This window comes from Methanocorpusculum petauri (assembly GCF_026891975.1).
In the GTDB taxonomy this organism is placed as follows: domain Archaea; phylum Halobacteriota; class Methanomicrobia; order Methanomicrobiales; family Methanocorpusculaceae; genus Methanocorpusculum; species Methanocorpusculum petauri.
This window is the reverse complement of record NZ_JAPTGB010000006.1, coordinates 1-54,521: the sequence shown is the minus strand read 5'-3', so window position 1 is coordinate 54,521 and position 54,521 is coordinate 1. Positions and strand designations below refer to the sequence as shown.

Genomic DNA, 54,521 nt, shown 5'->3' with positions numbered 1-54,521 from the left:
GCCGGGGCATCGGCCATGATGGACGTTTCCGACGGCCTTGCAATCTCGCTCTACGATATGGGCGAGGCATCGGACGTCGGGTTTGTACTGCGGGAAAATAACCTGCCGCTGCTGCCAATCGCCGATGCGAAGAAGTATTTCCTCTATGGCGGGGGCGATTATGGTCTGCTGTTTACCATCCCGCGCGAAAAGTTCGTGAAAATGGACGTTCCGGTCTCCGTAATCGGTGAAGTTGTGGAAGAGCCGGGTGTGTTCATCGGAGAAGAACCGGTGGAAAAACACGGTTATGCCCATGTGTGGAGCTAACAAAATACTTTTCTGAAAAACGGGTGTTGCGCATACAGTTCTGATATCCACGGGTGAGTGGGCCGGAGCAGAAAATAAGGAACGTCCGGGGTTAGTTCCGGTCTTCGTTTGCGGTGCTGTGGTGGGTGCGGTCAAGCCATCTGTCTGCCCATGCGTAGAGGGGCGGTGCGAGGGCGGCGAATGCGGGTGGCCTGGGCGGCTGCGTCGAGGATGAGGAGGGTGGTATTGGTGTCCACGGTGCTGTTTTTTTTTGGGGGGGTTGTTGTGTGGCTGGCGGAGGTGCGGCGTCCGGACGCTTTTTTTCTTGCACTGCTCCAACTACAGTATTGGGGTTCTGAAACTATGAAGAGAGATTTTTGCAGATTTTTTGTGTGTTTTGCAGAGGGAGGAGAGAGAAGGAGCGGTACCGGGTAAAATAGTGTTTTTCCCTCAAGGCCGCGGGATGAGTGGTAGTCTGTGGTGGTTTTTCGGGGGCTTTTTTTGCGTGTGGTTTTGCTTGGAGTAACCACGGAAAACACTGAATACACGGAATTCCACTGAAAAAAACACAGAATGCCGCTGCGCTTACGGAACAACACGGAAAGCCTAAGGAAGCGGGAAACACGTCTGGAAATGTTTTCGGGAGGCTTTCTCGGTGGTCTTGCTTGGTGTAACCACGGAAAACACAGACCCCACGGAATTCCACGGAAAAAAAACACAGAATACCGCGTCGCTTACGGAACAACACGGAAAGACTAAGGAAGTAGTCGTTTTTGTGATGTGACGCTCTTAGAGAATGATCCGTACCACATCGGCCCCAGGATCATGATTGAAGTTCACTAAAAATCCAAGTCGGAATCCGGTAATTTTCAGATAATTATGCAGTTGGGATCTGTGTATTTTCCCAAGTTCTTCGACTGATTTTATCTCGACAAGAATTTTACCATAACAGAGAAAGTCCGGTTTGTATGTCTGCCGGAGTTTTATCCCTTTATAGTTGAGATGGAGCCTGGGCTGTGCCTCAAATGGAATTTTTCGCCGAATAAATTCATTTTCGAGACATTCCTGATACACAGCCTCCAGAAGACCCGGCCCCATTTCACGATATACATCAAATATCGCACCGCGAATATCGTACGATTCAGCTTCAAACAATAATGATTTTTCCATGTGCTCATATTGTCTCTCAGTATCTTAGACTTTGCGTGAGATTTTTGTCAGAGTTCTCTCAATCAAACTCCTACAATGCTTCCCGCTTCCTTATTCTTTCCGTGTGGTCCGTGTTTTCCGTGGTTACACCAAGCGAAACCACCGCGAAAGGCTCCCGAAAACATTTCCACACGTGGTTCCCCCAAGAAAAAAACCAAAGTAAAAAATTTTTCAGAAAATATTTTTCAGATAATTTTTGATCATACAGGAAGAGACGCTTCAGGCGTTGGGAACAAAGCCCCCGCCTCACACCGTCACCATATTCTGATACAGCACTGAGCTGCTCCCGTCCGTGAAGCGGCCGGTGACGGTCACCAGACACCGCATGCCGCCGGTACGATCAGCTGAGTAGCCGTCCAGATCATCAATAGTGAACGTCATCGGAACGCCAATCCCCGCACAGGTTCTCGTGTCACGCTCACCCGAACTGCCGGAGCCGAGCGGATCGGAGACGGCAACCGTGAGACTGGTGAGCGCTGCGGCATCCGCACCGCCGGTGAGCGTGACGGTAACGGTAACCGGGATACCATCGTTCTGCGTCATCACACCGGTACCCGAATCCCGGGACGGCTTGACGATGAGGCCGACGGACCTGGCACTGCCCGCATCGTCGGTCAGACTGATAAGAACCATGCCGACCACGGCAAGAAAGACCACCGTGATAAGAACCAGAAGAATCGTTGCGATGACCGGGGATACCGCATCGTCGGAATGGCGGGGGATTCTCATTCTGGATATGTAAGGAAGAAGCGGATAATAAGAGTTACGAAAGAAGCGGGAACAAAAATAATGACCGTAACAACAGATCGAAACGGAAAAATAAAAAAAATTAATGAGATTATCCCTGAGTTGTTGGCGTGGCAGGGATACTAAACTGGTTCTGATAGATGACATATTTAGATCCATCAGTGAAACTGCCAGTCAGGGTAAGAGCACCCGTCGCGGGTAGGTCAGTACTACTAACCTTTACAAACTGAGGTACACCAACCGTCGGGCTCTCAATCTCAGGGTTCTCAAATGTAACTCCTTCCATATAGGCAGTAATGTTGACTAAGGACCCTGCATCTGGACCACCCGTGATAGTCAGTGTAAACCCACTTACAGAGGTATTTGAAAATGGCTGTGCAGTAATACCAACAGTCTTAGATTGACCGACACCACCGACCATACCCATTACAACCGCGGCAACGATTGCGACCAGCACAACCGTGATTGCCACCAGCAGAATCGTACCGATAACCGGTGAGACTGCCTCATCTTTCTTAGCTACAGACTTCATAGTATAATGAGTATTGGGAATCATCATAATATAAGGATATGGGTGAAGTACTTCGAACAAAATCCCTGACTGAGCGTCATGCAAACTGCCGCATTTTTTGGAATACCCCGTACAGGATAATAATTGAAAAAAACAAACCCGTTATACCCCTGGGCGGGGAATACCCATGAAATACCGATCGCGCATACCGCCCCCGTAAAACCTGTACACTGACCGGCGGAATACACGCCACCGCAACATTTTTTCTCTTCCCTCTCCCATCCATATACCAAGCATGATACAAACCATACTGATGGTCATTGTCGCCATCGCAATCGCGGCAATCCTCTTCTTCTTCCTCAGGAACGGACTCAAACTCCTCATCAACGCAGTCTGCGGAGTCGTCATCCTCTTCATCGTCTCGTACTTCAACCTCGCCCCCATCGGCGACCTCTCCATCGCACAGGTCGTCGTCTGCGCCGTCGGCGGAATACTCGGCGCTGCACTCCTCATCATCCTCGCATTCTTCGGAATCGTCATCTAAACATCTTTTTTTCTCAGCATCCCATTTCAGAAGACCGGAAAATTATCTTTTTGGAACACTGCCCGGGCACAAAAGTGAGTGATGGGGTGGTACGTATGTTCCGTGGTTACCCCAAACACAACCACCCGCACCGCACCCGCATAAATCCCGTCTCTCACACAAAACTCCTCTGCATCTCCCGGGTCACGCGGTTCTTATCCAGCGGAATCAACATCAGCAGCACAACCACCGACAAAACCGTACCCGTCACCAGCGGATCCAGATAATTCCACGGACTCCCGACCAGTGAATCAACCCCGAACAGCGCATTACACACACCAAGAGCCTTCGATTCCGCCGTATGGGCAAACACCGTCCACACCAGCCATCCCCCCGCACCCGCAATCATACTCCACTTCGCCGCAAGCAGTGACGGCGTCCTCGAAATAATACCATGCGTAAACGCAGGCAGAAGCGCCGCCGTACACAAACCCATAAACATCGCCGTCGCACGGGCAATAATACTCTCCGGCATCACCACCGCAATCGCAAGACTCGCCAGCATCATCACCACAATACCGATCTGATTCGCCCGCACCGAATACCGCTTCCCCTTCAGCCGTGCAAACATATCCCCGCCGAGCGTCGTACCCATCGTATGCAGAAGCGACGACAGCGTCGACATCGCCGCAGACAACAAAGTCAGCATAAAAATAATCACAAACAGCTCTGGCATCGCCGCATTAATATACAACGGAATCACCGAATCCGCATTCCCGCCCGCCGCCGCAAGCGCAAGCTGCCCCGTCGTCTCCATAAAATACACATTCGTCAGCGGACCGACCGTAAACGCAACCCCCGTCATCATCACAATAAACAGCGCACCCATCGGAACCGCCCGGTTCAGCGACTTCCCGTCCCTCGCCGTCATAAACCGCACCGCAAGCTGCGGCTGCGCAAGAACACCAATCCCCACACCAAGAACCAGCGTCGTAATCACCGTCATCCACACCGGAGACCCGAACTCCGGCATCGACGTCCAGCCCGTCATACCAATAGCCGCAAGATTCTCCGGCACCAGCGACGTCATCGCCTCAAGAGCACTGTTCGCCGCAGTAACACCGCCCAGATACACATACGTCAGAACCAGCAGAATACCCATACCCACAAGCATAATCGCACCCTGCACCGCATCCGTATACATCACCGCAATCAGACCTCCGATAATCACATACAGCGCAACAACCCCCGCAAAACCCAGCAGAGCCGTCATATACGGAATACCCAGCGTCGTCTCAATAAACCGTGCACCCCCGATCAGAACCGCCGCCGTATAAAGCGGCATCGCCGCAACAAAAATCAGACCGGACGCATAAATCAAAAACTTCGACCCGAACATCTTCCCCAGAAGCTCCGGGTACGTAAGAGCACCAAGCTCCTTTCCGATCCGGCGGATACGCTTCCCCATAAACAGAAACGCAATAATCACCCCGACCACAATACACAGCACCGTAAGCCACATCAGACTCATCCCGTACTGCGCCGCCGTCCCCCCGAACCCCACAATCGCCGACGTACTGATAAACGTCGCACCATACGACAACGCAATCACGATCGGATGCGTATTCCGTCCCGCAACCATATAATCCTCAACCTTCTTCGTCCGCCGGTACCCGTAATATCCCAGACCAAGAATCAGCACCAGATAGAAGAGAACAATCAGAATCGTCAGCTCAGTACTCACTGCCATCGTCATCACTATCCTTATTCCAGTTCAGGTATCCGTAGATGATACAGCCGATCAATGCCGCGATACAAATAACATACGTCATCCATACCCCCGGGTCGCTAATTCCAAACATATTGTAGTATCCACCTTTTTCAGAAGGATTTGTGTCTTATCGCGTCACGGATTCGTAAAAAACAGTTGCAAAAACCGTCATACGAAAACGCAGACGATCTCCTTAGTTAAAGTAAAAGAAGAAAAAGACAATGAACCGGGCCTCATTAATGTGATGTGAAGGTATCGGCCTTACGTTCATTCCAAATCCGATTACAATGTTATAGGCACAAGTATATAAAATAATGAGGTATGCTATCACGTGTCATATTGTCATGGGATACAACCCGGCAGACAACAACCGGAAGAACCGTACGAATCCTTTAATCCGTCCGACAGCGAAGAGTATAACAACGAAAAATTGGTGAAAAATATGGATCACGGGGCAATTCTCTCCTCCTCTCTGACATACGTCAAAGAAACATGCAGGCCAGACCGTTGGTTTTACCTGTTCGTCTATCTTCTGATAAACGCCGTAACACTGTGCATCGTACCGCTCTTCTCCGGCTACCTCTACCGCATCATGGAAGCAAACCCCGGCATCCCTGCAGTATCCGGCATCAAAGACCTCTTCATCAAAGGCTGGAAAATGAACATCACCGGAATCATCTACGCAATCCCGATACTTATCATCATCGCCGTCTTCTATCTCCTCATAACAGGCATCACCCCCGCTCCCGCAAACAGCCCAGACTCACTTGGTCCCGAAACCGCCGCCGTACTGATCGGCCTGTTCCTCGCCGCAGTCATCATCACCATCATCACGTCCATCCTCATCTCTCTCATCTCAACATTCGGCATCGTCCGAATGACACGGGAAGGAAAAATCCGTGAAGCATTCAACTTCCGTGAAATCCTCGCATCCATCAGAACAATCGGATGGCTCGACTACATCGCCGCAATCATCATCCTCATCGTCTGTGCCCTCGCACTCAGCATCATCCTTGAAATCATCGCCTTCGCCTTCTGGATACTGCTCGGCGCATTCGGCTCCATGGTCACCATGTTCCTCTTCATCTGGCTGCTGATTATCATCCTGCTCGCCGCCGCATTCGGTGTCTTCACCGCCCGGTACATGGCGCTCGTTTACAACAGCAGAACCACCCCCTGACTCCTTTTTTCATGAAACTGATTCACACCGCCGACCTCCATCTCGGAAAACAACTCTGCGGATACAGCATCCTCACCGATCAGGAATTCATTCTTCACCAGATAACAGAAATCGCCGTCCGGGAAAAAGCCGACGGTCTCATCATCGCAGGCGACATCTTTGACACAGCTGTTGCCGGTCGTACCGCAATCGACCTCCTCAACCGGTTTTTAACCGAACTCAAAGACGCAGGAATTGCCGTCTTCATGATAAGCGGCAACCACGACTCCCCCGAACGCATCCACTACGCAAGCGACATCATGGCCGGCTGCAGCATTCACATCAGTGGCATCTACGACTGCGACCGCGACATCAGAATCGTGGACGTACACGACTCCTACGGCCCGCTGCACATCTGTCTTCTGCCGTATCTGGACCCCGCCTCAGTCCGCAGCTCCGGACGCTTTGACGCTGAACAGATCACCACCTTCGACGACGCCGTTGCCGCCGTCCTTACCAAAATTCCCCTCAACCCGGACGAACGCTACATCGCAGTCGCCCACCAGTTCGTTACAGGACTCGGCACCACTCCCTCCTCCTCCGAATCGGAACGCATCATCGTCGGCGGTATTGAACAGGTGGACGCAGGCCACTTCACCGAATTTGAGTACGTCGCGCTCGGTCATCTCCACAAACCGCAGAAGGTCGGCCTGCCGACCATCAGATATGCAGGTTCCCCCCTCAAGTACTCCCCCTCCGAATGCGGCTCCGCAAAATCCGTAACCCTCGTTGAATTATTTGAAAAAGGAAACGTAACCATCAGGCAGATTCCCTTACACCCGCTGCATGACCTGCGGATCATCTGCGGAACCCTCGACGACCTCACCTCAGAAGATGCCGTCCCCGCTCCCCGCGACGACTACTTCGCCGTGCAGTTGACAGACCCCCTCCCGCCCGCAGACGTCATGGCGCGTCTGCGGGCTGTATACCCCAACATCATCACCCTTGAAATGATTAACGACGCCCTGCCCGCTGCTGCCGCAGCTGGTGCCCGGATGGAAGACCTGAGAAAATCCGACCGCGACCTCTTCGCCGGATTCTTTGCAGAAACCACCGGAAGAGCAATGAGCACATTTCAGGAACGAACGATCCTTGACATCCTGCAGGAAATGGAGGCCGGAAAATGAAACCGGAACGCCTCCTCATGTCCGCCTTCGGCCCGTACGCGAAAGAAACCATCATCGACTTCTCCCTGTTTGGAAACTCCGGCATCTTTCTCATTACCGGCGACACCGGTGCAGGCAAAACCACCATCTTCGACGCAATCTCCTACGCACTCTACGGCGTCGCAAGCGGCAGCATCCGCGAAGCAAAAACACTTGCAAGCGATTTCGCCGCAACAGGAACCATCCCGCAGGTGGAACTATCCTTCCGGCACCGCGGCGAATCCTATACCATCCGCAGAACCCCCGCATACATTGTTTCCGGAATCGAAAAAAAAGCAACCGCAAGTCTTCTCCTGCCCTCAGGCACCGAAATCTCCGGTCCGAAACATGTCAGCGAAGAGATCATCTGCCTGCTCGGCCTTGACAGCCAGCAGTTCCGGCAGGTTGCCATGCTCGCCCAGAACGACTTCCAGAAGTTCCTCTTCTGCACCAGCCGCGACCGTGCGGACATTCTCCGCAAACTCTTTGCGACGGACCGGTTCTCGGTTCTGCAGGAAAAAATTGCCGAACGCACAAAAAATGCAAAACTCGCAGTTGACGCAATCAAAACCTCCTGCACCGGGTGTGCCGGACGCTTTACCGCAGCTCCCGGAACACAGCTCGCCGAACTTGCCGCCGAAATCTCCTCCGTAAAAGATGGATTTTTCCGGATGGAAACCCTGCTTGAAGCTGCCAATGCCGCTATCTCCGAGGATCGGATGCAGGCATCCGCTCTCAGGAGCAGTATCGTCTCCGCACAAAAACAGGCAGCCGACCTCCGGACCGAGATCGAAGCAGGAAAACTGATCAATGCAGAACTCGATCGTCTCGCCGCCGCAGTCCGGCGGAACGCCGAACTGCAGAATCAGGAACCGGACATGATCCGGCTTGACCGGAAACTCGGCTGTTCCCAAAAAATCCGGGAAGTTCTGCCGTTTGAAGAACGGGCAGCAGCATCCCGGAAACGGTTTGCCGATGCAGACGCCGCCTGCAAAAAAGCAGCAGAACAGCTCGCCAGAAAGCAGGAAGACGCAGGAATTGCCGCCGCAGCTCTGGCCGAAATTCAGCGGACGACCTTCTCCCTTCCCCAAAAACAGGAGGAAATCGGCAAACTCAAAAGTCTCGTTCCACAGTTTACAGAGTACGAAGCCGCCGCAGCTCAGATGAAACGGGGGGAAGCGGAACTTGCACGAATCGAAAAGAACCTGGAAGACCACAGAGCAGATGCCGCAAAAGAGAAAGTGCGCCGCGATAAACTGACCGTCCGCCTGATCGAAATAGCCGATGTTCCGGAAAAACTTGCCGGAGCAAACCACCGAAAGGATCAGATTGCATCCCGTACCGCAGCTCTTGAAGCCGTGCAAAAATCTCTTGCCGCCTACCGGCAGATCGAAAAGGACCACGCCGCAAAAGAGATTGCCTACACCAAAGCAGCGAACTCCTGTGAAGAAACCGCCGCAGTCTGCCGGCGAAAGGAACGTGCCTTCTTCGACGGTCAGGCAGGCGTTCTCGCACAACATCTCACCGAAGGCTCCCTCTGTCCGGTCTGCGGCTCAACACACCATCCGCATCCGGCGGGCCTCTCGGCTGAAATCCCCACCGAGACCGCACTGAACAGCGCAAAAGCGGAGCTTGCCGAACAGGAAAAAAAACGAAACACCGCCGCTGCCGCATGTTCTGCCGCGCTTGCCACACTGAAATCGGAGGAACAGCACCTCCGGTCCCTTGCATCCCCGCTCTTTGAACTCCCCCGGGATTCGGACTGGATGAAACGGCTGGGAGAACGGGTTGATGCAGAAATTACCGAAACCACTGCACAGTACAACCGGATCATCGCAGAAATATCAACACTGTCCCAACTTTCCGACGAGAAAAAATCCCTCGAAACAACGCTTCGGACACTGGACGAAACCGCTCCGGCACGTGAACAACAACTCGCTCTCCTCACCGAACAGGCCGAGGATATTCACCGACGCGCCGAATATGCAAAGTCCCGCACCGAAACGCTGAAACAGCAGCTTCCCTCCGATTACGCCACCTCAGCCGAACTTGCCGATGCAGTCCGGAAAATGGAAGAAGAAATTGCCCGGCACCGGAAACAGGAAACAGAACTCGCCGCCGCATCCGAGGCCGCAAAAACTGCCCGGTATGCCGCCGCCTCCGCCTGTACCGCAGCAGAAGGCATCCGCGATGATGCAAAAACACAGTGTGCCGCAGACGAGGAAACCTTCTCCCGGGCACTTGCGGAACGCGGACTGGATCGTCTGCATTTCCGCGCCGATCTTATGACCGACGAGGAATCTGCCCGCGCCGCAAAAACACTGGAACAGTACCGTGAGACGCGGTCATCTGTCGCCGCAGAGATCGCACTTCTCCGGAAAAGTACCCAAGGCCGCGTTGCAGCAGACCTTGCAGCACTCGGGGAGATGCTTGCCGCGATCGAAAAAGAATCTGCCGGACTTCAGGAACAGGAAAAAGCAGTCGGGTACCGGATATTACAGAACACCACCGCAACATCTGAGATCTCCGGACTTCTGGAACAGTACCGGGCCGCCGCCGCAGAATATGACGAACTGGCCGACCTTACCAGAGCAGCAAACGGAGATGCCGCAGGATCCACGGTGCGGATGAAGTTTGAAGAATATGTACAGTCCGCATATCTCTCCCGCATCCTGGAAAAAGCAAACATCCGTCTGCACGCCATGACAGACGGCCGTTTCTCCATTGTGCAGCGCAGCAGCTCCACCGATCTCCGGAAAAAAGAAGGACTTGAAATGGACGTCATCGACTGCTACACGCAGAAACAGCGGCCAACCTCTACCCTCTCCGGCGGCGAATCGTTTAAAGCCGCCCTTTCCCTCGCACTCGGTCTGTCGGATGTCATAATGGAAAGCTCCGGCGGCATTGAACTTGACGCACTCTTCATCGACGAAGGATTCGGATCACTGGATGCAGTCTCCCTGGATCAGGCGATTGAGACCCTCGCAACACTTGCCGTACCGAGAACCGGCAACAGGCTTATCGGAATTATCTCGCATGTCGAAGACCTGCGGCAGCGGATTGAAAAGAAGATTCTCGTGGTCAAAAAGCCGGACGGAAGTTTTGCAAAGGTCCTGGTCTGAAAAATATTAAGAGTGACAGGCCTCCCCACTCTGTTCCTGTTTTTTCGGGCAGTACTCCCCGTCACAGACACCCCCGGCAAACGGACAAATCGACAGAGAAAAGTCCGCCATCGGATGCCCCTTGCTTTTGATCTCAAACTCCTTGTACCAGCCGAACGCAGCACGCTTCGTTTCAATACCATCCTCAACGAGGCGTGTCTGTATGGACTTCAAAACCCACTGGGAAATTCCCGGACATCCGAGATCAGAGGCAAGATGTGCATACGGAAACACCATCACCCGTCTCGCCTTCAGTCGTCCGAGCCGCACAAGAATACTCTCAACCGTTGCGGCAACAGTCATCTCCGGGTTTATTTCATCGGACTTTTCCACACAGCAGAAAAGGAGAACACAATCCGTCATTTCATCTTCCGGAACCGGTTCCGGCTCTGCCATCTTCGTTTTCTTCGTAACCTTATACCAGACGCGGTCTGCATGAATGCCAAGTATCTTCATCGTCAGTTCCTCTCCGCCATGTTTGAGAGCAGTTCACTGGTAAGCATACCTACAACCCTTCCGTCCTCAACGACCGGAAGCGCCGAGATATGATGCTGATCCAGAATACGTGCCGCTTCCCGCAGCGTATCCCCGGGAGATGCGCACAGAACGTCGCGCGTCATAATTTCTGCGAGCATCTCATGCTCGCCCGCAACCGCCTTTGCAATATCCCATGACGTCACAATTCCCTCAAGGGTACCGTCCGCGTGCAGGATTGGCAGATGATTTATCTCGCGCTCAATCATCGCCTGTGCCGTTGCACGAATCGTCGCACAGCTGCAGATGACAGGAGGATCGCGGATCATAATATCTGCAACGGTGAGAGGTGTCAGAAATCTTCCGATGAGATAATTCATCTGATCATCCTCAAGAAGAAATCCGTCATGGCCGTATCCGGACATCACCTCGGTGTACTGCACATCCTTTCCGGTACTGTTTAACGCCATAACAATCTCCTCGGAAAGATACGGCGGATACAGCCAGTCGGTGGAAACCGACAGGATCAGAAACTTCGCATCAGTATCGGCAAACCCCTCACTCAGCGATCCGTTTTTCGTCAGATCATAATAGTCGATGGCTTTGGTGATATAGAGATACGAGTTTGGATCAAACCGCTGCACAAAACTGCTTCCCTGATGCTTCAGATAACTTTCCACACTGAACTCGGTCTCAAACCCGTACCCGTACTCGGTCTTCTCCTGTAGTCTACGTCCGAACTTTTTGTGCATCGACTGATCCGACAGATACGTAATATGGGCTATCATCCGCGCAAGTGACAACCCGTGATCGGGACGCTCATCCGCCGGGTAGCATCCTCCTTTCCACGCAGGATCGGTCATGATTGCCGCCCGGCCCACTGCACCGAATGCAATATGCATCGGGGTTGAATATCCCGCGGCAGCGATCGCAACAATCCGGCGGGCAAATCCGGGGAATGCCACGCTCCAGGTCAGTGCCTGCATTCCGCCCATTGATCCGCCGATAACCGCGTAAAGTTCAGTGATGCCGCGCTCGATCAGAAACTGGTGCTGTGCTGCAACCATGTCGCGGATGGTCACCACCGGAAAGTCCGTACCGTACGGCATGCCGGTCGCCGGATTTATCGAAGCCGGACCGGTGGAACCTTTACACCCGCCGATAACATTTGTTGCAATGATACAGTAGCGGTCAGTGTCAAGTGCTTTTCCGGGGCCGATGATGCCGTCCCACCATCCGGGATGCTTGTCACCCTTGTGCCAGCCTGCCGCATGGGCATCTCCCGAAAGAGCATGACAGACGAGAATCGTATTTCCCGGAGAAGGGGACGTCCCATACTGCTCGTACGCAATCGTCACGTCATGCAGGACTGCACCGGACTCAAGGTGCAGGGGAGCGGCAAGCTGATGGTATTGTGTCGTCGTGTCTCCAACAGAGCCTTTCATCATTATTTCTCCCCGCAGGAGGTACTGTTATTCATTGAGCACATTCTGAAAAAACCTCATTCCGAAACATTGCACGTCATATCACATTCGCGACTGCAAATTCACACTGTGATTATTGGGCGGGAGAACTCTTAAAGTATCGTTTTTTGGCAGAACAAAAAAAGAAAAAAAATGTAATCAGCTCAGAAATCCGTCATCACACGGAACTGATCGATCTCTTCGGAGTCAAGCTCTGCAAGGAAGGCCTCTGCCGCGTTCTTGATGTCTTTGCTTGCAGTGATGGCGCGACCGACCACCACAACATCCGCACCTGCTGCAATAGCCTTCTTGACAACCGGCACGCGGATACCGCCGGCGGTTGCAACCAGAATCTTTGCATTGTACTTTGCGGCAACTGCCTTGATCTTCTTAATGTCGCCCCAGCTGTACTCACCGCTTGCCTCCTTGTCGATTGCGCGGTGCATCTCGACATACTGCGGGAGGAGAGCAGCACCGCCCATCTTTGCAAGGTTCTCGATCAGTTTTGCCGGTTCTGCAACATTGAGCATATCGATGATTGCATAGATTCCGCACTTCTTTGCTTCCTTGATGAACGCTGCAATCGTCTCAACCGGTGCAAGACCGGAGACAACTGCTGCATCGCCGCCGGCATTGGAGACCATGCGTGCCTCAAGGTTGCCGGTGTCCAGCGTCTTTAAATCTGCAACAATGAAGCAGTTCGGGCGGATCTTGCGGATCTCGCCGATAACGTGTAACCCGAACTGTTTGATGAGCGGCGTTCCCGCCTCAAAGATGACATGATCATTCTGCGGAACCTCACGCAGCACACGCTCCACCTGTCTCATATCGACAAGATCCATCGCAACCTGCAGATACGGCGGGTTCCAGAGCCGCTGAACCTTGAATCCCATAACACCGTGGGCTGCCCGGTCCTTCTCCTTGAGAACGGTCGCGGTGTCCGGGAACTTGTCAAGCGCACGGGAAAGTGCAAGGCGGGTTGCTCCGTAGTTGAAGCGGTAGAGCTTGTTGAAATCCTCTGCCTCCGGAGAGATGAAAACGCTTGCAACAATTACCACATCATCAACATCCATACCGGTAAAAACGCCGTCTTCCAGTACATCAGCAACCGCCTTGGAGACTGCGGCCTGTGCAGGGCCGAAGATCTGGGTTACCTGTTCCGTGTGCTTCAGCGTAACCTTCGGAACGATCAGGACTGCCGGTTTTGGCAGAAGGTTCGGGCGGATAACGCCAAGCAGCGGGGTGTGTCCGGCGGAAAGCTGGGTCAGGCCGTTTGCAAAAGCGGTTCCGACCGGTCCCATCTTGTCGCCGATCATAAGATCGATGTGAGCAAGTTCTGCTCCATCGCCAACGAGTGCTTCACCAATCAAAAACATAGAAAATCTCTGCAGTACCGTTAGTCTTGCAAGACTATAAAGACGACGTGGCTTCTCCTCCCTGTCAGGTTACTGCCGATCCATTTCTGCCAGCTCTGCCAGCGTACTGCCGCAGACACGGTACACCGTCCAGTCGCTCATCGGTACGGCACCGAGTGAAAGGTAAAAATCGATGCTCGGGCGGTTCCAGTCCAGACACCACCATTCAAGCCTGCCGCAACCGCGCTCCATCGCAATTGCGGCAAGCCGTGCAAGAAACGCTTTCCCAAACCCGCGTCCGCGGAACTCCGGTTTCACATACAAATCCTCCAGATATATTCCCGCACGCCCGAGAAATGTGGAAAAGTTATGGAAAAACAGTGCAAACCCGACTGCCGTTCCCTCACTCTCGCCTATCAGAACCTCTGCCCTCTGTTTGACGAACAGCCATTCATGAAGAAGCTCCTCAGTTGCCACAACCTCACTCTCCATATGTTCATACTCAGCAAGTTCATGGATGAATCCCAGTATCCGGGGAACATCATGTGGAACTGCAAATCGCAGATGCAACGAATCCATACAGAGTATTTGTCCTGAAATTTTTTTAGATATCTCTCAGATGGGCAAACTTTGGTGATATTTCGGCAAGGAACCTCCACTGCCGGTGCATGTGTTCAATGGTATGGGAGAGATTGGTTTCATAACCGGCACGAAGCCGGACGAGGTCGGGATTTTCCGTCGGACCCGCGGCACACCTGAACGCATCAGCAAATGCACTGCCGCTTACCAGAGCACCGGAGATTCCCTCACCCAATGGATTGAGAAGATTTGCCGCATCCCCCGCAAGAAAAATTCTTCCTTCTCCTTTGTCCACCGGGTTTTCCGGTGTTATGTGGGGGAGCAGCCACCGCTCTTCAAACTCAGGTGCGGAGAATCGTGCATGGTGATTTTCCGCAAGGTACGCAAGAAATTTTTTCTGATATCTGTCTGCATCCGAAGCATGATAAACACCGACGCCGGTGATGATGTAATCATCTTTGACTGTACACCATGCATCATAATCGGAAAGTTCAGGCTGAAGAAATGTATGGAAGTACGCGGGATCGAGATCAACTTCCCCTTTGAAATAAATCTGGTAGGTAGTGATGCAGTCCCCTGGTTTCTTCCGGAGTTTCCTCCGGATAGTTCCGGCAGGTCCGTCACATCCGGCAAGAACTCTTGCCGATATTCCGGAAGCTGATTTCCCGCCAAGCCGGACCACAACGTGATCTTTTTTCTCAGTAAATCCTGTGACAGGTGTTTCTTCAAGAAACACCGCACCGGCATCGACCACTTCCATTATCATCCAGTAGTCAAGGAGACTGCGCCAGATACTGAGACAAAGTCCCTCAATCGGGACTTTCATGCCGGTATCGGTGTTGAGGATCATGCCTTTGTTCAGATGCGGTTCGGCATACACGGCATGCGGAATCTTTCCGAAGGTGTGTTCAAGAATACCGACGGATTTTTGGATCAGGATGCCGGAACAGGATTTCGTTCTGGGCATTGCCGTTTTATCTGCGATCAGAACCGAGTATCCTGAATCTGCAAGGAGTTTTGCGGTGATGCAGCCTGCCGGTCCGGCTCCCGAAATGACCACATCATACATTTTACTGTCCTGTCTTTGCGGTAAGACAACTGATTTCAACTGCAATAACAGTTGTCCTGCCTGTGTTGCGGCTGATGTATTCCATCGCCTTGTCGTGGAATGCCGGGGAATATTTTTCCATCAGGGCTTCAAGGGCAGTTTGTTTTTCCTTTTCCTCGTTTACAATCCTGGCAGTTCCAAACAGCACCGCAGAGCGGTATGCCATGTCAAACCGTTCGGGGAGAACTTCAGCCGTTGCGACAACTGAAAAAGATACAAGCGGGTTTTCGCGCAGGTTGTCGATTTTGTGTCCCTCCATTGCGGAGTGAAGATACAGAGTGTTTCCAAGCAGCGCATAGTTCATGGGGACCGAATAGGGCTGTCCGTCGCTGTCTGCCGTTGCAAGCGTTCCCCAGATACCATTTTGCAGAATGTCCCGCGCATCTCCGTCCGAGAGTTGGGACGCTTTCCGCCTCATAGGTCTCATGGGTAAGTGGTAGGATGATGAAGTATTAATAATGGATGAAAGGACCAAAAAATATAGTTGTTTTGGGAAATCTGCCACTACTCTGTGCGACCCCTGCACGGGGGAGTTGAGCACAGCTATAGATGTGCGAGTGCGACCCCTGCACGGGGGAGTTGAGCACAGCTATAGATGTGCGAGTGCCCAGAGATAGATTGAAGCAACACTTCCGTAGGGAGAGTAACGGCGGCGCAGACCCTCGAACTCATCCTTTGAGATCGTCTCCATTCCATACAGCCGCATCATTCCCCGCCGGATACCAAGATCATTCCAGCTGCAGATATCCGGACGCTGCAGGGAATGAAGCATCAGCATCTCGGCAGTCCAGATACCGATCCCCGGAAGCGCAGTAAGTTCCCTGATGATCCGATCCTCCTCCGCATCCCGCAGTTTTTCAGCGTCAATCTGTCCGGAAACAAACGCAAGAGCAATGCCCCGGATATATCCTGCTTTTCTCCGTGACATGCCAAGTGACTGAATCTCCTCTTCGGAAAACCGGACGATCTGCTCAGGGGTTACGCTCCCGCCGCACCGGTCAACCACCCGGCCCTGCACCGTCTCGGCTGCTTTGGTTGAGATCTGCTGGGCGATCACACAGTTGACGAGGGCTGCAAAAAGATCCGGCATCAAAGGCCGGTTGGGATGTCCGAGCCGGTCAATTGCAGCTCCAAGAGTTGGATCTGCTGCTTTCAAAGTCTCGGTTTCAATTGTACCGTAAGGGAAATACTGCATGGCTTGTGTTCTGTCAGATATAGATCGCAGGTGGAATAAGTAGTATTCGGCTCCGGAAAATACTCCCTGCAAAGGCAAAGATTCATGTAACATACCTTACTATGTATCATGTAGAGAGGTTACGACAGGATGGGGTTGAAAAGCTGGGTGGTCCCACAGGATAAATTCTTTTTTGAGCTCTTCGAGGAACAGGCTGAGATCGTCTGTGAAGCAGCGGATTTATTAGTGAATATCTTTGCCGACTATACCAATATTCAGGAAAAATACCGGCAAATGAAGGATCTTGAACACCGCGGCGACGCAATGGCGCACCGGGCCTATGACGAACTGAACCGGACGTTCATCACGCCCATTGAACCCGAAGAGATCTCCCGGCTGGTTACCGCCTTAGACGATGTGATCGACTACATCGACTCGGGCACCAACATGCTCCTTATCTACGAAATCGAAAAACCTGACTCCTTCATGGTTGAATTCGCCTCAGTAATCCGTCAGGCGGCAGAAGAGATCCGTACCGGTGTTGCCGGTCTTCGCACACTGAACGACCCCGAAACGATCAAAGGATGCTGCATTGAGATTAACCGCCTGGAAAATCAGGGAGACGACATCCTTTCGAATGCCCTGCGCAGTCTGTTCAAAACAAAAGACCCTGTCGAGATCATCAAGTTCAAGGATATATACGAGCACTTTGAAATCGCGACCGACAAATGTGAAGATGTGGCCGACGTGTTTGCCGCAATTCTGATCCGCCACACGTGAGTTCAATGGACGCAAACACGATTATTATCATCGCAGGCATTGTGATCGCGCTTGCGTTCAACTTTTCCAACGGAAGAAACGACGCATCCAACACGGTGGCAACCGTCATTGCAACAAGAGCACTTGCCCCCCGTACCGCAATTCTCATCGCATCTGTCTGCTGCCTCGCAGGCCCCTTTGTCTACTCAACCGCAGTCGCAAAAACCATTGGAAAAGGTATCGTTGATCCCGGCATCTTCACGCCGGTACTTCTTTTCATCGGACTAATCGGCGCAGTACTGTGGGTGAACGCCTGTTCGCACTACGGCATTCCGGTATCCTCATCCCACGCACTTGTCGGCGGCCTGATGGGTGCAGGTCTTGCCGCGGGCGGAATCTCTGCCGTGTTCTGGCCGTCACCGGACCTTTTTGGATGGACCATAGCCTACCTTGCCTGTGGTGCAGTCCTTGGTGCAGTTGTCATGACAGTTTTTGCAGTAATTTTCAAGGATTCCCTGAAGTTTTATGCAATCCTCGGAGCAGCAGCAGGGGCGATTATAACGATTCCCCTCCTGATGATTCTGGATCTGTTCGTCATTAATGGGCTGCTTGCCATCGTACTCTTTATCTGCGTCTCGCCGATGCTTGGTCTGATCGTCTCCTACATCTTCACCACCATCCTGACCAAAGTCATGGCAAGCGCCAAACACCCGACGAAAATGAACAAATGGTTCCAGCGTGCACAGATTGTGGGTTCGGGTTTTCAGGCAATGAGTCTCGGCGGAAATGATGCCCAGAACGCAATGGGTATCATCATTGCAATTCTGATAGCCGCGGGATTTGTAACTGCTGATGCAGAGCTTCCAATGTGGGTAATTCTACTATCGGCTCTTGCAATTGCCCTGGGTCTCCTGTCCGGCGGCTGGAAGGTTATCAAAAAGATGGGTTCGGGTATTACCCGTATCCGCCCCTATCAGGGATTTTCCGCGTCAATGTCCGGCGGAATGGTACTCTCATTTATGACCATGTTCGGTGTCCCGGTCTCAACAACCCACGTTGCAACGGGAACCATCATGGGAACCGGTGTGACGCGGGGAACCGGTGCTGTGCGATGGGGCGCAGTCCGTCAGATGGTTACCGCCTGGATCCTGACGATTCCCGCTGCTGCCGCGGTCTCCGGTATCTGCTACCTTGTTGCACGTTTGGTGTTCGGGTTTTAACCCGAATCCTTTTCCTGAGGGAAAAATCCGCTGTGTTTCGTTAAAACATCAGTGATATGCCATAGACGACACAGCCGATGGCAACAATCATCAGCACAATATACATCAGTCCGGGCTTTGGTGTTTCGTCATCCATACTGCTTATCTTTCTCTCATCCAGAGAGTTTATGCGTTGCGCCCCCCAATGAGTACTGCAATGATCAATATTCGTAGAGACGTTTGCGGCTACTGCGGGGCATGTGTGTCCGTCTGCCCGCAGGGTTCGCTTGAGTTAATCGACGCGTATCTTACTGTTGATACAGAGACCTGCAAGGACAAATGTAAAATCTGCTCGATCGTCTGTCCTCTCGGGGCTATTGAATGGGTGGAGAAATGAAGGAGTCTTATGACGTTCTGGTTGTCGGAGGGGGTCCGGGAGGAGCTCTTGCGGCAAAGGCAGCAGCTGAAGCCGGTCTTTCGGTTCTGCTGGTCGAAAAACGGCCTGCAATCGGTGCCCCGGTCCGCTGTGCGGAAGGCATTGGAAAAGGTGCGCTTGCCGAGTTTATCGAAGCAGATCCAAAATGGATCTCAACCGACATTGAACGTGCAGTGCTTGTCGGCCCGGACGGTACCCGGTTCACCATTGACGGTGAGGCCGCCGGAGGAAAAGTGGGATACGTTCTGGACCGCAAGATGTTTGATCGTGAACTTGTCTGGCGTGCCGCAGAAGCAGGTGCGGAGATTCAGGTGCATGCACGTGCATCCGCACCAATCATGATCGACGGCAAACTCCAGGGTGCCGTCATTCACCAGCATGGAAAAACCTACGAAGTCCGTGCAAAAGTCGTAATCGCAGCTGACGGTGTGGAATCGAAGTTTGCAAAGTGGGCCGGAATTGATACAACCGTTCCGCTCTGGGAGCTTGAAACCTGTGCCCAGTATCTTGTCAACGACATCGATATTGACCCGAAAGCAAACGTGTTTTATGTTTCCAACGAGGCATGTCCGTGGGGATACATCTGGATCTTCCCGAAAGGTCCGCGCTGCGCAAACATCGGTATCGGTATTGCCGGAACAAAGTCCGGTGAAGGTCACCGTGCAAAGGATTACCTTGACCGGTTTATGGCAAAAGAATTCCCCAACGCAAAGATCACCGAGATTATGGTGGGCGGGGTTTCCGTCTGCAAACCGCTTGAATGTACCATTGCAGACAACCTGCTGATTGTGGGGGATGCCGCACGGATTTCCGACCCGATCACCGGCGGCGGCATCTACAATGCGATGTACACCGGCGATCTCGCCGGTAAAACTGCGGCAACCGCGATTAAGAGCGGTGACACGTCAAAGAAAGCCCTGATGGTCTATGACAAGACCTGGCGCAACGGCCCGGTCGGCACGACGCTTTCCCGCAACTATGCGGTAAAAGAGTCGTTCATCAAGATGGATGACAAGAAGCTAAATTCAATTGTTCACTCCATGTCAGACCTCAAGATTGATGATCTGAGTGTGAGGAAACTGGTGCTTGCAATCTTCAAGGCAAATCCCTGGCTGGCTCTTGAACTACCGCATCTCCTCAAAGCACTCTAATTTCTTTTTTTCGGGTACGATGAAAGAAGCGTATGATGTTATTGTAGTGGGCGCCGGACCCGCAGGTTCCATGGCAGCACATGCCGCCGCCGCTCGCGGTGCTTCGGTTCTGCTGGTTGAAAAGCGGCCTGCGATCGGTGCTCCGGTACGGTGTGCCGAGGGCATTGTAACCGCAGACCTTGCCGAGTTCATGGATCCGGATCCGAAATGGGTTTCTACCGTTATCAAAAAAGCCCGGTTCATTGCACCGGACAAAAGTACTTTTACAATTTCCGGAAAGACCGGTGATGAGGTGCTCGGCTACACGCTGGATCGGAAAATCTTTGATCGCGATCTGGCAATGAAAGCAGCCGCATCAGGGGCGGATATTCTGGTCCATGCAAGGGCTGTTCCTTTCCAGGAAGAGGGTCGGCTTGCGGGAGTGATAATCCATCAGCACGGGGTTTCCCGTACAATTCGTGGAAACGTGATGATTGCAGCCGACGGTGTGGAGTCGAAGTTTGCAAAGCTTGCCGGGATCAATACAACCGTCCCGCTCGCCGATCTTGACTCCTGTGTGCAGTATCTGGTTACCGACATTGATATTGAACCTGAGACGAATGTCTTTTACTGGAGCAATGAAGACTGCCCGCACGGATACATCTGGATATTTGCCAAAGGCCCGCGCTGTGCAAACATCGGTATCGGCATCCCGGGAACGAAGTCCGGTGATGGTCACCGGGCGAAGGATTATCTGGATCGGTTTATGGAAAAGAACTTTCCGGACGGAAAAATCACGGAACTGATTGCAGGAGGTGTTTCCACCTGTAAACCGCTTGAATCCACTATTGCAGACAATCTGATCATCTGCGGAGATGCCGCCCGGCTCTCTGATCCTTTTACGGGAGGAGGAATCTATCAGGCACTGTATTCAGGGCGTCTTGCCGGTGAAACAGCAGCGAATGCAGTTGCTTCGGGAGACTGTTCCAGACAGGCACTGACGGTCTATGAACGAACCTGGCGCCAGAGCCGTATGGGGAAGTTCCTGTCCCGCTCGTATCTGATCAAAGATGTGTTCTTCCGGATGGATGATTGTCTGCTGAACGCCGTAATTGCGACTGTTCCGGATCTGCATCTGGACGAGGTGACGATTCCGTCCGTCCTCACGGCGATGATGAAGAGTAATCCGTGGCTTGTAGTCAAATTCCCGATGCTCTTCCTGCATCGGGGATGAGCTTTTCAGAACTATTTTTCAAACTCTTTTTTTCCATATTTTCCAGAGCGAACACAACTGTAATACTGCGAATGGATCAGACACTCCAGATAAGCACAGTATCAATGCAGCCATCACAGAAATCAGAAAAGAAGTGCATCGACCGGGACTCGAACCCGAGTTTAGGCGTTGGCAACGCCTAGTGATAACCACTACACTATCGATGCGTGTGTGCCTTACAACATTGGCAGAATTCGCATATATACATTACGATTCCAATTTGCCCTGTCAGAATCCGACCCAGGTCCAGGAACCGGTCACTGCACAGCAGATCAGAAATCCGATGATGGCCCCTGCATTAATATACGGGAGGCCCGGCTGCGGTTTTCCGGAATTTAAGGGAATCATCAGCGAACACAAACCAATAATCCCGCCGATCATAGCACCAAGCGCGGGAAGTGCAACACCTGCCACCGAGAAGATACCCTCGCCTCCTGCATACACCTGGGCGGAAACCACAAGAATTGCGGGCATGATCATATCTCCCATTCCAATCATGTAGGCACCGCGTTCCTCTTTTTTGTCCTGCAGGGAAAACCCGGAGTTCCGGTAGGAGTAATTGAGGGTTTTGGGAACAATCAGCATAATCGGCATTTTCTGGCGGAGAACACCATCTGCAAGCGTCAGCATATGCTTTGTCCGGTGCACCGAAACTGCATCATACACAATCAGCAGAATTAAAAGAATCAACACCGGAACAATCGAAAGTGAAATACCGAAGATTGTCGCACAACCTGCAGAGATAAGAATCCCTGAAACATTGATAACATACCATTCCGGCCGGTACCAGAGCAGCAGAATCACAATCACCGCCGCAGCAATCCCGATAACTGAGGCCGGAAGTATCGGGACATAGGAAAATATCAGCGAAGAGATGACATAGTAGATCACCAGTGCCAGACAGATACCGATAATTACACTGATAACCGTTTGCGCTTTCCACTTAATCAAAAGTAAAAGAAGCGCAGTAAACACGAGCATAATAAACAGGAACACAAACGGATTTGCGATCGAATCCGGATCCTCAAATGCACCGAGTCCTGCCTGCGTAACCGGGTAGATCAGCAGAAGCGACAATATTCCTGTCGCCAGCATCAGGAGGAGCATGCCGGAGTACGGCACAAGAGAACGGATAGAAAATTCACTCATGTATAGGTAACTTAATATTTTAGCGGTCTCCTTAGTTAAAATATGAATGTTCGTCGTGAAAGCCTTCCGGGAATCATGCTGGAAGTTCTGCTGGTAATTGTCATGGCAGTATCCGGTCTTGCTATCATTATCCGGCTCTGGCAGGACGCTATTGTCGCAATTGGGGTTGAACTGCTGATTATTTCCGTGGGCCTGCTGCTGCTCTCGATTCTTTTCCGTCTCCGCCGTCTTGAAGAGCAGAGCGCGGCACGTGAGCGGGTCATGCGCAGCAATCTCGAAGACCTCGGTCGTCAGATGATTCAGAGGCAGGATGCAACCTCACAGAAGGTTGTTGAGGCAGTTGAGAGCATCAAAAGCAGAATGTACCGGTAGGTAACCACATGGGTGTTGCACTGCGGCCGCTCATTGCGGATTATAAGGAGTCCCTTGCGTGGGATCAACTCGGCGGCACTGCGGCAATCGATGCATACAATGCCCTGTACCAGTTTTTAAGCGGGATCCGTCAGCCGGACGGAACCCCGTTGATGGATGATGAAGGCCGCATTACGTCCCACCTGAGTGGTCTTCTGTTCCGCACCGCAAATCTTGTGGAAAAAAACATCACGCCCGTGTACGTGTTTGACGGGAAACCCCCTGCATTTAAGGAAGCAACCCTTGCCGAGCGGCGCATCATTCGCGCGAACGCAAAAGATTCCTGGGAACGTGCCGTAAAAGAAGGGGACGAGGAAACTGCACGCAAGTATGCAATGGCTTCCTCAAAGGTTGATGCTTTTATCACGGACTCCTCCAAAGAACTTCTGACTGCTCTGGGCATTCCCTGGATTCAGGCTCCCGAAGAAGGAGAAGCCCAATCCGCATATATGGCAGCTGCAGGGGACGTCGCCTATGCGGTGTCGCAGGATTATGACTCTCTTCTGTTTGGAACACCGAAGCTTCTCCGCAATCTCACCGTATCCGGTAAACGCCGTCTGCATGGGAAATATGTGCCGGTTTATCCCGAACGGCTGATTCTTGAGGAAGTTCTGAACGGTCTGGGAATGACGCAGGTTGAACTGATCGCGGCCGCCCTTCTCATTGGTACTGATTATAACAGCGGCGTAAAGGGTGTCGGCCCGAAAACCGCAGTAAAGATCGTCCGTGACGGAAAATTTTCCGAACGTATCACCGAATCCGAAAACGCCGCAGATCCGGAGGAACTTATCCGCTACTTCCTTGATCCTCCGGTGGAAAAAAACTACACCATTGCAAAAAAAGCACCGGTGCAGGAGAAAGTTTTTGAAATTCTCTGCGAACAGCACGGCTTCTCGGAGGAGCGGGTGTCCGCGGGACTTGAACGTCTCGGCGCAAAAAAGGGCCAGGCGACCCTCGACTCCTGGTTCTAACGCCTGATCCTGTTTGTATAATCCTGTTTTGCCGCAATTACCGCACGAATTCCGCCATGGGGATTTGACACATCCCCGGAATAGCGCGGAATTACATGCAGATGAACATGCATCACTGTCTGGCCTGCGGCCTCCCCGCAGTTCACACCGAGATTGTAGCCGTCGGGTGCATATGTTTCATCCAGCAGATCTTTTGCCTGGGCAACAAGCGCGAGAACCGCGGTCTGCTCGGCAGGTGTGAGATCAAACCAGGATGCCGCATGCCTCTTGGGAATTATCAGCAGATGGCCGGGTGAGACTGGATAGAGATCATATTTGGCGAACGCCAGATCATTTTCCAGAAGAATCTCATCCGGATTGCAGAATGGACAGTTTATCATAAAAAAATTATTCTGTCAGTTTCCTGCCGAAGATCCGGTCGCGCATTGCCATCAGCTCATCATAATATACAACCCCGATGTCGCGCAGCGTCGTAACCATCGTCGGATTAAGTTTGAAGAGCAGGTAAGCAATACCAATCAGCACGGCAACTGCAAGCAGTTCACAGAATACATTGTGCGCCCAGAAGAAACTTGCATAACCGTACATCTCCGGTTCCGGGAACCATTCCTGGAACCAGGGATACCACTGCTGCGTGTATGCGGTTACCACATACGCGTTGCGGAAAATGTTCACCGCAAAGATCGGTATCGTTACTAAAAAGAACAGGCCGAGTTTTCTCTTCCAGCTTGACGGAATGATCGCTACCACACCGAGGAGAATGGCAATCGCCTGAATACCGGTACATCCGAGAATTACTTCAACCTGAAATCCGAAGGTGTTGCCCGGCAGTACCTCCCCCATGAAGATGTTCCAGGCTGACATGGTGTACGGTGTCCCGATTGCAGTAAGAACAATTGCCACCAGATCCACGACCACACTGATCAGCCAGTTCCCGAGAGCCGGTATGAACGCGAACGGTGCATAGATCAGATACGCAATAGATGCAGCATACGTCAGGCGGCGGACATAGTAATCATCCATAAACAGCCGTTTGACGGTGATGTATATACAGGGCAATGCGACAATGGCAATTATCGGATAAACAAAGTTTCCCTCCTCAAAGAAGTAAGGGAACATCAGCAGGAGCACTGCCTCCATTGCAACCCATCCGATACTTGCCACATATTTCTGGTGCTTTCCCGGAATCAGAAACAACAGGAACGCAATACAGGAAAGGATGACAATGGTTTCAATTAACTGCTCCAGCATACGAACTGCTTACACTGTTTGCCGTGATCAATAAAGAGGGTTTTGTTGGGGAATTCGGTCGTCCGGTATGATCAGAGTATATAAGGTTTCAAAACAAATATTTAACTCTATGATGTTCTGTCCGAAATGCGGGAAATTGATGAAGTCCAAAGACGGCAAACTGACCTGTGCAAAATGCGGGTATGCAGAGGAGATCAGCTCGGCAGAGAAGGAACAGATGAAAAAAGTCGCCTACATGCAGGAAAATGACATCCTCATCGTTGATGATGATATGGATATTGAAACAAAACCTACCTGTGCCGTCAAATGCCCGAACTGCGGACATGGAATTGCTGAGTGGTGGCTTCGCCAGCTTCGCAGTGCTGATGAATCCGAAGTCAGATTCTTCCGCTGTACCAAGTGCAAGCACACCTGGCGTGAATACGATTAATAGGAATGCAGCAGGAGAGAGGGGGCTCTCCCATCTGATTTCTTTTCTGCGATCCCAACCGAGTTTTTATATAGTTACCTGTTTTAGATATAAATATGTCAGGCCTGCCCGATGAATCATTGAAGATCGAAAATGTGGTTGCATCCACAAAGGTAAATGATAAACTGGATCTCCTCGTTCTCGCAGCGCAGATACCGGGAGCTGAATACAATAAACAGCGGTTTCCGGGTGTTGTTCTGCGGATGCAGAACCCGAAAATTGCTGCACTGGTGTTCGGATCGGGCAAGGTTGTGCTTACCGGCGCAAAAAGCATTGACAGCCTTAACAAAGGTCTTGAGTATCTGGTTGGTCTCCTTCGCGATCTCAATATCGAAATTGTGGATAATCCGACCTACAGTATCCAGAACATTGTGACCTCCGCAGATCTCGGATCGCGCATCAATCTCAACAAGATCGCAATGAGTTTCAACCTCGACAAGATCGAGTATGAACCAGAGCAGTTCCCCGGTCTTGTCTATCGGCTGGATGATCCGAAGGTCGTTGTTCTGCTGTTTGGTTCGGGAAAACTGATCATCACCGGCGGTAAAGTTCCTGAGGATGCAAAACGGGCGGTTCAGAAGATTTACAAAGATCTCTCCGATCTGAAAATGCTCTGATCTCTTTGGATCATCGGTATCCGCCCGAATTTTTTTTGGTTCATCGACAGATCCTCCGAAAAACAGCGGGGCTGAAACCCTCGTGGACTTTTTTTCTTGGAGTAATTCATGTCGGAAATTTTTGAAAACAGAACTCAGGTATTTGTTCGAGAAATAATTCCTGTTTCGAAGGCCAAAGTCTATCCGGACTTTTGGAGCAACACCGAAAACAGCGGCAATGATATAAATTTATAAAGTGTATTAGTATAGTATTATTAACGACCGTCACACTGGCATGTTCGGGTGTGTCAAGGGGTATTACAGATGTTAAAAGCAACAATAGATGCAGATATTTTCCGGGAGACGATCGATGCTGTCTCTGCACTGGTAAACGAATGCCGACTTCATGTCGATGAGCGCGGCATCCACACAATCACGGTTGATACCTCCAACGTTGCCATGGTATCCCTGGAACTTGAAGCGGGTGCATTTTCCACCTATGCCGCAGAACCTGCAGAACTTGGTCTTGACATCGAAAAGATCCGGGCAATGATGGGCATGATCGGCAAGACAGACTCCGTTGCTCTCGAACTTGATGACACCGGAAAGAAGCTGAAAATCAGCTTCGGCGGATATGAATATTCCATAACCCTGCTTGACACAAAGACCATCAGAAAGGATCCGAACGCGCCGAACCTTGATCTTCCTGCAACGTTTGAAATTGCAGGTTCTATGTTCTACGACGCAATCAAGGCTGCTGCGATGGTCTCTGACAAGATCTCCTTATCCGTAAACCCGGATACCCAGGTCTTCACCCTGAATGCTGAAGGTGACAGCGACAGAATCAAACGTGAACTTGCAGGTGACGATGTCCATTATATTTCCTGTGCCGCGGCACGCTCCCTATTCTCCCTTGATTACCTGAAGGATATGGGCAAATCCATCAGCAGAGCGGACAAGGTGCAGATCCGGCTTGGCAATGATCACCCGGTACAGTTCTCCTTTGTCTATGCAGATGGCAAAGGTAAGATCGGTTATCTGCTCGCCCCGAGAATAGAGGCAGACTAACCATGCGTCTCGCCGTTGAGCCGCGCGATCTAACCCACTATCCTTTTTTGAAAGAGTCTCAGGAGTTTCTTGCCGCACGCGGCATCAAGATGCACGACTTCACTGCATCTGCTCTCGGACGGAAGTATCTCGACGCAGCAGTTGAGCGGGTAGCTTGTGCTATTGATGGTAAAGAGATGTATCCTGAGTCGCAGGATGTTGTTGCCGACATTGCGACCTATGTGCTGGCACGTGTTCTTGTTTCCTGTATCAAAGACCGAAATCTCATCGAGAGGCTTGCACGCATGGAGGCAAAACGGGTGTACTTCTACATCCATGACGAGGAGAACGAAAAACTCAAGAACCATGTCTGTGAGACACTCGGCATCACTCTGGGCCTCGGGAAAATGCCGGTGATCAAATATGTGGAGCTTGCTTCAACCGTCCGCGAGCCGAAGTGGCGGCTCATTAACCGTGACGTAGACGGCGGGCAGGTTGCAATCTCTGACGATGAACAGGACATACTGCTGCGGGAACGCATCAGAAAAATTCTTGCATCCCAGCTGCCGCTGACCATCCCGCCGTCGATGGAGCATGAGTTTGCGCCATGGTGTGAAAAGCTCACAGCGGCCCTGCAGGAGAGGACACTTGCGGAATTCGGGGCGATTGATGAATCGGCATACCCTCCGTGCATTCAGGCACTGATTGCAGGAGCTGCGGCAGGTGTCAACCTTTCGCACTCGGGCAGGTTTGCGATGACCGCGTTTCTGAACAACATCGGCATGACACCTGCACAGGTTGCAGGTATCTTTGCCCGCAGTCCTGACTTTAATCCTGACATGACCATGTATCAGGTGGACCATATCACCACGCACGAGTACACGACGCCCGCCTGTCAGACCATGCTGACGCACGGCATCTGCGTTAACCGTGACTCGCTGTGCGACAAAATCGCTCATCCCCTGAACTATTATCGTTCAAAGAAAAAACTGCTGGAAAGAAAACGTCTCCGGGAGGAAGCGCAGGCATTGGCTGCTGCGGAAAAAACTGTTCCGGAAAAACCGGGAGAATAACGATAATCCCGTAAATATTTATAGCCGCCGTCAATACATCATATGAGTGAACTGTGTGGTGTATGGATGAGCAATTTGCCAGTAATAACCTATCCTGAATCAGCGAAACAAACCCTGTATTCTATGCTCAGATACGGAGCAGAGCGGGCCGGAAACGTGCGTCCTGCTCTTGCCTATTATGGGAATCATATCAGCTACGGGGAACTTCTTGAAGAGGTCCATGCATGCGCTGCCGGTCTTCTCGCTCATGGGGTCAGACGCGGGGATTTTGTTACCATTTTCCTTCCCAATATCCCGCAGTGTGTTGTTGCAGTTTATGCAGTCAATCTGATCGGTGCGGTCTGCAACATGGTGCACCCGTTGTCAACCACCGGTGAGACCGGATACGCGGTGGATCTGACCGAAAGCAAATACGTACTGACCTGCGAGATCAATGAAGCAGTCTGTTCGGGAATGGATGTGGAGATTATTCGGTGCAAAACTCCCGCTTACTTCCCGAAAACACCGAAAGGCTATCTCATGGGATGGGTGTACCGCCGTGCTGTCAGAAAATGCCTCAACGGCGAAAATGTCCGAAAGATCACCGAGTGGGACGATCTCATAAAGGAGGGACGTGCCGCAGTTGCCGTGTCCGGCGTTCCGGAAATGGCGGGCGTTCCAAAAGATACCGCAGTTATTATGTACACCGGCGGCACGACCGGGACTGCCAAGGGAGTGATGCTCTCAAACTTCGCGATAAACGCGGTTGCAATCCAGCTTGTTGTCGGGATCGGCGGTGAGGATATTCATGTGGGTGACGGATTTCTGGCAATTCTCCCGATGTTTCATGCATTTGGTCTTGCCGTCACTGTCCACACACCTCTTTCCGCAGGTCTGAAGGTTGCCCTTCTGCCGAGATTTGACGCAAAAGAGTGTGCCCACACGATTCTCTCGGAAAAAACCGCATATATTGCCGGCGTCCCTGCAATGTATGAACGGATGTACAGCGAATTCGAAGGAAAGGATCTTTCGTTCATCAAACTGATCGTTGCGGGCGGTGACAGTGTCAGCGGCAGTCTGATCAACCGGTACAACCAGCTCCTCCGGCAGGGCAACTGTATGGTAAAGTTCAGGCCCGGCTACGGGCTGACCGAGGCATGCAGTGTCTGTGCGTTAACGGAAGACGGCTACCGCACGGTTCCCACAGGCTGTGTAGGTATTCCGCTGATGGGAAACAAGGTCTGTACGGTTGAACCGGGAACTACCACTGTTCTGCCGGACGGCATGGAAGGAGAACTGTGTCTCTTAAGCGACGCGGTGATGACCGGGTACTACCGCAATCAGGAGGCAACTGATGCGGTCCTCAAGCGGCACGAGGACGGCGGACTGTGGCTGCACACCGGGGACATTGTAAAGATAACACCGACCGGTGACATCTGTTTCCGTTCACGGTACAAACGCATGGTGAAAGTGAACGGCTACAATGTGTATCCGATGATGATCGAAGAGGTCATGCAGACGCATCCTGATGTGCAGGAGGCCTGTGCGATTGGCATTTCCTGGAAACATGATACCAGAATCAAACTGTATGTCACACTGAAGCGGAAGATGGACCCGGCAGAGGCGGAACGCAAGCTCATTGAGTATGCGGTGGGGAGACTGAACAGGTGGAGTATTCCTGCGGCAGTTGAGATCGTTGCGGCCCTTCCACATACCAAGATGGAAAAAACCGATTACCGGGCGCTGGAGGAACTGGAATTCCGGAAGAACGCGTCCCGCTGAATCAGAACAACATAAAAAAATATTTTTTCCTGAATTTTCAGGCGATTGTTTTCTTAATGACGGTCAAACCAGCGACGGTCAGGTACGCGATAAACAGTATTAATGCACCGATGTATCCGTATGCTGCAGGCATGATCATCGGCAGAGCGAACAACAGAATGCCGAACACTATCAGGGCAGAGACCCCGACAATGATATCCAAAACCCATCCTTTCATGGTTATATGAATTGGCGTGTGTGCTTTTATGAGTTTTGATAGCACAAGTATAGGTATGGAGAAAGATGAGGCGCTTGCCCTTCTGCATGTACATGTGAAGGCGGATTCGCTTCGCGGACACTGTGTCGCGACCGCTGCTGTCATGAAGGGGCTTGCCGAGGAGCTTTCAGAGGATTCCCGTCTCTGGGAGATAATTGGTATTTTGCATGATATTGATTTCGAAGAGGTCGGTGAGGATATGACCCGGCACGGACCTGCGGGGTATGCTATTCTGAAGGCCGCAGGGGTGGCCGATGAGATTGCAGGGCCGATCAAACGCCACAATCATCTGCTATTTTCGGGAGAGTATACAACTCCGGTTGAGATCTGTCTGCAGGTTGCCGACAGTATATCGGGTCTGGTGATTGCGTGTGCGTATGTGAAGGGTGGAAAGATTACGGAGGTCACACCAAAAACGGTGACAAAGAAGTACAAGACCGCATCCTTTGCCGCGGGCTGCGACCGCAGCCGGATTGCGCTGGGTGATGGACTGGTGCCGCGTGAACGGATGTATGAAGTTGCGATTCGCGAGATTTCGGCGGTACGGGATCAACTCGGACTTACGTGATCATGTCCGCAAAAGAGCAGTCCGTAGTGCTGAAGGCTCTTCAGCAGGCGCACGGTCGTGTGATGAATATTCCCCGCTATCTCCTGCCCTCCGGCGGTGTGGCGCTTGCATACGCCATAAAAAATCCCCGCGATCTGAAGGATATTGCGGTGGTCAGATCGACCGGAATCGGATTTGGTACAGACGATACCCTCGTTCGTGTGCTGCTGACGGTAGTCAGGTTTGATGCCGACGTCCGCGCGGTGGGATGTATCCGGTATACCACAGAGATTGCCGAAATTGTCAGGGAAACCCTGCGTGACGTTGCCGAGTATGATCCCACAAAGTTTCCGCCGGGGATATCCAGTATGGACTGGGGTATTGCTTCCTGCTGCCGGGACGGGGTGCCGCTGGTGATTATCAACAGCGGTACAACGGGAACTGAGCCACTGATCCGTATTCTTGGTTCCACTCCTGAAGAAGTGGCAAACAGAATACTTATCATATCAGAACGACTTACATATACAGACATCTGAGGAATATCGCATGGGAATTAAGCCAAGCTATATCAAGAGTATGGGCGTCGCCCTTATGGAACAGCACGGAGCAAGCTTCAACAACAGCTTTGACGACAACAAGAGAGTTGTTTCCGAGATCACCACCATTGAGAGTAAGAGCATCCGCAACCGTGTTGCCGGATTCATTACCCGCAAGGTCAATACCCACAACCGCCGCCGGTAATTCTCAAAATCGCAAGGCAAAGCCTTGCTCACCGCTTTGCGGCCCTGCAATACATTTGTGCGGAAGAGTTTTTCCGTCCCTGCGGGGGATCGGCTTTCCCGGCAAAAAACATTTTTTTATTCTGTTTTGTGTTCCGCCGGATTTTTATCTGGAGAGCTGTCAGCGTTTTTTTCACGGAGAGATTTTCTGAAACTTCCCGGTAAATACTATCATGGCAACACCCGTATCAAGCGAAGGTACATGTAGCTTCCGCACCCAATTCATATATACTATGTTCGAAGGTGTGATTCCCGCACTCATCACTCCGTTCCGTGAGGATGCCTCACAGTCCCTTGATATTGAAGGACTTCGGAGCTGTATTGAGCATGTGATCTCCGGCGGTGTTCACGGTCTTCTGCCCTGCGGCTCGACCGGCGAATCTGCCACGATGACGCATGCTGAGCACATCCGTGTCATTGAAGAAGCCGTATCTGCCGCAAACAACCGCATACCCGTTATTGCCGGAACCGGATCCAACAACACCGAAGAAGCACTTCTCATGACCCGCGCCGCAAAAATTGCCGGAGCGGACGGTGCCCTCCTGATAAGTCCCTACTACAATAAACCAAACAGGAGCGGTCTTCTCAAACACTACAAAAAAGTCGCTGATGTCGGTCTTCCCGTCGTGGTGTACAACATTCCCGGCCGAACCGGCCAGAACCTGCCGCCTGACTTAATTATTGAGATGGCAAAAACAATCCCCAACATCGTTGCAGTCAAAGAAGCAAGCGGGAACATCGATCAGATGATGGCTATCATCCACGGCCTCGAAGGCATGGAACGCGAGTATCCGTTTGTCCTCACCTCGGGTGACGACTCGCTGACACTGCCTGTCCTTTCCATCGGTGGTCAGGGCTGCATCTCCGTTACCGCAAACATTGAACCAAAGCGTATGGTTACCATGTATAATTCTTTTGTAAAAGGCGACATGGACGGGGCACGCAAAATTCACTATGAACTGATGGAACTGTCCAAGGCCATGTTCATGGATGTAAACCCTGTTCCGGTCAAACGTGCCGCAGAGATTCGCGGACTCATTGCCTCCGGAAACGTCCGGCTGCCGCTGGACTCACTGACCCCGGAAATGACCGAAAAACTGCGGGAGGTGCTTTCCCACTATGACTAAAGTAATGATCTGCGGCGCAATGGGCCGCATGGGCACAACCATTGCAACAATGGTTGTGGAAAGTCCGGAACTCGAACTGGTTGGCGGTGTTGATATCCGTCCGGGACAGATTCTCGGAAAACCGGTGGTAGAATCGTCCGGTCTTGCAGCGTTTATCAAGGAGCACAAGCCGGATGTGATGATCGACTTCACAGTTGCCGCGGCCACAATGGTGAACGCAAAAATTGCTGCGGCACATGACGTAGCCCTCGTTATCGGCACAACCGGTTTCACCCCGGAACAGGATGCAGAACTGATTGACGCAATCAAAGGTGTGCCGGTCGTAAAAACAACGAACTTCAGCGTCGGTGTCAACATTTTCTGGGAACTGGTTCGTGAAGCCGCAAAGAAACTCGGCGACTACGATATTGAAGTGATCGAAGCCCACCACCGTCACAAAAAAGATGCTCCGAGCGGAACGGCCAAGACCATTCTGAAGGTTATTGAAGAAGAGGTCGGCAAGCGTGAGGAGATGTACGGCCGCTGCGGCATGACCGAACGCGGTAATGAGATTGGTGTTCACGTGATTCGCGGTGGTGACGTGGTCGGTGATCATACCGTGCAGTTCCATCAGAACTATGAAACGATCGAACTGACGCACCGGGCATATGATCGTGCAGTGTTTGCCCGTGGTGCAGTTCGTGCGGCTGCATGGGTCTCCGGCAAAGTTCCGGGCCTGTACACCATGAAAGAAGTTCTCGGGTTGTAAAATCCCTGAACGTTTTTCTCCGGGAAGGAACGTGTTCCAGTTCCCCGGTCGAAACCTATTTTTATTTCTGATTGAAATAAAGTAAGCACTATTTGAGGTATTTGAAATGGTAGCAGTAGTTAATAAAGACAAGTGTACCGGCTGTGGAACCTGTGTGGACATCTGTCCGGCAGCAGCAATTGAACTTGACAACGACAAGGCAGTTGTGGATGCATCCGCATGCGTTGACTGTGAGACCTGTGTGGATGAGTGCCCGGAAAGCTCCATCCACATGGAATAAACTTATTCACATCGTTTTTTTTCAGTACTTTCTTTTGAGAGTGTTTTTCGCCTGCATACCAACGCTTTTTGTCTATCCCGACAAACTACTACTATTATGTTACCGCAGAGAAACGAGTACTCAAATGAGGCCGAGTATCTCTATCACAAGTCACTGATTCTGGAAAATCCGTCTGAGATGGATCCAGTTCTCTATTTTTATCTCATTGATGCTGTCGCGCATCTCGACTATACGCTGAGTTCTCTTGCCTATAACCCTGATTCAATCCGCTGTGTGATGACGGGAGAGTATCTCCGCCGCCGGGTTGATCAGGCAAAAGAGGGGGACAATGCGCTGTTCCCCGGATTTATGGTCTGGCTTCGGGATACAAATCAGGAGATGTTTGAGAGTACGCCGATGCTCTGGCAGCTGGTGTATGATCCGGACGAGTGTACGCGGTATGTGGGATTCAGAATTGTTCTGGACCCTGCTTCCCGGACGCCGCTGCCGCCGCAGTTCTTCCATGACATGACCGACGATATTTTCTCCCAGCAGCTTCTCCGGAGCATTTATCCGACAGGGGCGCTCGGTAAGCTGTTCACAGAGTACAAGGCAAAGCACGCCGCGAGGTAAGTGATGGATGTTGTACGTATCTGTTCGGAACTGGTGAAGATCAAAAGTGAAAATCCGCCGGGCGACACGACGGAGGTTGCCCAGTATATTACATCGCTTCTTGAGGGACTTGGCATCCGTTCGGATATTACAGAAGGAGCACCCGGGCACTGTAATGTCATTTCCCGGGAACAGAACCGTGCACTGATGCTTTCCGGCCACATGGATGTGGTTCCTGCAATGGAGGAGGGATGGGATATTCCCCCGTATGCAGGGATTGTTGACGATACGTACGTGCACGGTCGCGGAAGTACGGATATGAAAGGCGGCTGTGCGGCGATTCTTACCGCAGTGGAGCGGGCGATGAACGACTGTGGTGAAGTTCCGGTGGCCCTTGCATTTGTCTGCGATGAAGAGGGCGGCGGACGCTACGGAACGCGGTATCTGATTGAAAAACAGCTAATTCACCCGTGCGATGCGCTGATTGCAGAACCGACTCCCGCGTTTGCGCCGTCGGTCGGTCAGAAAGGAATCTGCCGGTTTGAGGTGGAGTTTACCGGAACGCCGGGACACTCGTCACTGTTTCCGGTGGTGGGAGACAGTGCGATTATGCAGGCGTTTTCATTTCTTGCATGGATGGACACACTGCACAACCGTGTGTATCCGCAGTCCCCGGTATTGGAAGAAATTATTGAGCATTCAATTGCGATCAGTGATATGCAGGAGGGGCAGAAAGGTCATGAGCTTTCGCCGATTTTCCGGCAGATCATGTACAACCCCGGTCTTATTTCCGGCGGCGAGCGCGTGAATATTGTTGCGCAGAAATGCCGCCTGATGATGGATCTCCGGCTGCCGTGGGGCTGCGACTGTGATGACATTCTCGGTGAAATTTACGGACATATGCCGTCTTCGGCAAAGGTTACGCCGATCACAAAGGCGAATGCTTCTCTTACGGATCCGGGGTCGTTTCTGGTGCAGAGCACTGCAAACGCGATAAGCAGTGTGTACAATGTTGCTTCAAAGCCGATGGTTCAGTGGGCAGCGTCGGATGCACGGGCACTGCGTAAGGCGGGGTTCCGGGCGATTGAGTACGGGCCGGGAGAGTTGTGTGGTCTGCACGGGTTAAATGAGCGGGTAAGAATTGATCAGTTGCGGTCGGTTGAAGAAATTTACTACCGGCTGATCAATACGTATCGGGAAAAATACGGGTTCTGATTCCGGAAAAATCTTTTTATTTTTATTTTTCTCTGCCATGCAAATGAGATCGCGGATGAGGTGTTCTCCAAAAAATTGTAACCATCTCGACGCTTATAACCACCGCCCGCAAATTATACAGGTATGAAACGCACAGGCATACTCATTCTTGCGCTCTTTTGCATTGGAGCAATAGTTCTCACGGCCGGATGCATCAACACGGCCAGCCAGCCGAACCCTGCAGGAACAACATGGGTTCTTGCCGGATTCGGTCCCGACAATGGTGCCCCGGCAACGACCATCTCGCTTACCTTCGGAGACAACGGCAGTGCATCCGGAAACGGCGGTGTCAACGGTTATTCCGTATCCTACACCGCAGATCCCGGGGCAGGGAAACTCACCTTCGGGCACATCGCTGCAACCCTTATGGCAGGGCCTGCACAGTTCATGGCCGATGAGGAAAAATACTTCTCCTCTCTTGTCAACAGCACCAGCTACAAACTGACTGACAGTTCGCTTGTCCTGCTGGATAAAGACGGAGCGGTATTGCTTACCTTCACCTCTCCGCTCAAAAATACGGCATGGAAACTTGTCTCCTACACAACCCCGGCCGCATCGGTTGTAGCCCAGCCGCTTACTCTCATCACACTCAGTTTTGGTGACAACGGCACAATTTTTGGAACCGGCGGCATCAATCAGTTTACCGGAACCTGGAAACTTGACGGTACTAAACTTACCATTGCTGATATTGCCATTACCAAAGCCGCAGGTGCACCAGCACTTATGGCACAGGAAGACGACTACTTTGCCCTTCTTCCGACTGTAAGCGGATTCGGATTTTCCATGGGGACACTCAGTCTTACCGACAGCAGCGGCAAACCCATTCTTATCTTCACAAACATGCTTGCAGACACCACCTGGGAACTGACCTCCGTCAACGGTATTGCCCCGCCCCAGGCATCAAAGACCGTTACCCTGCGGTTTGACGCCACCGGAACTCTTACTGGTCAGGCGCCTGTCAACACCTATGGCGGGACCTGGAGAACGACGGGCATTGATACTCTTACTGTCAGCAATGTCATCAGTACCCTAATAGCATCCACCGATGACAGCGTCAACGCCTACGAAACCCAGTACTACCGTATCCTCAACAACGCAAGCGACTATCATATCGCAGACGGTACCCTTACTCTTACGGATCACAACAGCAACACCATGCTCTTTGCGGTAAACGTAGCCGACCAGCTCAAAGGGACTTCATGGACACTCGCCGGAGACAGCAGTATCACGCTTGTCATCGGTGACGACGGTACCTTCAGTGGTCAGGGCCCCGTAAATGTCTATATCGCAAATGCCGTTTTTTCCAAAGATCAGTCTCTCTCCATAACGGGTATCTCCACCACCAAAATGACCGGACCTGCGGATATGGTCAAAAAAGAAACCTCCTACCTTACCAGCCTCGGTGATGTTACCGGATATAACCTTGTTGACGGCCAGCTTGTACTCACCGGACCGGGAGGTACGGCACTCCTGACCTACAATCAGGCATAACCATTCCACTTTTTTTCGCGCGAAAATATTTCTGCATGCCGCAGATACTTTCCACAGCTGACGAAAAAGATCTCTTTTCCGCGACGATGAACCCTATGCAGATTCTTTCTTTTACGCAATCAGGCCTCCTTCTCAAAAATCTCTTATGTGTGCTCTATTTTGAAAACAAAGCCAGTTTGACTGAGAATAAATTCGTAGTTTAAGCCAACCTTATATCCTGTTATGATCAAGTATGTAGTATGAAACGCACAGGACTTGTGTTAATCGCCCTCATCTTTGTAGGCGGACTTGTCTTTGCGGCAGGCTGTATTGCAGCACCGCAGACCCAGTCCCTTGAGGGCAACTGGATCCTTACTGGTATGGGATCCGGATCGAATGCAGAACACCCAACCGGCATCATCAGTATGGAGATCGCCGGGACCAATGTCAGCGGCAATGCCGGTGTCAACCTCTATCATGGTACCATCACCATTGAGAATGGAAAAGTAACGTTCAGCCCGATGGCAACCACCAGAATGGCAGGACCGGAAAACATGATGACGCAGGAACAGAACTTCCTCGCAGCACTCCAGAATGTTACCGGCTACACTGTTGCAAATGGTGTGGTAACCTTCACCGACGCCTCCGGCAGTGTCCTCCTGACGTTTGCAGCAATGCCCGCAGAGACCCTTGACGGAACCTCCTGGACCCTTGCTGACAACAGCAAAGTTACCCTTGAGTTCACCAATGGTGCATTCAACGGCAAAGCACCGATCAATACCTACTTCGGCAGCTGGTTTGTCACCGGAACCAACGGCATCACCTTTGGAAACGCAGCCACCACCCTCATGGCAGGACCTGAGGATCAGATGAAGGCAGAGACTGAGTTCTTCGCAGCTCTCAACAACGTCACCGGCTACAAGATTACTGACGGCAAACTTCTCCTGACCGACAAGAACGGCAAGACCCTCCTGACCTTTACGGAGAGTGTTGCAGAGATCGGCGTCACTATCACCGGCAACTGGACTCTCTCCACCGACAAGAATGTAACGATTAACTTCGATTCCTTCGGCAAATTCAACGGTCAGGCTCCGGTTAACCTTTACTTTGGAAACGTGACCATCACTGGAACGACCATCAGCTTTGGTCCGGTCGGTGCAACCGAGATGGCAGGACCGGAAGATGCAATGAAAGCAGAGACCGAGTACTTTACTGCTCTTGGAAACGCAACCGGCTACAAGTTTGGCGAAGGCGGCCTTGAACTCCTCGACAAAGACGGAAACACTCTCCTGACTTTTGTCCGGGCGGTCGAGACCCAGACTGCTGCTGCAAAATCCCTTCCGGGTGTTGAGAAGACCGGTCTTGTCAACGAGTGGGTCCTTGACGGCAACAGCGATGTTACCCTTAACCTCACCGCAGACGGTTCATTCAATGGTCAGGCTCCGGTCAACCGCTACTTCGGCAGCTACACTGAAACCGCAGACGGCCTCACCTTCAGTGCAGTCGGTTCCACCATGATGGCAGGACCTGAAGACGCAATGAACGCGGAGTCTGAGTTCTACGCAGCACTCGGAAACGTAGCCGGCTACAAAGTAGTCGATGGCAGACTCTTCCTCACCGATGCAGCCGGAAACACCGTGCTGACGTTTGCGTGAATATAATATCCACACACACTATACACCACCCCAAACACGCACACCAATTTTTTCTTTTTTGGAAATCTTCGCGAAAAAAAGTGTCGGATGTCAGTTCTGCCGTCTCCGGATCAGAACTACAATGATGAGAGCGGCAATTCCGAACACCAGAACAACATAGGGGTCGATGGTAAACAGTTCCGTTGCCGGTAAAAATCTGTTCAGCAGAATAAATCCTGCAAGAGCCGCAAACAGTCCTCCATATCTGAGAATCTGATTTCTCCTGAGATTTTTCTCCGGCAGTCCCCAGACGGCCCGGGAAAGGAACCACAGAACGGTAGTTCCGCAGACCACACCAAACAGGATGGACGTAATAAATGCCGGAGTTATTGCAAGTCCTGCTCCGGGCATGGTGCCGTCGAGCAGTATTGTTCCTATCAGCAGCACATTTCCGGCATAGAGCAGGAGTTCAAGAATCTCAAGAAGTTTTCCGCCCGGTGTTTTTCTCCTACCGTTTGCGATCAGCTCGTCACAGAACCGCTTATAGTCTTCCCCGATCACATCCGCAAACGACTCTTCCCGTTTTTGTGCCTCGAGCGCCATGCCGGTCAAATCCTTTCGGATGATCTCAACTTCCCTCTCTTTCAGGCTGGAGGATAGCAGATAGAAGTACATCCGTGTGATCAGATCACTGTTCTCTTTCGTCAGTTCCCTTTCCAGTTCATTGTTTTCTCTTCTGAGTTGTGATAATTCAGGCATTTCTTCCTCCTCTGCCAAGTATGCATTCAACTGCGTGCGAAATATCCTTCCATGCCGCTGAAAATTCCTCTGCAGTTTCGCGGCCGCTGTCGGTAAGATGATAGTATTTCCTGCTCGGTCCAAGCGGTGAGATACGGTATTCGGATCTGATGAGGTTCTTCTTTTCCAGTCTCACGAGGAGGGGATAAATTGTTCCTTCCCGAATACCGGTAAACCCGTACTGAACCAGTTTCTCCATAATCTCATATCCGTAGGTGGTTTCCTGGCCGATGATCAGAAGGATGCATCCTTCCAGTGTTCCTTTCATCAACTGTGATCGGTCAAACATTTCTGCTCTGGCTACCTTGTATTACAGTCTACATTGTAATGCAATGTAGTGGTTAGAAATATAGTTCGTTTTTTATAAATAATTTTCTGCTACAAAAAGAGAGGGATTTTGCTCTATTCGTGATGGGCAGTGTAATGCCCTGCGATGAACTCACGGATCAGATGTGCTGCAACAACTGCCGTCTGGCCTGAATCGTTTGGCAGCACCTCGACATAATCAAACCCGACCACGTTTTTCTGTGTGACCTTGCGGATCACCGTTCGGATATCCGCCGGCGTTAGTCCGAACGGTTCCGGTGTTCCAAGGCCGGGTGTCATGCAGCAGTCAACGGCATCCGCATCGATGGACAGATATATCGTCTCATCGCCGATTAGATCTCCTATCTCCTCAAGAATGGATGAAATACCGCGTTCAAGAACAGTGTCCGCCGTATAGAGGTGATACTTTTCCCGCGCCGCCGCAAACTCTTCGCGGGTACCGCTGCGCGGTCCGATCAGAATAATATTTTTTACCGTTTCTGAAACTCGCGCCGTTACACAGTCATGATTATAGGGCGATCCCCGGAACTCTTCCTGCATGTCCAGATGTGCATCGCAGACGACATACCATACGGGCGCAAGCGTACGCACCGCACCAATCGTCACCGAGTGTTCGCCGCCGATCATCACCGGAATTTTACCATCCTTCACGAGATCCTCAACCGCATCCGCAACCTGATCCGTTACCAGATCCGGCAGACAGTCGCAGTAGAGATCGCCTGCATCATGGAACAAAATCTCCGGCATCTCCAGATCATAATACGGCAGATATGTCTCAAGATTGTAGGATGCTGCACGGATTGCCTGCGGAGCATCACGCGCACCTGCCTTAAACGATGTTGTCCCGTCAAACGGAACACCAAAAATTACGTAACGGGAATCTTTGTATGCTGTCTCTGCATCTGCGAAAAGAGTGTTTGAAAAAGACTGCATGGATGTATTGTACAGTCTCAGAGGTCAAGCTTGCGCTTACCGAGGGATTCGATGTAGGGAACTTCCTGAGCCGGCTGGAAGGTTGCAACGATATCGTCGTCAACAACAAGTTCGAAGTTATTGAAGTCCTTCATATCCATAAAAGTCACAACGTTTCCTGCAATGGTCAGGATCTGTCCGGTTTTGCGCTCAACGATCGGTGCATAGACGGTTGCGGATGTCGGGGAAACGACGGAACGCTTCTGACCGTCAAAGAGACCGACAACATCGAGTCTTGCTTTTGCTGCTCCGTGCTTTCCCGGCTTGGAGATTGCGATGCTCTGGATCTTGCACGGCTCGTCGTCGACAACAACGTAGCGGCCTTCCTTGAGCTTACCAACTTCTGTCTGTTCCTTCATGATAATTAACTCTGACTAATTATGTGAGGTAATTGCTTATGAGTGTTGCGACAGAAGCGCGGAGCTGTGACGGTTTTTGTAGCACCCGCTGATTTCATGAGGCTGCCGCACTAATACAGATGTATCTTATGGCGACGCCGTTTCAGTTTCTTTCCGTATGTGACGAGGTCGGAAAAATCATGGTACAGGAACTTTCTCCGCTGATCGGTTCTGCCTACGGCGGCGAGGAGCTGTGCATCGGTGCAGACAATACGCCGACGGAACGCATCGATCGGGTGGCAGAGGATCTGGTGCTGTCGGTGTTTCGCGAGAAAAAGATATGTCGTTCGCTTCTCTCTGAAGAAGCAGGAATGGTTGATATCGGCGGGGATGCCGGAATCGCCTACCTTGATCCGGTGGACGGAACGTTCAATGCTGTCTCGGGTATTCCCTTTTATGCCCTTTCCATCGCTTTCTCTGACGGCGAGCAGGTGATTGCGGGATATGTAAAAAATCTTGCAAATGGTGAGACGTTTACGGCTATTCGCGGTGAAGGCGCATATCTGAACGGCAATCCGATTCAGGTGTCAACCGAGACGATGCTGGATCACTCGGCAATGAGTGTGTATGCGAAGAAGTTTGATATGACGCGAATGATGCAGCTCGGCCATAAAATCCGGCGCTGGCGTCTTTTGGGGGCATCGGCGCTTGAACTCTGTTATGTCGCCTGCGGACGGCTTGACGGGTTTGTGGACATGCGGAATACTCTGCGGGTTACGGATGCTGCGGCAGGCATTCTGATATGCCGGGAGGCAGGAGGCCGTGTGACGCTTCCAGACGGCAGTCCGGTTGAGTTTGCGGATAATGTGGTGTCCGGTCGGTGTCTTGTTGCAACAAACCGTGTTATTCACCGCAAAGTGATTGAGTATCTGAGGTCATGATGAAGATCTGTATTGTGTCAAGAGTGGATTTCCGGGAACCGATTGAGACGGCGCAGTCGCTTGGCTGGATGCTGGTGGATGCGGGACATGAGGTGGTCTATGAGGATTCGATCGCATCCGAACTCGGATATACCGGAGTGTCGCTGTCAAACGTATCGTTTTCTGCGGATCTGATAGTGGTGCTTGGCGGTGACGGGAGCGTGCTTCGCGCAGTACGCATGCTTACCCGCCAGATTCCGATAGTCGGGGTAAATCAGGGTCGCGTCGGATTCCTGACGGATCTGGAGCGGGAACATGCGGGGGAGATTCTTGCAGGTCTTTCCCTGCCGCTTTCGGTTGAGCCGCGTATGCGCATTACGATTGAGTACGATGGCGAGCCGATCGGTTCCGCACTCAACGAGGCGGTGATTGTTACGTCGCGTCCGGCGAAGATGCTGCAGTTTGAGACGTTCATCAACGGCAGAAAATCTGCTGAGTTCCGTGCGGACGGTCTTATTGTGGGGACGCCTACCGGGTCAACGGCATATGCGATGAGTGCCGGAGGGCCGATTGTGGATCCGCTGATCGAGGCGTTTGTGCTGGTGCCGCTCGCACCATTTATGTTGTCGTCGCGTCCGCATCTGATCAGTTCCTCGAGCGAGATTGAGGTGCGGCTTGTCAGCAGCAAACCGGCACAACTGGTGCTTGACGGTCAGATGCAGTATGATCTCGGCGAGGAGGCATCGCTGGTTGTGCGGAAATCTCCCGAACCTGCACTCTTCCTTGATGTGGGGAGAAGTTTTTTTGAGAAGGTTGAGCAGAAGCTCCGGCTTCTGTGATCTTTTTTGTCCATCTCTTCCAGAAAAATATGTTGTGAAATATTTCCGTGTCATCATTCCCGCAGGCTGAGTATATTTGTATATGGTTTATCTGGTGTTTGTTTCCCGCATTCCGGTCGTGGACTTTTGTCGTGTTTCCGGGTTCGGGAAAGGAATGATTATATAACTGTGTCTCCTATGTTCCATCATGGATGGTATGAAATCAAATCCGGATTTCGCAGCAATTTCCGCTGTGCTCAAGGAAAACCTGGAGCTTTCCGGTTCTCCGGTTGCGGTGAAGATCGTAACCGCACCGGAACAGATTCCGACGGGCGTTCCTGAGATTGAAGAGACAATCCGCCATTGCCGAATGATCTCACTTGCCCGCGAGGGAAAGGTCTTCTATGCAACCGATGCAAAACACCAGTGTAATGGTGGGGCATGGGCGCTTGGTCTTCGTGCAAAAGGGGAGACCCTGCGATCCGGGGAGTTTTACTACAAACTTGGGAAATATGAATCCCTTTCATCCAGCAGGAGGACCATGGACAGTGTGCCGAGCCTCCCGCAGGAGACGTATGCAACGCTGTATGCGCCGCTGGAGAAAGCTGAGTTTGCACCAAGTGTCGTACTGATATTTGCAAAACCAAAGGCAATGCTCAAACTTGCCCAGACGGTGCTTTATCAACTCGGCGGCAGAATCTATCCGCAGTTTTCCGGTATTCAGTCTGTCTGTTCCGATGCGACCGCCCATGTTCTTCTGAGCGGCAAACCGAACTTCTCTCTCGGCTGTGATGGTTCCCGCAGGTTCTCCGGTATTGCTGATGAAGAGATGGTTGTCGGATTCCCGGTTGAGATGATCGAGGAGATTGCTAAGCATCTTTCGACAGTGGTCAATGCTGCAGGTTCCAAAAAATAATTCTTTTTTTGATTCATGGCAGAGAGAGGTATCAGTTATCGCGGCGAATGAGAGAAGCGTATTTTCCTCTTCTGCTGCTTGTTGCTCCGTCCGAAGTGATGACTTCCCGGTATCTTGAAGGTGTGATGTTCGTTTTTTTCTGATGGGGTGCCTGTTTCTGAGGTACTGCTCCGTTTTTTTTACTGACAACAACTCCGAGTTTGTCTGTGAGCGGTGTGCTTTGCATGATGTGTTCCTCTTCCAAAAACACTTTGATGGTGACATTATTCGATGATCGGGTCGATATTTGGTACTATCTGAACTGCTATTAGGTCTTGAAACAATATACTTATTGTAGCACATGCGGGTGTTCTGCCTGACAGTTGCTGCAAACAACGATTATCTACTCTAAGGACTCTCCCAATGTCATCCAATACCTCCTCTCACAAAGAAAAAGAAATTGCCCATAAAGTTGAAGACACTCTCACGAATGCCGCAGATACTCTTTCCACGACCGTTAAAGGCGTGACAAATGGTGTGAAACAGGCTGCAAACGATATGAAACAGGATGCAAAGAAGAAAGAATAACCCCTTCTCATTGCCAAATATCTCCTCTTTTTTTATTCCTGTCTGTATGATATTGTCATTTATCGGATATCCGGTCTCGGGAGGCACAATATGCCTATTGATTCAGAAAATCCGTCATATCTATTTCATTTCTGAGACGGATTGAGTGATACAAATATTGCGTGTGTAGGAACGGTTGTATATGTTGACAGTTTGTGCCCTTTCCCGCCGGATATCACCGGAGTTTGCAGGGGAAATTCGTCTGCATGAATCTTCTGCTGCATATTGGTGACATCCGGTTACGGGAGCGGCTTTCCGGTTTTGGTTGTGGTCAACAGGGTCTGTTCAATGCTGGTTCCTGTGTTGAACAGCAGAAGGGCCTGCAGTTTGTCCTGGCAGCCCTGCTCAACAACGGTGATCTTTGTCTCGCTTATGCCGGAGTAGGGGGCTTCGCGTACTCCGTCAATGCAAAAATCATCTGTTCCATCCTGAGGCGGTATCCCGACAAGATGGAGGCCGATGATGAGGGCATAGACTACCAAGACTATTGTGATGACTGAAATACATTGGATTGCGTGATGTTTTGTCACTGTTCTTTCCTTTTATTCCGGCAAAATCTGAGACTGTCTGCTGCCCTGCTATGTTTCAGCTGTTTGTATTCCTATTTGTATGGTCAATATTATTTATAATGTCGTGTGAAGATTGTGCTATTGCCTGAAAAATTCTTTTTTCCGGGTCTATCCGGATTTTTGGGACAAATCCCCGGGATTCAAATCATTTCTTTGATCCTATGCATATACCTCCGGTGATTTTATCGGGATATGTTCTGGTACATCAGCCGGTTTTGAACGTTTTATGCATGAGGGATGTTAAAAAAGAAAAATCAGGTATCGCGCCGGATGGAGTACACTTCGTAGGCCATCATCAGTGCGAGAATCACGATACCTGCAATGAAGAATACCATGACTGCTTCGTGAATCCATAGCGGCATGCCGGATACGGTTGCTGCTGTATCTGTTGGGGTTGCCAGTGCGAATGCCTGGGGTTCGCCCAGATTGACGCTGACAAGTCCGTTCTTTGCCCCTGTCGGTGTTGCCTCCGGTCCGAGCGGGGTTCCCTGAATGAATCCGAGCAGTGTTGACGGGATTGCAAGGCCCAGGGCGCATACTACTGCGAGGGCACCTGCGGCAACACCGTAGCGTTCCACGATGCCGCGGATATCCACTTTCTTTTTGGGTGCAATTACTACAACCTGATCCTTGACCGCATAAATTTTCATCTCACGGCCTTTTGCGCTCCAGCGCGTGTCCGTAACCTCGATGAGTCCCGCTGAGAGCATATTTTCCAGATGGTATTTTACGGTCGTCAGGGGAAGTTCGCTCCGCTCGGCTAATGCGGTTGCACTCATCGGGCAGTCAGAAAGGGCGTTAAACAGGTCTGCCGAGGTCGGGGAAGACATTGCTTTTGCAATCTTCTGTGCTTCGAAGGATCCCTGTTCAACAACCACGATGGTTTCGTCTGTCACCATTATCACGACCTGTAGAGAGCGGCCCCCTTTCGGGGGAGCTGAGCAACGCCTTTGGCGTGCGCGTCTTACCAGAACATTGGACGTGGAATTATATAACCTTCTGGTAAACTTCGAAGATAGTTGCAGTTATCCGAATCTGAAAAAAGAAAATGTTACCGGGTGGTAACGAGGGGCCCGTCTTCGGTCACAATCATGGTGTGTTCAAACTGTGCGACGAAACTTTCCGGCACATCCGCAAGACAGTGGTACACATACAGATTTCCCTGGCGGAGCAGTGTTGGCAGTGCAAGGTCGGCTTTTGGGATGTTCAGCCATCGGCGGGAAAACGGCAGGCCGTTCATCTCTTCTGCTTTTTTCATAATTTTGCGGGCGGTCGGGGAGCGAACTGGGGAGTTGCCCACTACCTGGTAGATCTCCGCACGTGGTGTGTCATGCACTATCCCTGAACCGGTGGTTGCGAACGGTTCGATTGCGATTACGTCATCTTTTCGGAGAACAGCGGATCCGAACAGTCCGGTGTTGGGGATGGAGAGGCCGTGATGCAGATCGTAGCGCGCAACTGCGTGACCGGTGAGGTTTACGATTGGTTTAAACCCGTATGAGGTGATCGCTTCCTCAACCGCTGCGCCGATCTCGCTTACCACAAGTTCGGGCTTTACGACTTTAATCGCGGCTTCGAGTGCCGCCTTTGAAGCTTCACAGAGTTTTTCGTGGTTCCCGAGGTTTACGGTAACCGCGGTGTCGGCAATGTATCCGTCAATGTGTGTTCCGATATCCAGCTTGATCAGATCACCTTCCGAGAAGGTGCGCTCGTCTCCGGGTGATGGTGAGTCATGCGCTGCCACGTTATTGAAGGAAATATTGGGGGGGAATGACAGCATTGCGCCTTTTGCTTCTGTTTGGTCAACCACCATGTCAAATATATCACCCATCAGAACCCCAGGCTTAATTTCTGCTGCGCAGCTGTGCAGCACCTCCTTTGCAATTCTGCCTGCCTCCAGATAGCTGTCAAGCTCGGTCTCGTTCATATTATACTATTAATTGCTCCTCAAAGTTAGTAAACCTGTCAAATCCGTTCTCAGTGATGACACCCATGTCTTCCAGACGTACGCCGCCGATTCCCGGATAGTAGAGGCCCGGTTCAATGGTTACGACGTTGCCCGGTTCGAGAATGCCGCCGGAGGGGGAGAGTGCGGGTCCTTCGTGGATCTCAAGACCGACGCCGTGTCCGAGACTGTGTATGAATCCTGAGGCCCCTGCGGTTTCGTATCCTTTTTCGGTGAAGAATGCGGCGACTGCATTGTGTACTTCGGCACCGGAAACTCCGGGGCCGAGCATGTTTGCGGCAAGTTCTTTTGCGGCATGTACGGTTTCGTACATTTGTATGATTTCTCCGGAGGGGGCGCCTTTTGAGATGGTCCGTGTCATGTCGGCGAAGTAGCCGTTTTTCAGGTTCCGGGGGAAGACGTCCATTACAATGGGCTGGTTTGCGCGGAGCTGTCCGGTGCCGAGGCAGTGCGGCAGTGCAGTGTCAGGTCCGCAGGAGATGATGGTGTCACGTTCTTCACAGTGGCAGGGGCGCAATGCGGCTGCAATGACATCACGTACGCGTTCGGAGGTTACAGGTTCGTTTTCGTAGACCAGGCCGCCGTGTTCGTCGATCCCGGATTTCCGGATCAGGTTCACTGCTGCGCGGGTTGCTTCTTCGTTCTGTTGCTGAATCTCGCGCATGAGTGTGATCTCTTCGGGAGTTTTCACGCACCGCATGGATGCAACTGTTCCGCGGTCAACGGCAATGTCTGCGACCTGCATGAGTGTCTGCGCGAATCCGATGGGCATCGACGCCGGTACCAGGAGTTTTGGTCCGGTGAGGTTTCGGATCATCTGTGCTGTTGCACGCTCGGGGTCTTTGAGTTCCCGCAGGAGATCCGGCAGTCCTGCTGCGCTCCTTGTTATCACGTCGCATGATGTCTCTTTTCGCGCACGCAGTTCTTCCATGGAAGAAACTACAAGTGTTCCTCTCCCACGTTTCGAATATATGTAAATATATGGGTCGGATGCGAGAAATCCTGCTAAATATCGCATATCTGCGTTTTCCGATGAGTCGTAGGCAACGTATGCATCAGAGTTTTTTTCTGTCAGGACATCCGCGAGGGTTTTCATAGTGATCAAGACATGTGTGTTTCGGAGAGATGTAGTTTTTATTGCTGTGACACAGATGTACATACTAATGGATGAAAAAGAGCAGATGATATTCAAGGGCAAATTTACCCTCTGTGTTGTCCTCCTGAATGTCATCATCTTCTCCGCCGCTGTTGCTGTCTGCGTGTGGGCGATCGTTGACGATAGTTACTGGTTTAAGCTGCCTGTGGTTGTCGCGGCTGTCATTGTCTGTGCGGTGGCAGTTCTGCTCTTTGTTCCCCGGTATAAGGCAACGAAAGCGTGGCTGAATGTTCACGGAACTACCAAGGAAGAACGTATTGCACAGGCGAAGAAGGAAGAGGAGGAATATCGCGCCAGAATTCGTGCAGAGCTTGAGGAAGAGCTGCGCGATGAACAGGAACAGAAGGGGGGGATATAACTATGCTGAGCAAAATCAAAGGAGAAGTGGAGCTGCTTGAACGCCATCTGTCGGTTATGCGTGTTGTTGCGCGGAACGGTCCCATCGGGATTATGAAACTCACGGAAGAACTTGGTCAGCCGCAGCACCGCATCCGTTACTCTCTCCGGGTTCTGGAGCAGATGCAGTACATTAAGGCGACTCCCGCCGGTGCGGTTGCGACACCGAAAGCCTATAATATGTTGGAACATTTTGATGAGGATTTGGAGGATCTGATTCTGCAGCTGGCTGTCCTGCATCAGGACAAAACCATTTCCAAATCATAATCTTTAATACGGTTTGTAGCACATCTATTTAGGCAAGACACGTGCAAATTTTCTTTGTCACGGGTTTGATTGCCGCCATAACTCAGTTGGTAGAGTGGCTGGCTGTTAACCAGCATGTCACAGGTTCGAGTCCTGTTGGCGGCGTTTTTCTTGTTTTTTGTTTCTGATTCCTGTAGCCGGGGTTGTTCTGTTCCGATTTGTCAGCAGACGAACACCTTTAAGTAGATGTATGCCAAATATGATATGTTCTTCTGCAAGGGAACAAATTTCTCTCGGGATGCAGATTTTTCTGCAATCCCATTTTCCGTAACTATTCTCGTAGCATTGGGCCTGTAGCTTAGTGGTGGAGCGCCCGGCTCATAACCGGGTGGTCGTGGGTTCGAACCCCTCCGGGCCCATTTTTCGTTGGGATATGTGGTGTTGCGGCTGTTCCGCATCCTACATCATTTTAACCAGTGAGGGACTCATTATATATGGGACTAGTCCGGGTGGTTTGGCGTCACCTGTAACCTGAAACTGTCAATACGCAGGGGACGAAGTTTGAGGACGGCTGTGGCAGTCCGACTGACGCGGCATATTCTGACGTTGATACCTCGTCCTGTGAGGTCAGCGGCGGGGGCGGACATATCCGGAGGGATGTGTTTCCCTCTTGTCGTGGGCACCGGTTCAGGCCCGGAAGGGAGCAGACCTACTGTGAACGCATGGCGCCCACAGGGTTGCGGGGCGGAGAAGGGGTGTGTCAGAGAGGCCGGATGTGCGCTTTCAACCGAAAACGTGTCCCATCTTGATTTTAGGAGGTTTTTCTCATGGCAAAAGTGACGATCATCGGTGCGACCGGCCAGGTTGGTTCGTATGCAGCGCATGCTGTTTCGCAGTTCCCCCACGTTCAGGAGATGTGTCTGTACGGGCGGCCGGGCAATGAGCAGTTTCTTGACGGTCTTGCACATGATATGATGGACTCGTTTGCCGCACGGGGAACAAATACGCGGGTTACGTTCGGAACGCATCCGAAAGAGCTGCGCGGTTCGGATATTATTGTTCTGACGTCAGGGGTTCCGCGACATCCTGATCAGACGAGACTGGATCTTGCTCTGGAGAATGCGAAGATTGTCCGGCATTATGCAGAGCAGGTGGGCCGGATGGCGCCTGATTCAATTCTTCTGGTAGTGACGAATCCTGTTGATATTATGACAACGGTTGCCCTGAAGTACTCAGGGATGATGCCTCACCGGGTGTTTGGTCTTGGTACGCATCTGGATTCGATGCGTCTGAAGGCGTGCCTTGCAGAGTTTTTTAATGTGCATGTGAGTGAGGTGCACACGCGTATTATCGGTGAACACGGGGATACGATGGTTCCGATGTGGTCGGCAACGACGATCGGCGGTATTCAGATCGATAATATGATTGGTAATGATAAACTTCCGCGCGAGGAGATGATCGAGCGGGTGAAAAACAGCGGTTCGTATATCATTAAGGCGAAGGGTGCGACGGTGTTTGGTCCGGGCGATGCGATTGCGACACTTATCCGGACGATTGTTGAGGATGAGAATCGGATGCTGACGGTTTCGACGCAGATTCGCCGTGAGATTTTTGGTCACGAGGGTGTCTGTATCAGTGTTCCGGCACGGATTACGCGTGGCGGGGTGTTTCCGATCGGGGTTCGTCTGTCGATTGCGGAGACGGCGATGTTCGGGGAGTCGGTGAAAGTCATTAAGGATATGACGGAAAAGGTCTGTGCTGCGCTGGATGCGGAGTTACAGCAGACTGAGTAATTTTCTCTTTTCTTTGGCATATGCTGTGCTGTTAAGGCTGCCGGCTGTATCATTTTCTGTCAATTGTACTCTGGTGCTCTCGGATGCCGGGTATTACCGATATTTTCACATCTCTGAAAAAGGAGTTTGTCCCAATCTGTTTCATCTTCCATCCATTTTGTAAACTTAGTTAAGTTAACCTGTAAATCATAATCCACTTACTCTTAAATATGATTCAGTCAAATATGATCTGGATTAGTATGAAGCTGACTAAAACCTGGATTTTTGCAGCACTGCTTGTGTGTGTAGTGCTTACTGTGGGTATGGCAGGCTGTATCGGAACCGATACGCCGGCAACGCCGACTCCGACCTCAACGCCGACTGCTGTTGTAACCCCGAGCCCGACTGCGTCTGAGGTCTCTGGTGATATTAATGTCTTTGCTGCTGCCTCTCTTACCGGCGTTCTGAGCGAGATGGGCAAGCAGTTTGAAGCAGAGAATAAAAACATTAAGGTCCACTTCAATTTCGCCGGAAGTCAGACGTTAAAGACCCAGATTCTTGAGGGTGCTGATGTTGATATGTACATCTCTGCAAACACCAACCAAGCAGTTTACGCCGGTTGTTGATGCAGGCATGATCTCTGATCAGAAGATTCTTTTGAAGAACAAGCTCGCAATTGCAGTGCCCAAGGCAAACACGAAACAGATTACGGATCTTGCCGGTATGGCAGAGAAGGGTGTTGTTCTTGTTATCGGAAATAAGGATGTTCCGTTTGGCCAGTACACCCGTGATATTATTAACAAGTACCAGAATGATAGTCACGCGGGCTATGTTGATGCCTTTATGGCAAATGTGAAGTCCGAGGTTGATGCAGTTGATAAGATTAAGCCTCTTCTCGTTCTTGACGAGGCAGATGCGTCTCTTGTGTACAAGTCTGATATCTCCAAGTCCGATAAGGATGATATTACTTTAATCGAGATTCCGGATCAGTACAATGTTATTGCGGATTACCCGTACGGTATTATCGATGCAACCAAGAATAAGGCGGCTGTTGAGGCATGGGAAGCATACATGACCGGACCGGCCGGTACCGCACTTCTGACCGACTACGGATTTGACCCCGTAGCAGCAACAGCATAACGTTCTGTTGCCAGAAAACAACAGGCAACTATGAGTTCAACCGACACACAAAAACATTCTGTTACCCGCATTGGTACGATGGTGATGACGGGGGGACTCATCCTCCTGTTTCTTATTTTCATCACTATTCCGCTTGTTTCACTTTTTACCCGGGTGAGTCCTGAGGATTTCATTACTGCACTTACGAGTCCGCTTGCAATGGATGCTCTCTGGCTCAGTGCGGTTACTGCGACGTTTAGTACGGTTGTTGTGGTGATTCTCGGGACACCGCTTGCGTATGTGAATGCGCGGTTTTCTTACCGGGGGCGGAACATTGTTGATACGCTGACGGATCTGCCGATTGTGCTGCCGCCGACGGTGGCCGGTCTTGCGCTTTTGATGGCGTTTGGAAGGAATGGTCTTTTAGGTCAGTATCTTAATATTTTTGATATCCAGATTGCGTTTACGACGATTGCGGTTGTTATTGCCCAGATTTTTGTTGCGTCTCCGTTTTATATCCGTCAGGCGCGTTCCAGTTTTGAGGCGGTTGATCTGAATTTTGAGGCGGCGTCGCGGACGCTTGGTGCAACTCCGCTGCAGACGTTTTTTAAGGTGACTCTGCCGCTTGCTGCAGGTTCTCTGCTTTCGGGTATTATTATGACGTTTGCCCGTGCACTCGGGGAGTTCGGTGCAACACTGATGTTTGCCGGAAATTTCCAGGGAAAGACCCAGACAATGCCGCTTGCTATTTACGGGGAGTTGCAGAGTGATATGGCTGTGTCGATTGCGCTTGCGATTCTTTTGGTGATCTTTTCGTTTGGTATTATTCTGGTTGTGAAATATATCGGGAAGAGGGAGAGTGTGTATGCTTAACGGGACGTTTGCGATGCCGCTGCGGGATTTCGATCTTGATGTTTCGGATTTTGTGGTGAATGACGGGGAGACGCTTGCGCTTATCGGTGAGAATGGTGCGGGTAAGTCTACGGTGCTCCGGATTCTTTCGGGTCTGCTGAAGCCTGTGTCGGGCAGAGTTGTTTTGAATGATCGTGTTCTGTTTGATTCGGGGCAGAGGGTTTCTCTTGCGCCCGAGGATCGGCAGATTGGGTATATGTTCCAGAATTATGCACTTTTTCCACATATGACGGTACGTGAGAATATTGCGTATGGTCTGAAGGTTCGCCGTGTGCTGGGGACTGATGTTGATGCCCGGGTGGGTGAGTTGTGCGAGCGGATGGGTGTTGCGGAGATTGCGGATCAGCTGGTGACGCGGTTGTCGGGCGGACAGCGGCAGAGGACGGCGCTTGCGCGTGCGCTTGCGCCGTCGCCGGAGCTTCTGCTGCTGGATGAGCCGCTTTCTGCGCTTGATGTGCGGACACAGGAGCAGATGCGCCGTGAGCTTGCGTCGGTGATCCGGTCGGAGAGGATTCCCTGTATTATTGTGACGCATTCTATTGTGGATGCGCTTGCGGTGGCTGATCGGATTGCGGTGATCGAGCGGGGGGTGATTGTTGCGTGCGGTGCTCCGGAGGAGATTATTCATAATCCGGCGAACGGGTTTGTTTCGTCGTTTTCGGAGAATCTGAATCTTTTCCGGGGGAAGGTGGTGGTCAGCCGCAGTGGTGTGGTCTGTGTGGATGTTGCGGGTATTAAAATCCGGGCGACGACGACGTTGTCGGGGACGGTGAGTGTGGGTATCCGGCCTGAGGAGCTGATTTTGTCCCGTGAGCGGTTTGAGTCGAGTGCTATCAATTCGTTCCGGGGTATTATTGCGCGGGTGGAGGATACGGGTCTGTATCAGTATGTGTATGTGGATATTGGTATTACGCTTGCGGCGGCAGTAACGCGGCAGAGTATGGAACGTCTGCACTTTGCGGTCGGTGATGAGGTGACGGTGACGTTTAAGGCGACTGCGGTTCAGGTGTTTGTGTAATTTTTATGTCTCGTCATCTTTTTTTGACCGGGGATGTTCAGGTTGGGAAGAGTACTATTATTTCCCGTGTGGTTGCTGAGCTTGGGGTTCCGGTGTCGGGGTTCCGGACGGTTGCTGTTGCGGGGGAGGACGGGGAGTCGGATATTTTTCTGATTCCTGCTGCGGGTACGCGGGATGATTGTACGCCTGCGTCGCTTCTTGCCCGTCGTACGCCGGGGAAGCTGCCTGAGGTGCATGCCGGGGTGTTTGTTTCCCGGGGGGTGCCGTTGCTTACGGAGTGTCCGGGTCCGCTGATTGTTATGGATGAGCTTGGGTGGATGGAGGGGTCGTCGTTTTTGTTTCAGGAGGCGGTGTTTTCTGTTCTTGACGGGACGGTTCCGGTTCTTGGTGTTGTCCGGGACCGGCGGCTGCCGTTTCTGGATGCGGTGCGGGGACATCCGGAGGTGGAGGTGCTGGTGGTGACGCGGGAGAGTCGTGAGGAGATGCAGGGATTTGTGCTTCGCGTGATGCGGGAGCGGCTTGGGGCGTGAGCTGGGGAAAAAAGTGTTCGGGAGGATTAGTCCCGGTCTTCGTTTGCGGTTGTTTTGTGCGTTCTGTCAAGCCACCGGTCCGTCCATGCGTAGAGGGGAGGGGCGAGGATGAGTGCGGCAAACGCGAGGCCGTTTGCGGCGATGCCGATGATAAGGATGGTGGTGATAGTGTCCATAGTGCTGTTTCTCTTTTTTTGGTGATTTTTT

At 51.6% G+C, this 54,521-nt stretch carries 64 protein-coding genes, 3 tRNA genes and 1 other RNA gene (1 of these 68 running past the window's edge); 43 read left to right on the top strand and 25 right to left on the bottom strand.

Annotated elements, in window-relative coordinates:
• Positions 1 to 306: the 3' portion of a thiamine-phosphate kinase gene (gene thiL, locus O0S10_RS03820; protein WP_268924575.1), read on the top strand. The gene continues 555 nt to the left of window position 1, outside the view; 306 of the gene's 861 nt are visible here — the last part of the coding sequence; the start codon falls outside the window, past its left edge; the stop codon is at positions 304 to 306.
• A 768-nt stretch (positions 307 to 1,074) separates the two neighbouring features.
• On the opposite strand, the gene O0S10_RS03815 is transcribed toward thiL, so the two are convergent.
• The 3 genes from O0S10_RS03815 to O0S10_RS03805 all read right to left on the bottom strand — a co-directional run bounded on the left by O0S10_RS03815 (position 1,075) and on the right by O0S10_RS03805 (position 2,773).
• Positions 1,075 to 1,455 (bottom strand): GxxExxY protein, encoded by a 381-nt coding sequence (locus O0S10_RS03815; protein WP_268924574.1) that lies wholly within the window; start codon positions 1,453 to 1,455, stop codon positions 1,075 to 1,077.
• A gap of 285 nt (positions 1,456 to 1,740) precedes the next feature.
• A complete protein-coding gene (locus tag O0S10_RS03810; protein ID WP_268924573.1) occupies positions 1,741 to 2,223 on the bottom strand; it encodes a type IV pilin N-terminal domain-containing protein in 483 nt (160 codons plus the stop codon).
• Between the two features lie 109 nt (positions 2,224 to 2,332).
• Positions 2,333 to 2,773: a type IV pilin domain-containing protein gene (locus tag O0S10_RS03805; protein ID WP_268924572.1), complete on the bottom strand. Its 441-nt coding sequence runs from the start codon at positions 2,771 to 2,773 to the stop codon at positions 2,333 to 2,335.
• Between the two features lie 274 nt (positions 2,774 to 3,047).
• On the opposite strand from O0S10_RS03805, the gene O0S10_RS03800 reads away from it, so the two are divergent.
• Positions 3,048 to 3,296 (top strand): pro-sigmaK processing inhibitor BofA family protein, encoded by a 249-nt coding sequence (locus O0S10_RS03800; protein WP_268924571.1) that lies wholly within the window; start codon positions 3,048 to 3,050, stop codon positions 3,294 to 3,296.
• Positions 3,297 to 3,450: 154 nt separating this feature from the next.
• On the opposite strand, the gene O0S10_RS03795 is transcribed toward O0S10_RS03800, so the two are convergent.
• Complete coding sequence (locus O0S10_RS03795; RefSeq protein WP_268924570.1) at positions 3,451 to 5,025, bottom strand: sodium:solute symporter family protein; 1,575 nt, start codon at positions 5,023 to 5,025, stop codon at positions 3,451 to 3,453.
• The gene (locus tag O0S10_RS10505) at positions 5,009 to 5,137 is read right to left on the bottom strand and encodes a symporter small accessory protein (protein ID WP_338148554.1); all 129 of its coding nucleotides are present in this window, start codon (positions 5,135 to 5,137) and stop codon (positions 5,009 to 5,011) included. Before O0S10_RS10505 ends, O0S10_RS03795 begins: the two co-directional genes overlap by 17 nt.
• A 351-nt stretch (positions 5,138 to 5,488) precedes the next feature.
• Between O0S10_RS10505 and O0S10_RS03790 the strand changes: the two genes are divergently transcribed.
• The 3 genes from O0S10_RS03790 to O0S10_RS03780 are packed head-to-tail and all read left to right on the top strand — an operon-like array spanning position 5,489 to position 10,532.
• A complete protein-coding gene (locus tag O0S10_RS03790) occupies positions 5,489 to 6,226 on the top strand; it encodes a DUF4013 domain-containing protein (RefSeq protein ID WP_268924569.1) in 738 nt (245 codons plus the stop codon).
• Positions 6,227 to 6,237: 11 nt separating this feature from the next.
• A complete protein-coding gene (locus O0S10_RS03785) occupies positions 6,238 to 7,392 on the top strand; it encodes an exonuclease SbcCD subunit D (protein ID WP_268924568.1) in 1,155 nt (384 codons plus the stop codon).
• Entirely contained in the window at positions 7,389 to 10,532 is a 3,144-nt protein-coding gene (locus tag O0S10_RS03780) for an AAA family ATPase (protein WP_268924567.1), read from the top strand. The genes O0S10_RS03785 and O0S10_RS03780 overlap by 4 nt, the downstream gene beginning before the upstream one ends.
• Positions 10,533 to 10,538: 6 nt before the next feature.
• Here O0S10_RS03780 and O0S10_RS03775 read toward each other — a convergent pair whose 3' ends face one another.
• From O0S10_RS03775 to O0S10_RS03745, 7 genes are all read right to left on the bottom strand, one after another.
• The gene (locus O0S10_RS03775) at positions 10,539 to 11,027 is read right to left on the bottom strand and encodes a threonyl-tRNA synthetase editing domain-containing protein (protein WP_268924566.1); all 489 of its coding nucleotides are present in this window, start codon (positions 11,025 to 11,027) and stop codon (positions 10,539 to 10,541) included.
• A gap of 2 nt (positions 11,028 to 11,029) precedes the next feature.
• Positions 11,030 to 12,493, bottom strand: coding sequence for a homoserine O-acetyltransferase MetX (metX, locus tag O0S10_RS03770; protein WP_268924565.1), 1,464 nt, complete (start codon positions 12,491 to 12,493; stop codon positions 11,030 to 11,032).
• Positions 12,494 to 12,672: 179 nt separating this feature from the next.
• Entirely contained in the window at positions 12,673 to 13,884 is a 1,212-nt protein-coding gene (locus O0S10_RS03765) for a bifunctional 5,6,7,8-tetrahydromethanopterin hydro-lyase/3-hexulose-6-phosphate synthase (protein WP_268924564.1), read from the bottom strand.
• 69 nt (positions 13,885 to 13,953) lie between these two features.
• Entirely contained in the window at positions 13,954 to 14,442 is a 489-nt protein-coding gene (locus O0S10_RS03760; RefSeq protein WP_268924563.1) for a GNAT family N-acetyltransferase, read from the bottom strand.
• 25 nt (positions 14,443 to 14,467) lie between these two features.
• The gene (locus O0S10_RS03755) at positions 14,468 to 15,511 is read right to left on the bottom strand and encodes an FAD-dependent monooxygenase (protein WP_268924562.1); all 1,044 of its coding nucleotides are present in this window, start codon (positions 15,509 to 15,511) and stop codon (positions 14,468 to 14,470) included.
• Between the two features lies 1 nt (position 15,512).
• The gene (locus O0S10_RS03750; protein WP_268924561.1) at positions 15,513 to 15,968 is read right to left on the bottom strand and encodes a pyridoxamine 5'-phosphate oxidase family protein; all 456 of its coding nucleotides are present in this window, start codon (positions 15,966 to 15,968) and stop codon (positions 15,513 to 15,515) included.
• 171 nt (positions 15,969 to 16,139) lie between these two features.
• Positions 16,140 to 16,706 (bottom strand): DNA-3-methyladenine glycosylase family protein, encoded by a 567-nt coding sequence (locus O0S10_RS03745; RefSeq protein ID WP_268924560.1) that lies wholly within the window; start codon positions 16,704 to 16,706, stop codon positions 16,140 to 16,142.
• 168 nt (positions 16,707 to 16,874) lie between these two features.
• On the opposite strand from O0S10_RS03745, the gene O0S10_RS03740 reads away from it, so the two are divergent.
• The 5 genes from O0S10_RS03740 to O0S10_RS03720 all read left to right on the top strand — a co-directional run bounded on the left by O0S10_RS03740 (position 16,875) and on the right by O0S10_RS03720 (position 21,482).
• Positions 16,875 to 17,504 (top strand): DUF47 domain-containing protein, encoded by a 630-nt coding sequence (locus tag O0S10_RS03740; RefSeq protein ID WP_268924559.1) that lies wholly within the window; start codon positions 16,875 to 16,877, stop codon positions 17,502 to 17,504.
• A gap of 5 nt (positions 17,505 to 17,509) precedes the next feature.
• Entirely contained in the window at positions 17,510 to 18,703 is a 1,194-nt protein-coding gene (locus O0S10_RS03735; RefSeq protein WP_268924558.1) for an inorganic phosphate transporter, read from the top strand.
• 196 nt (positions 18,704 to 18,899) lie between these two features.
• A complete protein-coding gene (locus tag O0S10_RS03730) occupies positions 18,900 to 19,079 on the top strand; it encodes a 4Fe-4S binding protein (RefSeq protein ID WP_268924557.1) in 180 nt (59 codons plus the stop codon).
• Positions 19,076 to 20,269, top strand: a complete 1,194-nt coding sequence (locus O0S10_RS03725) for an NAD(P)/FAD-dependent oxidoreductase (protein WP_268924555.1) — start codon at positions 19,076 to 19,078, stop codon at positions 20,267 to 20,269. The genes O0S10_RS03730 and O0S10_RS03725 overlap by 4 nt, the downstream gene beginning before the upstream one ends.
• 19 nt (positions 20,270 to 20,288) lie before the next feature.
• Complete coding sequence (locus O0S10_RS03720; RefSeq protein ID WP_268924554.1) at positions 20,289 to 21,482, top strand: NAD(P)/FAD-dependent oxidoreductase; 1,194 nt, start codon at positions 20,289 to 20,291, stop codon at positions 21,480 to 21,482.
• Between the two features lie 134 nt (positions 21,483 to 21,616).
• Here the strand turns inward: O0S10_RS03720 and O0S10_RS03715 are convergent.
• Both O0S10_RS03715 and O0S10_RS03710 read right to left on the bottom strand, forming a co-directional pair.
• Positions 21,617 to 21,688 (bottom strand) — tRNA-Gly (locus tag O0S10_RS03715).
• 61 nt (positions 21,689 to 21,749) lie between these two features.
• Positions 21,750 to 22,670, bottom strand: a complete 921-nt coding sequence (locus O0S10_RS03710; protein ID WP_268924553.1) for a presenilin family intramembrane aspartyl protease PSH — start codon at positions 22,668 to 22,670, stop codon at positions 21,750 to 21,752.
• 42 nt (positions 22,671 to 22,712) lie between these two features.
• Between O0S10_RS03710 and O0S10_RS03705 the strand changes: the two genes are divergently transcribed.
• Both O0S10_RS03705 and fen read left to right on the top strand, forming a co-directional pair.
• The gene (locus O0S10_RS03705) at positions 22,713 to 23,042 is read left to right on the top strand and encodes a hypothetical protein (protein WP_268924552.1); all 330 of its coding nucleotides are present in this window, start codon (positions 22,713 to 22,715) and stop codon (positions 23,040 to 23,042) included.
• Between the two features lie 8 nt (positions 23,043 to 23,050).
• Complete coding sequence (gene fen, locus O0S10_RS03700; RefSeq protein ID WP_268924551.1) at positions 23,051 to 24,052, top strand: flap endonuclease-1; 1,002 nt, start codon at positions 23,051 to 23,053, stop codon at positions 24,050 to 24,052.
• Here fen and O0S10_RS03695 read toward each other — a convergent pair.
• On the bottom strand, positions 24,049 to 24,432 hold the full coding sequence (locus O0S10_RS03695) for an HIT family protein (RefSeq protein WP_277612738.1): 384 nt from the start codon (positions 24,430 to 24,432) through the stop codon (positions 24,049 to 24,051). The genes fen and O0S10_RS03695 overlap by 4 nt on opposite strands.
• Before the next feature lie 7 nt (positions 24,433 to 24,439).
• The gene (gene artA / locus O0S10_RS03690) at positions 24,440 to 25,303 is read right to left on the bottom strand and encodes an archaeosortase A (RefSeq protein ID WP_268924550.1); all 864 of its coding nucleotides are present in this window, start codon (positions 25,301 to 25,303) and stop codon (positions 24,440 to 24,442) included.
• Positions 25,304 to 25,412: 109 nt separating this feature from the next.
• Between artA and O0S10_RS03685 the strand changes: the two genes are divergently transcribed.
• The 5 genes from O0S10_RS03685 to O0S10_RS03665 all read left to right on the top strand — a co-directional run bounded on the left by O0S10_RS03685 (position 25,413) and on the right by O0S10_RS03665 (position 30,249).
• Entirely contained in the window at positions 25,413 to 25,733 is a 321-nt protein-coding gene (locus tag O0S10_RS03685) for a transcription factor S (RefSeq protein ID WP_268924549.1), read from the top strand.
• 95 nt (positions 25,734 to 25,828) lie between these two features.
• The gene (locus O0S10_RS03680) at positions 25,829 to 26,389 is read left to right on the top strand and encodes a TATA-box-binding protein (protein ID WP_268923073.1); all 561 of its coding nucleotides are present in this window, start codon (positions 25,829 to 25,831) and stop codon (positions 26,387 to 26,389) included.
• A gap of 303 nt (positions 26,390 to 26,692) precedes the next feature.
• Positions 26,693 to 27,436: a DNA polymerase sliding clamp gene (locus O0S10_RS03675; RefSeq protein WP_268924548.1), complete on the top strand. Its 744-nt coding sequence runs from the start codon at positions 26,693 to 26,695 to the stop codon at positions 27,434 to 27,436.
• A 2-nt stretch (positions 27,437 to 27,438) separates the two neighbouring features.
• Positions 27,439 to 28,488 (top strand): DNA primase large subunit PriL, encoded by a 1,050-nt coding sequence (locus O0S10_RS03670; RefSeq protein WP_268924547.1) that lies wholly within the window; start codon positions 27,439 to 27,441, stop codon positions 28,486 to 28,488.
• 123 nt (positions 28,489 to 28,611) lie between these two features.
• A complete protein-coding gene (locus O0S10_RS03665) occupies positions 28,612 to 30,249 on the top strand; it encodes a class I adenylate-forming enzyme family protein (RefSeq protein ID WP_268924546.1) in 1,638 nt (545 codons plus the stop codon).
• Positions 30,250 to 30,286: 37 nt separating this feature from the next.
• Here O0S10_RS03665 and O0S10_RS03660 read toward each other — a convergent pair whose 3' ends face one another.
• A complete protein-coding gene (locus O0S10_RS03660; protein ID WP_268924545.1) occupies positions 30,287 to 30,466 on the bottom strand; it encodes a hypothetical protein in 180 nt (59 codons plus the stop codon).
• 55 nt (positions 30,467 to 30,521) lie between these two features.
• Here O0S10_RS03660 and O0S10_RS03655 point away from each other — a divergent pair, with 55 nt between their 5' ends.
• From O0S10_RS03655 to O0S10_RS03610, 10 genes are all read left to right on the top strand, one after another.
• A complete protein-coding gene (locus tag O0S10_RS03655; protein ID WP_268924544.1) occupies positions 30,522 to 31,073 on the top strand; it encodes an HD domain-containing protein in 552 nt (183 codons plus the stop codon).
• A 2-nt stretch (positions 31,074 to 31,075) separates the two neighbouring features.
• The gene (locus O0S10_RS03650; protein ID WP_268924543.1) at positions 31,076 to 31,588 is read left to right on the top strand and encodes a thiamine-phosphate synthase family protein; all 513 of its coding nucleotides are present in this window, start codon (positions 31,076 to 31,078) and stop codon (positions 31,586 to 31,588) included.
• Between the two features lie 10 nt (positions 31,589 to 31,598).
• Positions 31,599 to 31,793, top strand: a complete 195-nt coding sequence (locus O0S10_RS03645; protein ID WP_268923080.1) for a 30S ribosomal protein S17e — start codon at positions 31,599 to 31,601, stop codon at positions 31,791 to 31,793.
• Positions 31,794 to 32,064: 271 nt separating this feature from the next.
• Positions 32,065 to 32,958, top strand: a complete 894-nt coding sequence (gene dapA, locus O0S10_RS03640) for a 4-hydroxy-tetrahydrodipicolinate synthase (RefSeq protein WP_268924542.1) — start codon at positions 32,065 to 32,067, stop codon at positions 32,956 to 32,958.
• Positions 32,951 to 33,706, top strand: coding sequence for a 4-hydroxy-tetrahydrodipicolinate reductase (dapB, locus tag O0S10_RS03635; RefSeq protein WP_268924541.1), 756 nt, complete (start codon positions 32,951 to 32,953; stop codon positions 33,704 to 33,706). Before dapA ends, dapB begins: the two co-directional genes overlap by 8 nt.
• Positions 33,707 to 33,812: 106 nt before the next feature.
• A complete protein-coding gene (locus tag O0S10_RS03630; RefSeq protein WP_268924540.1) occupies positions 33,813 to 33,986 on the top strand; it encodes a 4Fe-4S binding protein in 174 nt (57 codons plus the stop codon).
• A gap of 96 nt (positions 33,987 to 34,082) precedes the next feature.
• Positions 34,083 to 34,598 carry a hypothetical protein gene (locus O0S10_RS03625; RefSeq protein ID WP_268924539.1) on the top strand — a complete coding sequence of 172 codons (516 nt, stop codon included), beginning with the start codon at positions 34,083 to 34,085 and terminating at the stop codon, positions 34,596 to 34,598.
• A gap of 3 nt (positions 34,599 to 34,601) precedes the next feature.
• Complete coding sequence (locus O0S10_RS03620; RefSeq protein ID WP_268924538.1) at positions 34,602 to 35,792, top strand: M20/M25/M40 family metallo-hydrolase; 1,191 nt, start codon at positions 34,602 to 34,604, stop codon at positions 35,790 to 35,792.
• 123 nt (positions 35,793 to 35,915) lie between these two features.
• Complete coding sequence (locus tag O0S10_RS03615; RefSeq protein WP_268924537.1) at positions 35,916 to 37,322, top strand: META domain-containing protein; 1,407 nt, start codon at positions 35,916 to 35,918, stop codon at positions 37,320 to 37,322.
• A gap of 239 nt (positions 37,323 to 37,561) precedes the next feature.
• Entirely contained in the window at positions 37,562 to 38,956 is a 1,395-nt protein-coding gene (locus tag O0S10_RS03610; RefSeq protein ID WP_268924536.1) for an META domain-containing protein, read from the top strand.
• A 90-nt stretch (positions 38,957 to 39,046) separates the two neighbouring features.
• Here O0S10_RS03610 and O0S10_RS03605 read toward each other — a convergent pair whose 3' ends face one another.
• The 4 genes from O0S10_RS03605 to O0S10_RS03590 all read right to left on the bottom strand — a co-directional run bounded on the left by O0S10_RS03605 (position 39,047) and on the right by O0S10_RS03590 (position 41,391).
• Entirely contained in the window at positions 39,047 to 39,694 is a 648-nt protein-coding gene (locus O0S10_RS03605; RefSeq protein ID WP_268924535.1) for a DUF1129 domain-containing protein, read from the bottom strand.
• Entirely contained in the window at positions 39,687 to 40,022 is a 336-nt protein-coding gene (locus tag O0S10_RS03600; protein ID WP_268924534.1) for a PadR family transcriptional regulator, read from the bottom strand. The genes O0S10_RS03605 and O0S10_RS03600 overlap by 8 nt, the downstream gene beginning before the upstream one ends.
• A 113-nt stretch (positions 40,023 to 40,135) precedes the next feature.
• The gene (speB, locus tag O0S10_RS03595) at positions 40,136 to 40,993 is read right to left on the bottom strand and encodes an agmatinase (protein ID WP_268924533.1); all 858 of its coding nucleotides are present in this window, start codon (positions 40,991 to 40,993) and stop codon (positions 40,136 to 40,138) included.
• A gap of 17 nt (positions 40,994 to 41,010) precedes the next feature.
• Positions 41,011 to 41,391 (bottom strand): translation initiation factor IF-5A, encoded by a 381-nt coding sequence (locus tag O0S10_RS03590; RefSeq protein WP_268923092.1) that lies wholly within the window; start codon positions 41,389 to 41,391, stop codon positions 41,011 to 41,013.
• 128 nt (positions 41,392 to 41,519) lie between these two features.
• On the opposite strand from O0S10_RS03590, the gene O0S10_RS03585 reads away from it, so the two are divergent.
• From O0S10_RS03585 to O0S10_RS03565, 5 genes are all read left to right on the top strand, one after another.
• Positions 41,520 to 42,311, top strand: a complete 792-nt coding sequence (locus tag O0S10_RS03585; protein ID WP_268924532.1) for a bifunctional fructose-bisphosphatase/inositol-phosphate phosphatase — start codon at positions 41,520 to 41,522, stop codon at positions 42,309 to 42,311.
• Positions 42,311 to 43,129, top strand: coding sequence for an NAD(+)/NADH kinase (locus O0S10_RS03580; RefSeq protein ID WP_268924617.1), 819 nt, complete (start codon positions 42,311 to 42,313; stop codon positions 43,127 to 43,129). The genes O0S10_RS03585 and O0S10_RS03580 overlap by 1 nt, the downstream gene beginning before the upstream one ends.
• Positions 43,130 to 43,325: 196 nt before the next feature.
• Positions 43,326 to 44,024 (top strand): DUF169 domain-containing protein, encoded by a 699-nt coding sequence (locus O0S10_RS03575; RefSeq protein ID WP_338148553.1) that lies wholly within the window; start codon positions 43,326 to 43,328, stop codon positions 44,022 to 44,024.
• 402 nt (positions 44,025 to 44,426) lie between these two features.
• Positions 44,427 to 44,591 (top strand): hypothetical protein, encoded by a 165-nt coding sequence (locus O0S10_RS03570; RefSeq protein WP_268924530.1) that lies wholly within the window; start codon positions 44,427 to 44,429, stop codon positions 44,589 to 44,591.
• Positions 44,592 to 44,836: 245 nt separating this feature from the next.
• Entirely contained in the window at positions 44,837 to 45,130 is a 294-nt protein-coding gene (locus O0S10_RS03565) for a hypothetical protein (protein WP_268924529.1), read from the top strand.
• Positions 45,131 to 45,453: 323 nt separating this feature from the next.
• Here O0S10_RS03565 and O0S10_RS03560 read toward each other — a convergent pair whose 3' ends face one another.
• From O0S10_RS03560 to O0S10_RS03550, 3 genes are all read right to left on the bottom strand, one after another.
• Positions 45,454 to 46,098, bottom strand: a complete 645-nt coding sequence (locus O0S10_RS03560) for an ArsR/SmtB family transcription factor (RefSeq protein WP_268924528.1) — start codon at positions 46,096 to 46,098, stop codon at positions 45,454 to 45,456.
• Between the two features lie 152 nt (positions 46,099 to 46,250).
• Entirely contained in the window at positions 46,251 to 47,126 is an 876-nt protein-coding gene (gene map, locus O0S10_RS03555) for a type II methionyl aminopeptidase (RefSeq protein ID WP_268924527.1), read from the bottom strand.
• A 1-nt stretch (position 47,127) separates the two neighbouring features.
• The gene (locus O0S10_RS03550; protein ID WP_338148552.1) at positions 47,128 to 48,261 is read right to left on the bottom strand and encodes a M24 family metallopeptidase; all 1,134 of its coding nucleotides are present in this window, start codon (positions 48,259 to 48,261) and stop codon (positions 47,128 to 47,130) included.
• Positions 48,262 to 48,328: 67 nt separating this feature from the next.
• Between O0S10_RS03550 and O0S10_RS03545 the strand changes: the two genes are divergently transcribed.
• The 11 genes from O0S10_RS03545 to O0S10_RS03495 all read left to right on the top strand — a co-directional run bounded on the left by O0S10_RS03545 (position 48,329) and on the right by O0S10_RS03495 (position 54,314).
• Positions 48,329 to 48,679 (top strand): hypothetical protein, encoded by a 351-nt coding sequence (locus O0S10_RS03545; RefSeq protein ID WP_268924525.1) that lies wholly within the window; start codon positions 48,329 to 48,331, stop codon positions 48,677 to 48,679.
• 2 nt (positions 48,680 to 48,681) lie between these two features.
• Complete coding sequence (locus O0S10_RS03540; protein ID WP_268924524.1) at positions 48,682 to 48,984, top strand: hypothetical protein; 303 nt, start codon at positions 48,682 to 48,684, stop codon at positions 48,982 to 48,984.
• A 71-nt stretch (positions 48,985 to 49,055) separates the two neighbouring features.
• A tRNA-Asn gene (locus O0S10_RS03535) sits at positions 49,056 to 49,128 on the top strand.
• A gap of 182 nt (positions 49,129 to 49,310) precedes the next feature.
• Positions 49,311 to 49,382, top strand: a tRNA-Ile gene (locus O0S10_RS03530).
• 74 nt (positions 49,383 to 49,456) lie between these two features.
• Positions 49,457 to 49,768: signal recognition particle sRNA (ffs, locus tag O0S10_RS03525), an RNA gene on the top strand.
• Between the two features lie 22 nt (positions 49,769 to 49,790).
• Positions 49,791 to 50,756 carry a malate dehydrogenase gene (locus O0S10_RS03520; RefSeq protein WP_268924523.1) on the top strand — a complete coding sequence of 322 codons (966 nt, stop codon included), beginning with the start codon at positions 49,791 to 49,793 and terminating at the stop codon, positions 50,754 to 50,756.
• 239 nt (positions 50,757 to 50,995) lie between these two features.
• A complete protein-coding gene (locus O0S10_RS03515) occupies positions 50,996 to 51,361 on the top strand; it encodes a substrate-binding domain-containing protein (protein ID WP_268924522.1) in 366 nt (121 codons plus the stop codon).
• Positions 51,306 to 51,875, top strand: a complete 570-nt coding sequence (gene modA / locus O0S10_RS03510) for a molybdate ABC transporter substrate-binding protein (RefSeq protein WP_268924521.1) — start codon at positions 51,306 to 51,308, stop codon at positions 51,873 to 51,875. Before O0S10_RS03515 ends, modA begins: the two co-directional genes overlap by 56 nt.
• Before the next feature lie 30 nt (positions 51,876 to 51,905).
• Positions 51,906 to 52,727, top strand: a complete 822-nt coding sequence (locus tag O0S10_RS03505; protein WP_268924520.1) for an ABC transporter permease — start codon at positions 51,906 to 51,908, stop codon at positions 52,725 to 52,727.
• Positions 52,720 to 53,784, top strand: coding sequence for an ABC transporter ATP-binding protein (locus O0S10_RS03500; protein ID WP_268924519.1), 1,065 nt, complete (start codon positions 52,720 to 52,722; stop codon positions 53,782 to 53,784). The genes O0S10_RS03505 and O0S10_RS03500 overlap by 8 nt, the downstream gene beginning before the upstream one ends.
• 23 nt (positions 53,785 to 53,807) lie before the next feature.
• Positions 53,808 to 54,314 carry a nucleoside-triphosphatase gene (locus tag O0S10_RS03495; RefSeq protein WP_268924518.1) on the top strand — a complete coding sequence of 169 codons (507 nt, stop codon included), beginning with the start codon at positions 53,808 to 53,810 and terminating at the stop codon, positions 54,312 to 54,314.
• A 26-nt stretch (positions 54,315 to 54,340) separates the two neighbouring features.
• Here O0S10_RS03495 and O0S10_RS03490 read toward each other — a convergent pair.
• A partial coding sequence (locus tag O0S10_RS03490) for a hypothetical protein (protein WP_268924517.1) occupies positions 54,341 to 54,521 on the bottom strand: 181 nt, incomplete at its 5' end.

Excerpts from the sequence above, each read along its gene's own strand:
- O0S10_RS03680 (WP_268923073.1), top strand. The coding sequence starts at position 25,829 with ATGTCAGGCCTGCCCGATGAATCATTGAAGATCGAAAATGTGGTTGCA.
- O0S10_RS03750 (WP_268924561.1), bottom strand. The coding sequence starts at position 15,968 with ATGAGGCGGAAAGCGTCCCAACTCTCGGACGGAGATGCGCGGGACATT.
- O0S10_RS03800 (WP_268924571.1), top strand. The coding sequence starts at position 3,048 with ATGATACAAACCATACTGATGGTCATTGTCGCCATCGCAATCGCGGCA.
- O0S10_RS03575 (WP_338148553.1), top strand. The coding sequence starts at position 43,326 with ATGAAATCAAATCCGGATTTCGCAGCAATTTCCGCTGTGCTCAAGGAA.
- O0S10_RS03685 (WP_268924549.1), top strand. The coding sequence starts at position 25,413 with ATGATGTTCTGTCCGAAATGCGGGAAATTGATGAAGTCCAAAGACGGC.
- O0S10_RS03620 (WP_268924538.1), top strand. The coding sequence starts at position 34,602 with ATGGATGTTGTACGTATCTGTTCGGAACTGGTGAAGATCAAAAGTGAA.
- artA (WP_268924550.1), bottom strand. The coding sequence starts at position 25,303 with ATGCTGGAGCAGTTAATTGAAACCATTGTCATCCTTTCCTGTATTGCG.
- O0S10_RS03545 (WP_268924525.1), top strand. The coding sequence starts at position 48,329 with ATGGATGAAAAAGAGCAGATGATATTCAAGGGCAAATTTACCCTCTGT.
- O0S10_RS03795 (WP_268924570.1), bottom strand. The coding sequence starts at position 5,025 with ATGGCAGTGAGTACTGAGCTGACGATTCTGATTGTTCTCTTCTATCTG.
- O0S10_RS03660 (WP_268924545.1), bottom strand. The coding sequence starts at position 30,466 with ATGAAAGGATGGGTTTTGGATATCATTGTCGGGGTCTCTGCCCTGATA.
- O0S10_RS10505 (WP_338148554.1), bottom strand. The coding sequence starts at position 5,137 with ATGTTTGGAATTAGCGACCCGGGGGTATGGATGACGTATGTTATTTGT.
- O0S10_RS03625 (WP_268924539.1), top strand. The coding sequence starts at position 34,083 with ATGTTACCGCAGAGAAACGAGTACTCAAATGAGGCCGAGTATCTCTAT.
- O0S10_RS03605 (WP_268924535.1), bottom strand. The coding sequence starts at position 39,694 with ATGCCTGAATTATCACAACTCAGAAGAGAAAACAATGAACTGGAAAGG.
- O0S10_RS03600 (WP_268924534.1), bottom strand. The coding sequence starts at position 40,022 with ATGTTTGACCGATCACAGTTGATGAAAGGAACACTGGAAGGATGCATC.
- O0S10_RS03740 (WP_268924559.1), top strand. The coding sequence starts at position 16,875 with ATGGGGTTGAAAAGCTGGGTGGTCCCACAGGATAAATTCTTTTTTGAG.
- O0S10_RS03650 (WP_268924543.1), top strand. The coding sequence starts at position 31,076 with ATGTCCGCAAAAGAGCAGTCCGTAGTGCTGAAGGCTCTTCAGCAGGCG.
- dapA (WP_268924542.1), top strand. The coding sequence starts at position 32,065 with ATGTTCGAAGGTGTGATTCCCGCACTCATCACTCCGTTCCGTGAGGAT.
- fen (WP_268924551.1), top strand. The coding sequence starts at position 23,051 with ATGGGTGTTGCACTGCGGCCGCTCATTGCGGATTATAAGGAGTCCCTT.
- O0S10_RS03775 (WP_268924566.1), bottom strand. The coding sequence starts at position 11,027 with ATGAAGATACTTGGCATTCATGCAGACCGCGTCTGGTATAAGGTTACG.
- O0S10_RS03590 (WP_268923092.1), bottom strand. The coding sequence starts at position 41,391 with ATGAAGGAACAGACAGAAGTTGGTAAGCTCAAGGAAGGCCGCTACGTT.
- O0S10_RS03655 (WP_268924544.1), top strand. The coding sequence starts at position 30,522 with ATGGAGAAAGATGAGGCGCTTGCCCTTCTGCATGTACATGTGAAGGCG.
- speB (WP_268924533.1), bottom strand. The coding sequence starts at position 40,993 with ATGCAGTCTTTTTCAAACACTCTTTTCGCAGATGCAGAGACAGCATAC.
- modA (WP_268924521.1), top strand. The coding sequence starts at position 51,306 with ATGTTGATATGTACATCTCTGCAAACACCAACCAAGCAGTTTACGCCG.
- O0S10_RS03725 (WP_268924555.1), top strand. The coding sequence starts at position 19,076 with ATGAAGGAGTCTTATGACGTTCTGGTTGTCGGAGGGGGTCCGGGAGGA.
- O0S10_RS03540 (WP_268924524.1), top strand. The coding sequence starts at position 48,682 with ATGCTGAGCAAAATCAAAGGAGAAGTGGAGCTGCTTGAACGCCATCTG.
- O0S10_RS03565 (WP_268924529.1), top strand. The coding sequence starts at position 44,837 with ATGAATCTTCTGCTGCATATTGGTGACATCCGGTTACGGGAGCGGCTT.
- O0S10_RS03710 (WP_268924553.1), bottom strand. The coding sequence starts at position 22,670 with ATGAGTGAATTTTCTATCCGTTCTCTTGTGCCGTACTCCGGCATGCTC.
- O0S10_RS03780 (WP_268924567.1), top strand. The coding sequence starts at position 7,389 with ATGAAACCGGAACGCCTCCTCATGTCCGCCTTCGGCCCGTACGCGAAA.
- O0S10_RS03580 (WP_268924617.1), top strand. The coding sequence starts at position 42,311 with ATGAAGATCTGTATTGTGTCAAGAGTGGATTTCCGGGAACCGATTGAG.
- metX (WP_268924565.1), bottom strand. The coding sequence starts at position 12,493 with ATGATGAAAGGCTCTGTTGGAGACACGACGACACAATACCATCAGCTT.
- O0S10_RS03665 (WP_268924546.1), top strand. The coding sequence starts at position 28,612 with ATGCTCAGATACGGAGCAGAGCGGGCCGGAAACGTGCGTCCTGCTCTT.
- O0S10_RS03615 (WP_268924537.1), top strand. The coding sequence starts at position 35,916 with ATGAAACGCACAGGCATACTCATTCTTGCGCTCTTTTGCATTGGAGCA.
- O0S10_RS03670 (WP_268924547.1), top strand. The coding sequence starts at position 27,439 with ATGCGTCTCGCCGTTGAGCCGCGCGATCTAACCCACTATCCTTTTTTG.
- O0S10_RS03610 (WP_268924536.1), top strand. The coding sequence starts at position 37,562 with ATGAAACGCACAGGACTTGTGTTAATCGCCCTCATCTTTGTAGGCGGA.
- O0S10_RS03585 (WP_268924532.1), top strand. The coding sequence starts at position 41,520 with ATGGCGACGCCGTTTCAGTTTCTTTCCGTATGTGACGAGGTCGGAAAA.
- O0S10_RS03805 (WP_268924572.1), bottom strand. The coding sequence starts at position 2,773 with ATGAAGTCTGTAGCTAAGAAAGATGAGGCAGTCTCACCGGTTATCGGT.
- map (WP_268924527.1), bottom strand. The coding sequence starts at position 47,126 with ATGAACGAGACCGAGCTTGACAGCTATCTGGAGGCAGGCAGAATTGCA.
- O0S10_RS03815 (WP_268924574.1), bottom strand. The coding sequence starts at position 1,455 with ATGGAAAAATCATTATTGTTTGAAGCTGAATCGTACGATATTCGCGGT.
- O0S10_RS03505 (WP_268924520.1), top strand. The coding sequence starts at position 51,906 with ATGAGTTCAACCGACACACAAAAACATTCTGTTACCCGCATTGGTACG.
- O0S10_RS03765 (WP_268924564.1), bottom strand. The coding sequence starts at position 13,884 with ATGTTTTTGATTGGTGAAGCACTCGTTGGCGATGGAGCAGAACTTGCT.
- O0S10_RS03755 (WP_268924562.1), bottom strand. The coding sequence starts at position 15,511 with ATGTATGATGTGGTCATTTCGGGAGCCGGACCGGCAGGCTGCATCACC.
- O0S10_RS03785 (WP_268924568.1), top strand. The coding sequence starts at position 6,238 with ATGAAACTGATTCACACCGCCGACCTCCATCTCGGAAAACAACTCTGC.
- O0S10_RS03645 (WP_268923080.1), top strand. The coding sequence starts at position 31,599 with ATGGGAATTAAGCCAAGCTATATCAAGAGTATGGGCGTCGCCCTTATG.
- O0S10_RS03790 (WP_268924569.1), top strand. The coding sequence starts at position 5,489 with ATGGATCACGGGGCAATTCTCTCCTCCTCTCTGACATACGTCAAAGAA.
- O0S10_RS03500 (WP_268924519.1), top strand. The coding sequence starts at position 52,720 with ATGCTTAACGGGACGTTTGCGATGCCGCTGCGGGATTTCGATCTTGAT.
- O0S10_RS03630 (WP_268924540.1), top strand. The coding sequence starts at position 33,813 with ATGGTAGCAGTAGTTAATAAAGACAAGTGTACCGGCTGTGGAACCTGT.
- O0S10_RS03705 (WP_268924552.1), top strand. The coding sequence starts at position 22,713 with ATGAATGTTCGTCGTGAAAGCCTTCCGGGAATCATGCTGGAAGTTCTG.
- O0S10_RS03515 (WP_268924522.1), top strand. The coding sequence starts at position 50,996 with ATGAAGCTGACTAAAACCTGGATTTTTGCAGCACTGCTTGTGTGTGTA.
- O0S10_RS03520 (WP_268924523.1), top strand. The coding sequence starts at position 49,791 with ATGGCAAAAGTGACGATCATCGGTGCGACCGGCCAGGTTGGTTCGTAT.
- O0S10_RS03550 (WP_338148552.1), bottom strand. The coding sequence starts at position 48,261 with ATGAAAACCCTCGCGGATGTCCTGACAGAAAAAAACTCTGATGCATAC.
- O0S10_RS03735 (WP_268924558.1), top strand. The coding sequence starts at position 17,510 with ATGGACGCAAACACGATTATTATCATCGCAGGCATTGTGATCGCGCTT.
- O0S10_RS03560 (WP_268924528.1), bottom strand. The coding sequence starts at position 46,098 with ATGGTGACAGACGAAACCATCGTGGTTGTTGAACAGGGATCCTTCGAA.
- O0S10_RS03810 (WP_268924573.1), bottom strand. The coding sequence starts at position 2,223 with ATGAGAATCCCCCGCCATTCCGACGATGCGGTATCCCCGGTCATCGCA.
- O0S10_RS03730 (WP_268924557.1), top strand. The coding sequence starts at position 18,900 with ATGATCAATATTCGTAGAGACGTTTGCGGCTACTGCGGGGCATGTGTG.
- O0S10_RS03720 (WP_268924554.1), top strand. The coding sequence starts at position 20,289 with ATGAAAGAAGCGTATGATGTTATTGTAGTGGGCGCCGGACCCGCAGGT.
- O0S10_RS03760 (WP_268924563.1), bottom strand. The coding sequence starts at position 14,442 with ATGGATTCGTTGCATCTGCGATTTGCAGTTCCACATGATGTTCCCCGG.
- dapB (WP_268924541.1), top strand. The coding sequence starts at position 32,951 with ATGACTAAAGTAATGATCTGCGGCGCAATGGGCCGCATGGGCACAACC.
- O0S10_RS03570 (WP_268924530.1), top strand. The coding sequence starts at position 44,427 with ATGTCATCCAATACCTCCTCTCACAAAGAAAAAGAAATTGCCCATAAA.
- O0S10_RS03695 (WP_277612738.1), bottom strand. The coding sequence starts at position 24,432 with ATGATAAACTGTCCATTCTGCAATCCGGATGAGATTCTTCTGGAAAAT.
- O0S10_RS03675 (WP_268924548.1), top strand. The coding sequence starts at position 26,693 with ATGTTAAAAGCAACAATAGATGCAGATATTTTCCGGGAGACGATCGAT.